Origin of the sequence: Streptomyces sp. NPDC126497, assembly GCF_040302425.1 — a bacterium.
Classification (GTDB): Bacteria; Actinomycetota; Actinomycetes; order Streptomycetales; family Streptomycetaceae; genus Streptomyces.
The window spans coordinates 1-50,300 of record NZ_JBEORT010000044.1; the positions used below are offsets into that span (position 1 = coordinate 1).

Consider the following 50,300-nt stretch of genomic DNA (forward strand, 5'->3'; position numbering starts at 1 on the left):
GGCGGCCGCCCCGTCCCCTTCCCGCCGCAGGCGGCTGCCGGCCTTCGCCCCCCCCCGGCGGGCAGTCGTGTCGCCGGTGCGGTGGGGGCGCCTCCCGCTCGAGCGCGGTCGAGCGTCGGGAGGCACCCCGCAACCGCCGGGATCGGCACGGATCTCCCCGCCGATCCCACCGCACACCGCACGGCGGTGGGGCCGGCGCAACGAATCGCCGCCGATCCCGTCCCGGACGCAACGAACCGCCCGGGGACGCGCAACGGCTCCGTCTTGTCCGCCCGAGCCGGCCGACCGTACCGTCTTCCTGCCCCCCGAAACCCCCGCGTACCGGTGAGGAACACGTATGCGCACCGCCCTGCTCCAGAGCTCCGGACGGCCCGGATCCGTCGCCGAGAACCTCAAGGTCCTCGACGAGGCGGCCGGCCGTGCCGCCGCCGCGGGCGCCGGGCTGCTCGTCACCTCGGAGCTGTTCCTGACGGGGTACGCGATCGGCGACGACATCGGCCGGCTCGCCGAGCCCGCCGACGGCGACGCGGCCGACGCGGTCGCCGAGAGCGCCACCCGGCACGGCCTCGCGATCGCCTACGGCTATCCCGAGCGGGACGGCGGGCACGTCTACAACTCGGTGCAGCTCATCTCCGCCGACGGCACCCGCCTCGCGGGCTACCGCAAGACCCACCTCTTCGGCTGCTTCGAGCGTGACCACTTCACGCCGGGCGGGCAGCCGGTCGTCCAGGCCGAGCTGAACGGCCTCACCGTCGGCCTGATGATCTGCTACGACGTCGAGTTCCCGGAGAACGTGCGCGCCCACGCCCTCGCCGGCACCGACCTCCTGCTCGTGCCGACCGCGCAGATGCACCCGTTCCAGTTCGTCGCCGAGCACCTGGTGCCGGTGCGGGCCTTCGAGAACCAGATGTACGTGGCGTACGTCAACCGGGTCGGCCCCGAGGGCGAGTTCGAGTTCGTCGGGCTGTCCACGCTCGCCGGACCCGACGGAGTGGCCCGCGCCCGTGCCGGCCGCCGGGAGGAACTGGTCCTCGCCGACGCCGACCCGGTGTTCCTCGCAGCCTCCCGCGAGGCGAACCCGTACCTGACCGACCGCCGCCCCGGCCTCTACGGGTCCCTCGTCTGACCCCCACCCCGCTTCACCTGTGCAAGGAGTCCGTACCCCATGACGTCCACCGTGCCCAACGCGATCGAGCACGCCGACGAGCAGCAGCCGCCGATCACCATGTTCGGCCCGGACTTCCCGTACGCGTACGACGACTTCCTCGCCCACCCGGCGGGCCTCGGCCAGATCCCGGCGACCGAGCACGGCACCGAGGTCGCGGTGATCGGCGGCGGCCTGTCCGGCATCGTCGCCGCGTACGAGCTGATGAAGATGGGCCTCAAGCCCGTCGTCTACGAGGCCGACAGGATCGGCGGGCGGCTGCGGACCGTCGGCTTCGAGGGGTGCGACCCCTCGCTGACCGCGGAGATGGGGGCGATGCGCTTCCCGCCGTCCTCCACGGCGCTCCAGCACTACATCGACCTGGTGGGTCTCGAGACCCGCCCGTTCCCCAACCCCCTCGCCGAGACGACGCCGTCCACCGTCGTCGACCTGAAGGGCGAGACGCACTACGCCAAGACCCTCGACGACCTGCCCCAGGTCTACCGGGACGTGGCCGACGCCTGGGCCAGGTGCCTCGAGGAGGGCGCCGACTTCTCCGAGATGAACCGCGCCCTGCGCGAGCGCGACGTCCCGCGCATCCGCGAGATCTGGGCCAAGCTGGTCGAGAAGCTGGACAACCAGACCTTCTACGGCTTCCTCTGCGACTCCGAGGCCTTCAAGTCCTTCCGGCACCGCGAGATCTTCGGGCAGGTCGGCTTCGGCACCGGCGGCTGGGACACCGACTTCCCCAACTCCATCCTGGAGATCCTGCGGGTCGTCTACACCGAGGCCGACGACCACCACCGCGGCATCGTCGGCGGTTCCCAGCAGCTGCCGCTACGGCTGTGGGAGCGCGAGCCGGAGAAGATCGTCCACTGGCCGTACGGCACCTCGCTGAAGTCCCTCCACGCGGACGGCGAGCCCCGCCCGGCGGTCACCCGGCTCCACCGCACCGCCGGCAACCACATCACGGTGACGGACGCGGCCGGCGACATCCGCACCTACCGGGCGGCGGTCTTCACCGCCCAGTCCTGGATGCTGCTGTCCAAGATCGCCTGCGACGACTCGCTCTTCCCGATCGACCACTGGACCGCCATCGAGCGCACCCACTACATGGAGAGCTCCAAGCTCTTCGTGCCGGTCGACCGGCCGTTCTGGCTCGACAAGGACGAGGACACGGGGCGGGACGTCATGTCGATGACGCTCACCGACCGCATGACCCGCGGGACGTACCTGCTGGACGACGGCCCGGACAGGCCCGCCGTCATCTGCCTCTCCTACACCTGGTGCGACGACAGCCTGAAGTGGCTGCCGCTGTCCGCGAACGAGCGGATGGAGGTCATGCTGAAGTCGCTCGGCGAGATCTACCCCAAGGTCGACATCCGGAAGCACATCATCGGCAACCCGGTGACCGTCTCCTGGGAGAACGAGCCCTACTTCATGGGCGCGTTCAAGGCCAACCTGCCCGGCCACTACCGCTACCAGCGCCGCCTGTTCACCCACTTCATGCAGGAGACGCTGCCCGAGGACAAGCGGGGCGTCTTCCTCGCCGGGGACGACATCTCCTGGACGGCGGGCTGGGCGGAGGGCGCCGTCCAGACCGCGCTGAACGCGGTCTGGGGCGTCATGCACCACTTCGGCGGCGAGACCGACCCGACCAACCCGGGCCCCGGTGACGTCTACGACGAGATCGCGCCGGTGGAACTGCCCGAGGAGTGAGCCCTCCCGGACCCCGGCGGCCGGTGCCGTCCCGTGTCCCGCCCGGGGCACGGGGACGCGGCGCGCCGGGACGAGGTCAGCGCAGGACCAGCACGGCTGTCACGGTGACGACGGCGGCCGACCCCAGTGCCAGCAGTACGGGCGGCCCCGCGGGCTCCGCGGCCGCCCGGCGGCGGGCCAGTGCCAGGGACGCGCCCGCGCCCCGCAGCAGTACACCCGCGACCGCGCCGAGCAGCACGACGTGCGTCCACTCCGGTACGGGCACCGCCAGGGTGATCCAGCCGCCCACCAGCGGGCTCAGGCAGACGACGACCAGCCACGGGGTCAGGGGCCGTCGCCCCCGTGCGTCGAGGACCGCCGTCAGCGCGAGTCCCTCGCTGACGGAGTGCACGACCAGCGCGGCCACCACGGGGACCGAGGCCACCAGGGCGACCGTCATCCCCTCCACCAGCCGGTGCAGCACGAGGGCCGCCGCCGTCCAGGCGCTCGGAAGGCGCCCCGGCGCACACCGCCGGCGCAGCAGGCGTCCCGCCGAGGCGAGGGCGAAAGCGGTCCCGACGGCCATCGGCACGACCCAGGGGGAGAGCCCCGCCTCGTGCGCCTCGTGGAGCGCGTGCGGCACGACGTCGGCCCCGGCCACGGCCAGCAGCGCCCCCGAGGCGGCCCCGAGCAGCGTGGTCGAGCGGTGTGACCACCGCCGTCCCGACCAGGCGCCGACCAGCGTCCCGGCCGCGATCGGCAGCAGCGCCAGGTACTGACCCGGGCTGAACGCCCCTCCCCACGACAGGGTGCCCCGTGCCCCCGCTTCGAGAACCGCGCCGACCATCATGTGCCCCTCTCGAAGCGAGTGCGGGAACGGGACCGATCCTCGTGACGCTGTCACACCTCCCACCGGGGCGCATGCCGCCGGGCCGTTCCCGGGGCCATTGGCGTGAAGGACCGGCGGCACCCGGGCCGGGGGCCGTCGCCCGGCGGCGGCCGGGTCAGTCCGGCAGCGGGGTGAGCAGCATGCGGCCGGCGAAGCCCACCGCCGTGTCCAGGCGTTCGGTGAACTCCCCGGCGACGTCCGGCAGTCCGCGCAGCGCCCACAGGGCGCGGGCCGCCGTCCAGGCCGCGTCCCGGGCGCGTTCCAGACTCCACGCGCCCAGCAGATGGGTCAGCGGGTCGGCGATCCGCAGCAGCTCGGGGCCCGGCGTCAGTTCCTCGCGGATCTCCTCCTCCAGGGAGAGGAGGAGATCGCCCACCCGGTCGAACTCGTCCTCCAGGTCGGCAGGTTCGCAGGCGAGCGCACGGCAGGTGTCCACGACGGCGAGCGCGAGGTCGTGGCCGATGTGCGCGTTGATGCCCGCGAGCGCGAACTGCAGCGGACGTACTCCGGGGTGGCGGCGGAACTGGAACAGCGGGCGCCAGCAGGCCGGCGGCCGCCGCTCCCGCGACCCCGCGTCCACCGCCGCCAGATAGCGCTCCGCGAACCGCACGTCCAGCGTGATCGCCGCCCGCGCGTCCGGGAACCGGCCCGCGTCGATCCGCCGGTCCACGGCCTCCGTGACGGCGAGGTAGACACGGTTGAACACCGCGACCCCGTCCCGCGCGGGCAGGTCCGCGTCCAGGGCGCGCATACGGGAGACGACCCCGTCCACGGCGGTGAGGACTTGTTCGCATCGCACCATGAGCGCAGAGTCGCACCTTTGGGGTGGCGCCGGTGGCGGCGGGCCCGACGCGTCCCCGGAACGGGGGAACACGCCCGTCGCGGGGGAGGGGGCAGTACCGTGCGCGAGCCCCCGGCCGCCTACGACGTGGCGCGCCGGTCCCCCTCGGTGCCGTCGGTGTCGTCGGTGTCGTAGGAGGAGGTGCCCTCGTCGAGCAGCGGCTCCTGCGTCTTGAGGTGGGCGGGCGCGAAGGCGCGCAGCGCGTGGTAGCCGGTGATGACGACCAGCGTGCCGAGCGCGATGCCGCTGAGCGAGAAGGTGTCGGTGAACTCCATCGAGACGTTGCCGACGCCGATGATGATGCCCGCCGCGGCCGGCACCAGGTTCAGCGGATTGCGCAGGTCCACCTTGGCGTTGGTCCAGATCTGGGCGCCGAGCAGGCCGATCATGCCGTACAGGATGACGGTGATCCCGCCGAGCACACCGCCCGGGACGGCCGCCACGACCGCGCCGAACTTGGGGCACAGGCCGAACAGCAGGGCGAAGCCGGCGGCGGCCCAGTAGGCGGCCGTGGAGTAGACGCGGGTCGCGGCCATCACGCCGATGTTCTCGGAGTAGGTGGTGTTGGGCGGACCGCCGACCGCGGTGGACAGCATGGAGCCGACACCGTCGGCGGAGATGGCCGTGCCGAGTTCGTCGTCGAGGTCGTCGCCGGTCATCTCGCCGACCGCCTTGACGTGCCCGGCGTTCTCGGCGATCAGCGCGATGACCACCGGCAGGGCGACCAGGATCGCCGACCACTCGAAGGACGGGCCGTGCAGGGTCGGCAGGCCGATCCAGTCGGCCTGCCCCACGCCGGACAGGTCCAGGCGCCAGTGGTCGGTGACCTCGCCGCTCGCGTCCGCCGAGTGGATCCTGCCGAAGATCCGGTCGAGCGCCCAGGACAGCACGTACCCGAAGACCAGCCCGAGGAAGATCGCGATGCGGGACCAGAAGCCGCGCAGGCAGACCACGGCGAGCCCGGTGAACAGCATCACGAACAGGGCGGTCCACTGGTCCTGCGGCCAGTAGGTGGAGGCGGTCACCGGTGCCAGGTTGAAGCCGATCAGCATCACCACCGCGCCGGTGACGACCGGCGGCATCGCGGCGTGGATGATCCGCGCGCCGAAGTGCCGCACCGCGAGACCCACCAGGAACAGCGCGGCCCCGACCACGAACACCGCGCCGGTCACGGTGGCGCTGGAGCCGCCCTGGGCCCGGATGACCGCGGCGACGCCGACGAAGGAGAGCGAGCAGCCCAGGTAGCTGGGCACCCGGCCGCGGGTGGCCAGCAGGAAGACGATCGTCGCGACGCCCGACATCATGATCGCGAGGTTGGGGTCGAGGCCCATGAGCACCGGCGCGACGAAGGAGGCGCCGAACATCGCCACGACGTGCTGGGCGCCCAGGCCCGCGGTGCGGGGCCAGGAGAGCCGTTCGTCGGGGCGGACCACCGCGCCGGGGGCCGGAGTGCGTCCGTCGCCGTGCAGTGTCCAGCGGACGCCGAGATTCATGGGCTGTCGCTTTCGTCGTACGTGCAGCGTGTCCGGACCATTGTGGGGGCTGAGCAGGAGTGCTTCGTACAGGCGGACGGGCGTGGCCGACCCGGCTGAGCGTCTGCTTAGGATGAGGGCGCGCCGCTGTTCGATGTAAGCGGCACTCATCCCGTACGTCCCAGGAGTCCCGCCCGTGACCGCCGAAGCCCCGCCCGCCCCCGCCCTGTCGTACGGCCGGCTGATCCCCGTGACCGTCCACTTCGACGACCTCGACGCGCTGGGACTGCTGCACAACGCCCGCTATCCGCTGCTGGTCGAGCGGGCCTGGACCGAGCTGTGGCAGGAGAAGGGCGTCCGCTTCGAGGGCGACTGGGAGGCGGCCGGCGACGCCTGCAACGCGGTCCGGGAGCTGCGCATCGGCTACGAGGCCCCGGTGACCCGGGCCGGCGCCTACGCGGTCCACCTGTGGCTGGAGCGGCTCGGCAGGACCGGACTGACGTACGGCTTCCGCTTCTGCTCGGCGGACGGCGCGGTGACCTACGCGCGGGGCAGCCGGGTGCTGGTGCGGCTGGACGCCACGACCCTGCGCCCGGCGCCCTGGAGCGAGACGTTCAGGGACGGGGCTCGGGAACTGCTGCCTCCGGACGCGTGACCTTCGTGCGGTCCCCCGCGCGCAGTACGCCCGCGAAGCCGGCGATGCCGCACGACAGCACCGTCACCAGGACGAACGACACCATCAGACTGGTCGCCTGGGCCAGCAGGCCGATCGCGCTCGGGGCGACCAGGCCGGAGGTGTAGGTGATGGTCGCGACGCCCGCGATGGCCAGGGCCGGGTTGGAACCGCTGCGGCCGGCGGCGGCGAAGCACAGCGGCACGACCACCGCGATGCCGAGCCCCATCAGCGCGAACCCGCCCATCGCCGTCGCGGGGTGCTGGGCGAACACGATCAGCAGTCCGCCCAGCAGGGCGATCACCCCGCTCGCGCGGACCGTGCGCACGGCGCCGTAGCGGTCCACCACGCGGTCCCCGGCGATCCGGGCGATCGCCATGGTGAGCGTGAAACCGGTGGTGCAGGCCGCCGCGAGACCGGCCGAGGTCTCCAGCCGGTCGCGCAGGTAGACCGCCGACCAGTCCAGGCTCGCGCCCTCCGCGAACACCGCGCAGAAACCGATCGCGCCGATCAGCAGCGCGGAGCGGGGCGGCAGGGCGAACCGCGGCGGCGGCTCCTCGTCCTCGGCGGGCTGCAGGTCGAGCACCCAGGCGCAGGCGGTCACGCCCGCCACCGTCAAGGCGGCGGCCGCGATCCCGTGGTGCAGCCGTGCGTCCGCGCCGAGGTGGGCGGCGAGCGTGCCGGCCGCCGAGCCGACCAGGGCGCCGGCGCTCCACATGCCGTGCAGCCCCGACATGATCGACTTGTCGAGCCGGTTCTCCACCTCCACGCCCAGCGCGTTCATCGCCACGTCGGACATGCCGGCCGTGGCGCCGTAGACGAACAGGGCCAGGCAGAGGGTGAGCAGGTTCGGGGCGATCGACGGCAGGGTCAGCGCGAGCGTCCACAGCGCGATCAGGCCGCGCAGCGCCGTGCGGGCGCCGAAGCGGTGGCTGATCCTTCCCGCCAGCGGCATCGCGAGGGACGCGCCGAGGGCGGGGAAGGCGAGCGCGAGGCCCAGCTGTCCGGCGCTCACCCCGGCGTGGTCCTGGATCCAGGGGACGCGGGTGGCGAACGAGCCGGTGACGGCGCCGTGCACGGCGAACACGGCGGCCACGGCGTACCGCGCCCGCCTCACCTCGCGCTGTCGATGGACCACTGTGCTCATCGTCCCGCCCCTCCCGGCCGTCGGTTCCCGTATGCGCTGCCGTAAACTATCAGGAACCCTGCCTGAAAGATATGGGGTATCCGGGGCGGCGCCTGCGCCGGCCGGCCCCGCCGATCTGGAAGGATCCCGGCATGGCCGCATCCCCGAGCACCGCCAGAGCCCTCAACGACCGGCTCGCCCTGCGCCTGCTCCAGCAGGAAGGCCCGCTCACCGCAGGGCAGTTGAAGCAGCTGACCGGGCTGTCCCGGCCGACCGTCGCCGACCTGGTCGAGCGGCTCACCGCCGCCGGGCTCATCGCGGTGGCCGGCGAGGCGGGGGAGCAGCGGCGCGGCCCCAACGCCAAGCTGTACGGCATCGTCGCGGACCGGGCGCACCTGGCCGCGCTGGACGTCCGCACCGAGGGCGTCACCGTGGTCGTGTCGGACCTCGTCGGCGACGTGCTGGCCGAGGCCGCCCTGCCCATCACCGGGGATGCGGGGACCGGGCCGGCGGTCGAACAGGCGGTCGGGCTGGTCGAGCGGACGGTGAAGGAGGCGGGCGCGGACCGGCCGCACACCGTCGGGATCGGCGCGCCCGGGCTGATCGACCCCGCGAGCGGCGAACTGCGCGACTCCACGGGTCTGCCCGAGTGGCACCGGCGCCTGGTCGCCGTGCTCCAGGAACGGTTCCCCGAGGCCCGGGTCAGCGTGGAGAACGAGACCAACCTCGCGGCGCTGGCCGAGCAGCGCGACGGAGCGGCCCGCGACCGGGACACCTTCGTCCTGCTGTGGCTGGGGCACGGCACCGGCGCCGCCGTGATCCTCGACGGCGCCTTGCGCCGGGGCGCCTCCGGCGGCACGGGCGAGATCGGCTTCCTCCCGGTACCGGGCACGAGCGGCCTGCCGTCGGCCACCGACTGTGCGGGCGGCTTCCACTCCCTGGTGGGCGCGACGGCGGTCGCCCGGCTGGCGGAGGAGTACGGCGTCGCGGCGGAGCCGGGGACCGAGCCGGCGGCGGGCGCGGTGCGGGCGGCCGTGGCGTCGTCCGAGCCCGCGTCCCCGGAGGCGCGCTTCCTCGACACCCTGGCCGACCGGATCGCCGTGGGCGTCGCCTCGGTGGTCGCGCTGCTCGACCCCGGCCACGTGGTCCTGGGCGGCGAGATCGGTCAGGCCGGCGGCGAGGCGCTCGCCGCGCGGGTGCGGGACCGCCTGGCCGCCATGTCGCCCCTGCCCGCCGATGTACGGCCCAGCGCCCTGGGCGGCGGCGCGGTGCTCCGCGGAGCCCTCCTGACCGCCCGCGACCGGGCCCAGGAAGAACTGTTCGGCGTGCCAGGGCACTGAGAGGCCCGGCGCGGGATCCGCCACGGCCCGGCAGCGCCCCGAAGGGGCGCGGGGAACTGCGCGACCAGCCACGACGGCGCCGCGGACGATCGACGGCACCGCACCGCCCCGCACGTCCGGCGGAGCGCCCGCCCCCTGCTCACGGACCGGCCGCGGACGGCCCGCCCGCGTGGCCCGCCGCAGGGGCGGACACGCGGCGAACGCCCGCTCACCGGTGGGCGACGCGGGCTCCGCATCGTTTCGTCAGATACTCGTCGAACGTGCCCTGGCCGACCGCCCGCTCCGGGGCGAGGTGGCCGCCGGCGCGGAAGGCGTCGTAGGCCGCGCCGCGCAGCGGGACCCCCACCACCGCACGGCGGCGGCCCGTGGCCCTCAGATACGCGCGGGCCAGGGAGTCGAACGTCCGGACCTCCGGACCGCCCATGTCGTCGACGCGGCCCGCCGGCGCGCCCTGGGCCAGCTCTGCCAGGCGGTCCGCGACCTCCGTGACGTCGACCGGCTGGTCCTTCACCCGGGCCGGCAGCAGCAGGACCGGCAACCTGGCCATGCCCTGGAGGACCGTGAACACCAGGTCGTGGAACTGGGTGGCGCGCAGCACCGTCCAGCCCAGCCCCGACTCCTCGACCAGCCGCTCCACGGCCAGCTTGGACGTGTAGTAGCCGAACGGCACCCGGTCGACCCCGACGATCGAGATGTACACGAGGTGTCCGACCCCGGCCCGCCGGGCCGCCGCGATCAGGTTCCGCGCGGCCTTCTCGTCGCCGCCGCGCGGTGACGTCGCGCAGTGCACGACCGTGTCCACGCCCGTGACGGCCCCGTCCAGCGCCGGCCCGCCTTCGCGCAGGTCGACGGCGTACGGCCGAGCGTGCCGGCTGAGCCCCCGCACCTCGTGTCCGTCCGCCCGCAGCCGCGCGACGACGTGCCGGCCGAGCGTTCCGGTACCGCCGGTCACCAGGATCGTGCTCATGTCGTTCCGTCCCTCCGGACACCCGGCGCCCCCCGACGGAGCGCCCCGCGTCTGCCGGGACGGACCGACCGACGCCGGATGTGACATCGGCCCGGGGACCCGCCCCCGTACGGGGTCCAGCTTCTCCGGGTCCGGCACCGGGCGCATCCGCGCGTGGTGAGGCCCGGCGGCGGGCAAGGGCCGTCGTCACCGCCGCCGGGCCGGTCCGTGGGGGTCAGCAGGCTCCCTGGTCCCGCCACACCCCCCATTCGCCGGTGGTGCCGGGCTCCTCGCCCTTCGTCCACCACTGCGCCTTCCAGACGTGGCCCCCGTGGGACACCACGCTGCCCCCGCCGTACGCGGCCGAGGCGTCCCAGGCCGGGGCCGCGCAGTCGCCGGGCGGCGTCGTGGGCGGGTCGGTCGGCGTCGTGCCGCCGCCCGGCTCGACGACGGTCGTCCCGCGCGCCAGGTCCCCGGCGAGGGCGTACGCCTTGCCGCCGATCGTCACCGTCCAGTTCGACGGGGTCGACACGGGCAGGTAGTAGTTGAACGACAGGTCGACGGTCGCGCCCGGCGCCAGCGACTGCCACGCCGGCAGCTTCAGCGACACCCGGTGGAAGTCGCCCTTCAGGCCGCCCACGTTGCCGCCCGTGTGGTCGCTGCTGATGACCTTGGTGCCGAAGCCGGACTGGTCGGAGGCGTTCCCCGGGGCCGAGGTCGCGTAGTCGAACCGGAACTCCGTACCGCCCGGCAGCGCGGTCCTCGTGTTGTTCGTGATCCGCAGCTTGGGCGTGATGGGGTAGTTGGAGTCACCCAGCTTGAAGTCCGTGAACTCCACGTCCACGTTCACGGCCTCCGCCGGCAGGGCCGCGTTCGACTTCCTCGCGCCGTACGGCGCGGCCGCCCTGAACGTGTCGTACATCAGCGAGGTGAGCGTGTCGCCCGTCTCGTACTGGCCCTTGGCCGCGTTCCAGTCGTAGTCGCCGGCCAGCTCCCAGATCATGGCGCCGCCGATGCCGCGGTCCACGACGTAGTCGGCCTTGGCCCCGACCGACTGCTCGTCCTCGGTGGAGAGGAAGACCTTCTTCTCGGCGTTCCACAGCCAGGGGGCGACCAGCGTCGGGTCGTACCTGCGGGCGTACGTGCCCGTCAGCTTCGTGTCCGCCGGGAAGCCGTAGTCGGTGACGTAGTCGCCGACGATCCCCTTCTCGAGGTTCTTGGCGTGCCACATCGGGTTGGAGCCCGCCGGGGACTCCTTGCCGGCGGTGTCGAGGTCGTGCCAGAGGTTGTCGATGCCGACGGCGCCGTCACCGCACTTGGTCAGGCCGGAGCCCGCCGGGCAGGAGGAGGCGGACGCCTTGCCCCACAGGCCGTCGGTCCCGCCCTGGACGTTCTTGTGGCCGCGGGTGTAGTAGGGCAGGCCGATGTTGATGCGGCCGGCCGGCATGGAGCCGCGGAAGTAGTGGTAGGCCCAGTCGGAGTTGAGGTAGCCGACGCCGCCGTACTGGGCGCTGCCGTAGACGTTCGCGGCGGCCAGCTCGGCGTCCTTGCCGTCGTCGAAGAGCGAGGCGTTCGGGCCGACGTGCTCGTTCCAGGCGCCGTGCAGGTCGTAGGACATGATGTTGACGTAGTCCAGGTACTTCTGGACCTGGAAGGTCTCCATGCCGCGCAGCAGGTAGCCGGAGGAGGGGGCGGCCACGGTGAGCATGTAGTGCCTGCCGTCCGCCGCGCCCGCGCGGTCCAGCTTCTCGCGCAGCGTCTTCATCAGCGCCGCGTAGCCCTTGACCAGCCCGGCCCGGCGGGCGTTGGCGAAGGACCAGTCGAGCGGGTTGCCCGCGTCCTTCATCGTCGTCGGGTACTCGTAGTCGATGTCGACGCCGTTGAAGCCGTACGTCCGGATGAAGTCGACCGCCGAGTCGGCGAAGGTGTCGATGCCGGCCTGGTTGACCGAGCCGTCGGCGTTGGTGGCCATCGAGTAGAAGCCGCCGGAGTCCACGCGGTTCCCGCCGTCGTCGGTGTAGCCGCCGGTCTCGGCCCAACCGCCCACCGAGATCAGCGTCTTGACGTCCGGGTGCTGCTTCTTGAACTTGTCGAGCAGGTTGAAGTGGCCCTTGTAGGGCAGGCGCGGGTCCATCTCCGCGCCGGCCACACCGGGCCACGTCATGCCCGTCGCCGGGTTGGCGGCGGTGTCCGGACCGACCGAGATCTCGTTGCCCTTGTCGATGTGCGCGAACGCGTAGTTGATGTGGGTGATCTTGTCCCACGGGATGTCGGACGCGAGGTAGGCGGGCTTCCCGTCCTTGCCGGTGCGCCAGCCGGTGAAGTAGCCGATCACCCGGCGCTGGTGGTCGGCGCCCATCCTCTCCCGGCCGGCCGAGTCGTAGACCGAGCAGTAGGGGACGTCGACGCCGGGCGTCGAGTACAGCCCGTCGGGACGACAGGACTCCTGGTCGGCGGCGTGCGAGACGGTGGCCGGGAGGGCGGCGAGCAGCAGGCCGGCGACGGCGGCGGTGGAGGCGAGCAGCGCGGGTCTCGCTCCGGGGCGTGAGGGGGACGGCACAGTGGGTTCCTCTCCGGGGAAGGTGGCTCGGACCCTAAGAGGACTAGACCAAAGCGTCAATAGGTATGGACCAATTCGGCGGGCCGTCAAGGGAACTCCCCGGCGGGGGAGTTGCGTCCCCGCGCGACCCCCGGTGGTCTCCGCGTCACTTCCTGTGAGCCACCCCACACCACTCGCCCGCATGGAGGGCGGCCGGTCGTGGCACACTGGCCCTGTACCAGTAGCAGCGCACTCCGGGGTCGGTGAAAGTCCGAACCGGCGGTTACAGTCCGCGACCCGGTCGCCTCCAGCGATCGGTTGACCAGGTGAAATTCCTGGACCGACGGTTAAAGTCCGGATGGGAGGCAGTGCGCGGCGGGCGGGCATCCATGCGCGCCGCCGTACCGGTTCGCCCTCTGGGCGGGCCCTGTCCGGCGTCGCTCCCGGTGTCCTCGTCCGCGGTCCCTGTCGTCAACGACAGCCCCGGAGTCCGTGCCCGAAGAGGCAGGAGGACCCGGGAAGTGTTCACCGGAATCGTCGAAGAGCTGGGCGAGGTCACCGCCGTCGAGACCCTCGGCGACGCCTGTCGCTTCCGGCTGCGCGGCCCCGTCGTCACCGAAGGCGCGAAGCACGGCGACTCCATCGCGGTCAACGGCGTCTGCCTCACGGTCGTCGAGCACGAGGGCGACGAATTCACCGCCGACGTCATGGCGGAGACCCTGAAGCGCTCCAGCCTCGGCGTCCTCGCCGCCGGCTCCCGCGTCAACCTCGAACGCCCCACGGCCGTCGGCTCCCGCCTCGGCGGCCACATCGTCCAGGGCCACGTCGACGGCACCGGCGAGATCCTCGGCCGCGAGCCGTCGGAACACTGGGAGATCGTGAGGATCTCCCTCCCCGCCGGCCTCTCCCGCTACGTCGTGGAGAAGGGCTCCATCACCGTCGACGGCATCAGCCTGACCGTCGTCGACGCCGGGCCCGACTCCTTCACCGTCAGCCTCATCCCCACCACCCTCGCCCTGACCACGCTCGGCATCAAACAGCCCGGCGACCCGGTCAACCTCGAGGTGGACGTCATCGCCAAGTACGTCGAGCGGATGCTCGGCGACCGCGCCGCCGGTGAGGGGGCCGCCCGGTGAACTGGCTCAACTCCGAGGCCTTCGTCCTCTTCGACCAGCACATCAAGTGGTCGGACATGATCGGCAACGTGATCGGTCTGATCGCCCTCGCCCTCGGCTGGCGGCGCTCCCTGTGGACCTGGCCCGCCCAGTTCGTCTCCGGGCTCATCCTCTTCGCCGCCTTCGCCACCGCCCACCTCTCCGGCAGCGCCGGCAAGCAGATCGTCGTCATGCTCGTCGCCGCCTGGGGCTTTCGGCAGTGGAACCGCGGCCGGCGGCAGGCGCAGGACGGCTCCGTCGCCGTGCGGTTCGCCACCTGGCGCGAGCGCGGTGCACTGCTCGGCGGGGCCGCCCTCGGCACCCTCGTCGTCGGCGGGCTGTTCACCCTCTACCCGTCCCTGTCCTGGGACCCCTGGCCGGACGCCTACATCTTCGTCGGCACGGTCGTCGCCATGTACGCGCAGGCCCGCGGCATGGTCGAGTTCTGGTTCGCCTGGCTGCTCGTCGACCTCGTCGGCGTCCCCCTGAACTTCGCCAACGGCTTCGCCTTCTCCGGCTTCGTCTACGTCGTCTACGGCGCACTGGTCCTCTGGGGCCTGCGCGACTGGTGGCTGCGCTCCCGCGACGCGCGGCCCGCCCTGGAAGGAGCGCCGGCATGAGCGCCCACCCGTCACCCGCCACCACCCCGCACGGGGCTCCCCCGGAGCAGAGGGCCTGGGGGGACCCCCCTCGCGCCACCCCCTCGATCCCACCCGTCCGGTACGGCACCGACGACTTCGAGGACCTCGCTCTCGACCCCGTCGAGCGGGCCGTCGCCGACATCGCGGCCGGCCGCCCGGTCGTGGTCGTCGACGACGAGGACCGCGAGAACGAGGGCGACCTCGTGGTCGCCGCCGAGAAGGCCACCCCCGAGATCGTCGCCTTCATGATGAGCGAGTGCCGCGGCCTGATCTGCGCCCCCATGGAGGGCGACGAACTGGACCGGCTGCGGCTCCCGCAGATGGTGGACGACAACACCGAGTCGATGAACACCGCGTTCACCGTCTCCGTCGACGCCTCCGCCGCCCACGGGGTGAGCACCGGCATCTCCGCCGCCGACCGCGCCACCACGCTCAGGCTGCTGGCGAGCGGCGCCGCCGAACCGGCCGACCTCGTCCGCCCCGGCCACGTCTTCCCGCTGCGGGCCCGCCCCGGCGGCGTCCTCGTGCGTGACGGCCACACCGAGGCCGCCGTCGACCTCGCCCGCCTCGCCGGCCTGCGCCCGGCCGGCGCCATCGTCGAGATCGCCGGCGAGGACGGCACCATGCTCCGGCTGCCCGAGCTGGTCCCGTTCGCCCGCAAGCACGGTCTGACGATCATCTCCATCAAGGACCTGATCGCCTACCGCCGCTCCGCCGAGCCCACCGTCCGCCGCGAGGCCGAGGTCCGGCTCCCCACCTCCCACGGCACCTTCACCGCCCACGGCTACCGCTCCACCGTCGACGGCGTCGAGCACGTCGCCCTCGTCCACGGAGAGATCGGCGACGGAGAGGACGTCCTCGTCCGCGTCCACTCCGAATGCCTCACCGGCGACGTCTTCGGCTCCCGGCGCTGCGACTGCGGCCCCCAGCTCGACGCCTCCCTGGAGCGCATCCAGGCCGAGGGCCGCGGCGTGGTCGTCTACCTGCGCGGCCACGAGGGACGCGGCATCGGCCTGATGTCCAAGCTGCGCGCCTACGAGCTCCAGGAACGCGGCCGGGACACCCTCGACGCCAACCTCGAACTCGGCCTGCCCGCCGACGCCCGCGACTACGGCGCCGGCGCGCAGATCCTCGCCGACCTCGGCGTGCGCAGCGTCCGGCTGATGACCAACAACCCCGACAAGACCGACGCGCTCGTCCGCCACGGCATCGAGGTCACCGGCCGCGAGCCGATGCCCGTCACCGCGAGCGAGCACAACCTCCGCTACCTGCGCACCAAGCGGGACCGGATGGGCCACGACCTGCCCTGGCTGGACACGCCGACCGTGCCCGCCTGCGGCAACCAGTGACGAGAACCAACGAGGAGAGACGTGAGCGGCAAGGGTGCACCGGAGCTGTCCGTACGCGACGTGGGGGACCTGCGGGTCGCCGTCATCGCCGCGCAGTGGCACGAGAAGGTGATGGACGGACTGGTGGACGGCGCCCTGCGCGCCCTGCACGACCTCGGCATCGACGAACCGACCCTGCTCCGGGTGCCCGGCAGCTGGGAACTCCCGGTCGTCGCCAAGGTCCTGGCCGGCCGCGGCTACGACGCGGTCGTCGCCCTCGGCGTCGTCATCCGGGGCGGCACGCCCCACTTCGACTACGTGTGCCAGGGCGTCACCCAGGGCCTCACCCAGGTCTCGGTCGACACCGGCGTCCCCGTCGGCTTCGGCCTGCTCACCTGTGACGACGAGGAGCAGGCCCTGGACCGCGCCGGACTGCCCGGTTCCAGCGAGGACAAGGGCCACGAGGCGGTCACCGCGGCCGTGGCCACCGCCGCCTGCTTGCGTTCGGTATCCGAACCCTGGCGGTGAGCAGTCCCCGTCACCGCGTAGGGTAAGGACCACCATGTCCAAGAAGACGTTCGAGGAGCTCTTCACCGAGCTCCAGCACAAGGCCGCCCACGGCGATCCCGCCACCTCCCGCACCGCCGAGCTGGTCGACAAGGGCGTCCATGCCATCGGCAAGAAGGTCGTCGAGGAGGCGGCCGAGGTCTGGATGGCCGCCGAGTACGAGGGCAAGGAGGCGGCCGCCGAGGAGATCTCGCAGCTGCTCTACCACGTCCAGGTGATGATGGTCGCCCGCGGCATCTCCCTCGACGACGTCTACGCCCACCTGTAAACCCCACGTCCGCGTCACACCCCTCCACACGAAGGAAGCCGACCTCATGCTGCGCATCGCCGTCCCCAACAAGGGTTCCCTGTCCGGCCCTGCGGCGGAGATGCTGCATGAGGCCGGCTACCGGCAGCGCCGCGAGTCCAAGGAACTGCGGACCGTCGACCCGACGAACGAGGTCGAGTTCTTCTACCTCCGTCCGCGCGACATCGCCATCTACGTCGCCTCCGGACAGCTCGACATCGGCATCACCGGCCGCGACCTGCTGGTCGACTCCGGGGCCGACGCCGAGGAGATCCTCCCCCTCGGATTCGCCCGCTCCACCTTCCACTACGCCGCCAGGCCGGGCACCATCGGCGGCCTGGCGGACCTGGCGGGCAAGACGATCGCCACCTCGTACGAGGGCATCGTCGCGGGGCACCTCGCCGACCACGGCATCGACGCCTCCGTCGTCCACCTCGACGGCGCCGTCGAGACCGCCGTCCAGCTCGGTGTCGCCCAGGTCATCGCCGACGTCGTCGAGACGGGCACCTCGCTGCGCAACGCCGGTCTGGAGATCGCCGGCGAACCGATCATGAAGTCCGAGGCCGTCGTCATCCTCCCCCGGGCTCGAACACACTCGCCCGGGGGGACCCCCACCACCGGCGCGGACGGCGAGGAGCCCAAGGTGCGGCAGTTCCTGCGCCGCCTGCAGGGCGTCCTGGTCGCCCGGACGTACGTGATGATGGACTACGACTGCCGCGTCGAACAGCTCGAGAAGGCCGTGGCCCTCACCCCGGGCCTGGAGTCCCCCACCGTGTCCCCGCTGCACAACGAGGGCTGGGTCGCCGTCCGCGCGATGGTCCCGTCCAAGGAGGCACAGCGGATCATGGACGATCTGTACGACATCGGCGCCCGCGCCATCCTCACCACGGCCATCCACGCCTGCCGCCTCTGACCGGGTCCGGAGCACCGCCATGTCCGACGCGACCGCGGGCCGGCCGCCCGCCCTGCCCGTCACCTTCCGTCCGGGCCGCACCCGCGCGGTGCTGCTCGCCTCCGGCACCGCGCTCTTCGTGGTCGTCGCCCTGATCGGGCTGCTGCTGGACCGGCTCGGCCCCGGGGAGCGGCTCAGCTTCGTGTTCACCGCCGCGCTGCTGGCCGGCGTGCTGTTCCTGCTGGCCCGGCCGAAGGTCGTCGCCGACGAGACGGGCGTCACCGTCGTCAACATCGTGAGCCGGCGCCGCCTGGAGTGGGCGGAGATCCTTCGGGTGAACCTCCGTCCCGGTGATCCCTGGGTCTTCCTCGACCTCAGCGACGGCACCAGCATGCCCGTGCTCGGCATCCAGCCGGGCATCGCCAGACAACGGGCCGTCGCCGACGCACGCGCCCTGCGGGCGCTCGCCGAGGCCCGCTCCACGGCCGGGCCCGGGGCGCCCCGGAGCTGACCCGGGGCCGCCCCTCCGGGACGGCTCGGGGTACGCCTCCGGAAAGCGTCGGGGACGTCCACCTGCCGCAGTCGCCCGTGTCTTGATTAATCTGGTGGGCGGAGGCGCGACGACGGCGCCTCCGCCCCTGCCGCCCCGCCCGGTGCCCAGGGGCCCCAGCTACCCGAGGAGTGACCCTCTCCGGCGATGGACGGATCGTCCTGCAGTACCTGCGCCGCCCCCTGCCGACATAGCGCGGACCCGCATCCCGAGGTCCGCGCGCATGCGGAGGCGGCGGCATCATGACCACCCCCCTGCTGCTCCTCGCAGCCGCTTTCCTGCTGATCCTGGCCAACGGATTCTTCGTGGCCGCCGAGTTCGGCCTGGTCACCGTCGAGCGACCGGACGCCGAACGGGCCGCCGCGGGCGGCGACCGGCGTGCCCGCCGGGTCGTCGAGTCGCTCAGGGAGCTCTCCTTCCAGCTCTCCGGCACCCAGCTCGGCATCACCATCACCTCCCTCGTCGTCGGCATGCTGGCGCAGCCGGCGCTCGCCGGACTGCTGCACGGCCCCTTCACCGGCCTCGGCGTCCCCGAGGGCGCGGTCCCCGGCGTCTGCGTCGTCGTCGGCATGCTGCTGGCCTCCGCGGTGCAGATGGTGATCGGCGAACTCGTGCCGAAGAACTGGGCGGTCTCCCGCCCCCTGCAGGTCGCCCGCTTCGTGGCCGGCCCGCAGCACGCGTTCGCCCGGCTCTTCCGCCCGGTCATCGCCGGGCTGAACGCCGTGGCCAACCGTCTGGTGCGGGCCCTGGGCATCGAGCCCGCCGAGGAGCTGGCCTCCGCCCGCACCCCCGGCGAGCTCGTCTCCCTGGCCCGGCACTCCGCCCGGGCCGGCGCCCTGGAACAGGACACGGCGGACCTCTTCGTCCGCACCCTGTCCCTCGGCGAACTGACCGCGCAGCACGTCATGACCCCGCGCGTGAAGGTCAGCGCCCTGCAGTCCTCGGCGACCGCCGAGGACGTGGTCAACCTGACCCGGGCCACCGGCCTGTCCCGCTTCCCCGTCTACCGGGAGCGGATCGACGAGATCGTCGGCATGGTGCACCTCAAGGACGCCCTCGCGGTGCCGGGGCGCGACCGGCTGCGCACCCCCGTGGGCCGCATCGCCCGCCCGGCGCTGCTCGTCCCCGAGACCCTGCCCGTACGGCCGTTGCTCACCCGGCTGCGCAGCGAGCAGCCCATCGCGGTCGTCGTCGACGAGTACGGCGGCACGGCCGGCGTCGTCACGCTGGAGGACATCGTCGAGGAGATCGTCGGCGAGGTGCGCGACGAGCACGACGGACAGGACGTCCCCGAACTCGCCCCCGCCCCGCCCGAGGACGGCAACCCCGCCTGGGACGTCGACGGCGGAGCCCGGGTCGACATCCTGCTGCGGATGGGCCTGGAGGTGCCCGAGGGGCCGTACGAGACGGTGGCCGGCCTGGTCGCCGATCTGCTCGGCCGGATCCCGGTCGTCGGCGACCACGCGGAACTGCCCGGCTGGCGGCTGTCGGTGCGCCGGGTCGGCCACTACCGCGCCGAACGCGTCCGCCTGGTCAGGACGGCCCCGCTGCCCCTGGTGGAGGTGGCCGGATGAGCGTGCTGCACCTCCTCTTCGCCGCGCTGCTCGTGCTCGCCAACGGCTTCTTCGTCGGCGCCGAGTTCGCCCTGGTCTCGGTCCGCCGCAGCCAGATCGAACCGCTCGGCACGGCCCGCGCCCGCCGGGTGCTGTACGGCCTGGAGCACCTGCCGCAGATGATGGCGGCCGCCCAGTTCGGCATCACCGTCTGCTCCCTGACGCTGGGCGCGGTCGCCGAACCGACCGTCGCCCACCTGCTGGAGCCGGTCTTCGAGTGGATCCACCTGCCGCACGGCATGATCCACCCGCTCGGCTACGTCATCGCGCTCGCCGCGGTGGTCTTCTCCCACCTCGTCATCGGCGAGATGGTCCCGAAGAACCTGGCGATGGCGGCCCCCGAGAAGGCCGCGCTGTGGCTGAGCCCCGGACTGGTCTGGTTCGCCCGTCTGTGCAAGCCGGTCACCTTCGCGCTCGGCGCCTGCGCCCAGGCCGTCCTGCGGCTCTTCCGCGTCGAACCGAAGGACGAGGTCGAGGCGGTCTTCACCAGCGAACAGCTCAACCGGCTGGTGGAGGACTCCGGCCAGGCGGGCCTCCTCGACCCCGAGGAGGCCGAGCGCCTGGAGGACGCGCTGGAGCTGGGCTCCCGCCCGGTGACGGACGTCCTGCTGGACCGCGAGTCGCTGGTGACCGTCACTCCCGCGGTGACCCCGGGCCAGGTCGTGGAGCTCACCGCCCGCACCGGCTACTCCCGCTTCCCGGTGGCCGCGGACAACGGCGCCTTCATGGGGTACCTGCATGTCAAGGACGTACTGGACCTGGAGGACTCCGACCGTGCCGTCCCACAGCACCTGTGGCGTCCGATGACGACCCTCCGCCCCGAACTCCCCCTGGACGACGCCCTCACGGTGATGCGCCGCGCCGCGACCCACCTGGCCCAGGTCTCCGGCCCCACCGGCGGGGTCCTGGGTCTGGTGGCCCTGGAGGACGTCCTGGAACTCCTGGTCGGGGAGGTACGGGACCCGGCTCACCGAGAGGTGACGGTCACCCCCCAGCGGGCGAGCGGAACCCCGGAGGAGGCACTGGCGACGTAGCCGCCGCAGCCGCGGGACGTCGTGCCTCCCCCGCTCGAGAGGAGCCGGGAGTGGGGGAGGTGCCTCCGCGGTGGGCGGGCGAACACCCCCGTCGGCCCGCCCACCGGGGCCTCACAGCCCCGGTGGGTCCGCCGGCCCCCTCCCCGACAGCACCTCCCCGTACGCCTGCATCAGATCCGGCAACCGCAACGTGGCCAGATCGTCCCGGGTCAACGCCCCCGGATACACGGACAACCGCAGATCCCGGTACGCGCAGCTCTTCTCGTACAGCGTCCGCAGGAACCGTCCGTTCCCCAGCTCGTCGATCCAGCCCTGATCGACCACGTGCCCGGCGATCGACCGTAGTTCGTCCAGGGCCTCCTCGTCCCACACGTCCCCGTTCTCCGCGGCCAGCACCTCACCGATCGCGGTCAGCTCCAGCGGCCGGTACGAGGGGAAGTCCACGCGCGTGGTGAACCGCGACGACAGCCCGGGGTTCGCGGCCAGCAGCCGGTCCATCCCCTCCGGATACCCGGCGAGGATCACCACCAGATGATCCCGGTTGTCCTCCGCCCGCTTCAGCAGCACCTGCAGCGCCTCGTCCCCGTAGGCGTCCCCCTTGCCGTACCCGGAGTTGGAGAGCGCGTACGCCTCGTCCACGAACAGCACCCCGCCGAGCGCGGAGTCGATCAGCTCGTTGGCCTTCACCGCGGTCTGCCCCAGATACTCACCGACCAGGTCCGCCCGCTGGGCCTCCACCAGGTGGTCGCCGCCGAGCAGTCCGAGGGCGTAGAACACGCGGCCCAGGATGCGGGCCACCGTCGTCTTCCCCGTCCCGGAGGGACCGGAGAAGACGAAGTGACGCTTCGGCGGCTGCACCGGCAGCCCCTGCCCGGCCCGCAGCCGTGCCATGTTCAGCTGCGCGGACAAGGCCTTGACCTGCCGTTTCACCGGCTCCAGGCCCACCATGCGCTCCAGTTCGGCGAGCGCCTCCTCCAGCAGCGCGGGGTCCGTGGGCCCGGAGGGCAGCGGCGGTGACCCCCCGGCGCCCGCCCGCTCGCGCACGCCCGGAGCGGCGGCCGGGGGCGGGGGACCCGGCGCGGGCTCGGACAGCCGCAGGTCGCGCCCCTCGGGGCCGAAGAACGGATCGAGCGTGTCGGGGCCGTCCATCACGTCCTGCCCGGCGCCGGTGAGCGTGATCGCGGCGAGATCGGCGGAGTCGTCGTACCCGTCGCCCTCGGCGATCGCGGCGAGCCGGGCGGAGGTGTCCATGAAGGCCGGATCGACCCGGTGCACGGCCCGGTACAGGGGGAGCGCCGCGGCGGTGCGGCCGGTCCCCTCGTGGGCGCGGGCCAGCCAGTAGCGCAGCTCCTTGCGCTGCGGCTGTTCGCTGCGGCACCGCATCAGGGCCGCCGACAGCAGCGGTTCCGCCTGTCCGTACATCTCCAGGCGCACCCGTGCCATGCCGCCGAACAGGCCGGCCTCGATGCCGAGCACCGGGTCCTCGACGAGGGAGTCCGTGTACCGCACCAGCTGCTCCCAGTCCTTGACGAGATAGGCGCGGCAGGCGTGCAGGAAGCGGACCTGCGGATCGGTGTCCACCGGGGGCAGTCCGGCGAGCGCCCGGTCCAGCTCGGGGACGTGCCGGCCGTCCAGCCAGTGGGAGGCGTGCGCCAGCAGCAGATCGCGGGGGCTCTCCAGCACCGGCTGCACCCACCAGCCCAGCCAGTACCAGGAGTTGAGGGTGCGGCGGTGCCGGGCGCGCTGTTCGCCGAAGCGCTGCCGGTGCCGGAACATCCTGAGCAGCGCGGCCGTCGTGTCGACGCGCAGCGCGTGCAGCCCCAGCCAGCCGTCGGCCATCCCCGGGTCGAGGCGCACCGCGGTCCGGAACTCCTCCTCCGCCTGCGGATAGGCGCCCATCGTGTAGGCGTCCACGCCTCGCAGCCAGGCGAGGTCGGCCGGGGCCTGCGCGCCCTGCGTGCCGAAGTCCATCACGTCCCCCACAGGCCGTGCCCCCGTCGGTGTGCCGGCGGGCTCTCGCCCGTCGGCTTCCGTTGGTCCAACCGCTGTGTAGCGGACCGGAGTTGCAAGGTGCGTGAAGCAGCGTCCGTAGGTCGTCGCACCGGAGGCATCGTACCCGCGGCGGCGCCGGGTCCGCAGGGTGCCGTGCGCGACGAAGGGCGAGGTGGGAAGGGGGAGGCGGACCGCAAATGATGACTCAGGGTGATCGTCATATGCCACTGGGCGCCCGGAAGGCGCGAAAAGGGCAGAACGAAGCCCCCGGTCACGGGGGAACAACCGGGGGCTTCGTGTCTGCGGGCGGCTCCGAAGGTCCGCACATTGAGAACGTAAGACCTGTACGGGCCCCCGGTCAAGCCGAGTTGAGGCGCTCGGGCAACTTGTCCGGGACCGCTCTTCACACGTTCACCACATCACGGGCGGCCCGTCACCGTGCGTGAGCGGAGGGGGTGGTTCGCCCGTTCCGGCGGGCCCGGGGAGCAGCTCGTACCCCGTGGGGCACTGACGTACCAGAAGGTCCGCGAAGGGCCGTGAGGGGTCGTCGGCGAAGTGCTCGCGCTCCGCGCGGACCCAGCCGTCCCAGAACTCCCGTTGTTCCGCCCCGTCGCGGGCCCGTCCCCGCGTCCAGGACTCCTCCCGGGGGAGGTCCATCCACAGCAGCAGCGCCAGATGCGGGCGCAGTGCCCGCCGTCCCGCGCCGACGCCCTCCACCACGACCACGGGGGCGGGCGGCAGCGGGCGGGGCGGTCCGAAGCGGCGGGCCCGCCAGTCGTAAGGGGAGTAGCGGGCGGTCTCGCCACGGCCGAGCGGTTCGATCACCTGGCTCAGCAGCCGTCCGGTCCAGTCGAACGGTTCGGCGTGGCTGGCGATGTCGTCGAGCCGCAGCACCGGAGCGCCGTCCAGCAGCCCCGCCAGCCGCACGGCGAACGTCGACTTCCCGGAACCGGCGTGCCCGTCGACGCCGACGAGCCGGACCGGGCCGCACGAGGGGCCGAGCCGGCGGACACGGGACGCGAGGTCGTGGATGGCTGTTCCCGGGGGAGGAGGAGTACGTCGACGGAGCACTCTAGGCCCCCGGCCGGACAGCACCGCCGAGGGCCCCGTCCCGGGGCGGGACCGCGCCGGCGGGACGCGGCACGGCCGGGGTGCTGGCAGGACCGGCCGGCTGCGGCCATAGTGGGCGCACACCCGCTCCATCCGGCGGACGGACACCGCCCGGCCGGCCGTGCACTGGTCCTGTCCCGACTCCGACACCCGGGGGTCCTCCACCCATGAGCAGAGCCGTACCGCCCTCCCGAAGGTCCCTCCTGGCCGCGGCGGTCGCCGCCGCCGTCGCCGGGAGCGCCGGCCCGGCGTCCGCCGGCACCCTGACCGCGGGCGCCACCGCGACCGCCGGCCGGACCGCCGCCCGCCCGGTGGACAACCGGGCCTGGACCTCGTACGCCGACTGGTGCGCCGGCACCGCCGACGGGACCCGCGCCGTCGCCGGTGTCCGCCCCGGGCTGGTGATCGCGAGGCCCGCCGGCACCACGGACCACACCGACCCGCACACCGGCCGTACGGCCGCCTGGGAGTACGCGACCTGGACCTCGCCCGTGCACCGCCTCGGGGTTCCGGCGACGGAGGTCATCGCCTCCTGGAACGCGCACACCCCCGAAGGCACCTGGCTCCAGATCGAGCTGAAGGGCACCTACTCCGACGGCACGGCCACCCCCTGGTACGTCATGGGCCGCTGGGCCGCCGGCGACCAGGACATCCGGCGCGCCTCGGTGGACGGCCAGGGCGACGGCAGGAGCAGTGTCTGGACGGACACCCTCGCCGTCGACGACGCGGCCTCGGGCCTGCGCCTGTCCTCGTACCGGCTGCGCCTGACCCTCCACCGCCGCCCCGGCACCCGCCTCACCCCGACCGTGTGGCGGACCGGCGCGATGGGCTCCGACGTCCCCGACCGGTTCACCGTCCCGGCCTCGGAGCCCGGCTTCGCCGGGGAACTGGCCGTCCCGCGCTACTCGCAGGAGGTCCACAAGGGGCAGTACCCGGAGTACGACAACGGCGGCGAGGCCTGGTGCAGCCCCACCTCCTCGCAGATGGTCATCGAGTACTGGGGCGGCCGGCTCACCGAGGAGCAGCTGTCCTGGGTCGACCCGTCCTACGCCGACCCGCAGATCTGCCACGCGGCCCGGTACACGTACGACCACCAGTACGAAGGGTGCGGCAACTGGCCCTTCAACGCCGCCTACGCGGCCACCTTCGAGGGCCTCCAGGGCGTGGTCACCCGGCTGGGCTCCCTCACCGATCTGGAGACGCTGATCGCCGCGGGTATCCCGGTCATCACGTCCCAGTCGTTCCTGAAGGAGGAGCTGACCGGCGCGGGGTACGGCACCTCCGGGCACCTGATGACGGTGATCGGCTTCACCGCCGACGGCGACGTGATCGCCAACGACCCCGCCTCGGACGACAACGAGGCCGCGCGCCGCGTCTACGAGCGGCGCGAGTGGGAGAACATCTGGCTGCGGACCAAGCGGTACAACGCCTCCGGCAAGGTGGTGTCCGGCACCGGCGGGGTCTGCTACCTGTACTTCCCGGCGCGTCCGGGCCCGCGCCGGCGCACGGCGCTTGCGGCGGTGGGCGTGCGCTAGCCGTTCCGCCCGGCGGGTCCCGGCCGACCGGGCCCGCCGGACGCCTGTGACCAACGTCTCGGCCGCGAAAGCCGCTTCCGGTGGCAAGGTGGACGTCAGTCGCAGGGGGAGTCCACCGCACCACAGAGACCAGCGAGAAGCCATGACCGCGAACGCAGCCACCGTCACCCGCGCCCGCACCGGAGGCCCCCGGGAGGACGGCCCGAAGATCCTCGAACACGCCCTGGGATGGACCCTCGTCGTGGTCCTCGCGATGTTCGTGACCCAGCTGGGACTGCTGTAGCCCGAGGACACGGGGCTGCCGGTCCGCGCCCGCCGGACGACCTGGCATACTGCGGCGGATGTCCCACCGCCCGCAGGAAGACCTGGGTCGAAATTGAACATCAGCCGGCAGCCCGCCGTACGCCCCGCGACGCGCGGTACCGAGCGTTCCTCCGCGCGCCGCGCCGAACTCATCGCCATCGGGCGGAGGTTGTTCGCGGACAGGTCGTACGACGCGCTCTCGATGGACGACATCGCACGTCAGGCGCAGGTCGCCAAAGGGCTGATCTACTACTACTTCCACTCCAAGCGCGGCTACTACCTGGCGATCATCGAGGACTCGGTGGCCGGCCTGGTCGCCTTCGCCGAGAGCGGGGCCGGACTGCCGGCGGTGGAGCGGGTGCACCGCACCATCGACAGCTACCTGCGGTACGCCGAGCACAACCAGGCCGCCTACCGGGCGATCGTGAGCGGCGGCGTCGGCTTCGACACCGAGGTGCACGCGATCCGGGACGGGGTGCGCGAGGCCATCGTCGCGACCGTCGCCGAGGGCGCCTACGGCCGTACGGACATCGCGCCGGTGGCGCGGATGGGACTGCTGGCCTGGGTGTGCAGCGTGGAGGGGGCCGTGCTCGCCTGGATCGACCGCGGTGAACTGTCCCGCGAGACCATGAGCGAGCTGCTGGTGAAGACGCTCGGCGGGGCCATGCGCGCCATCGAGGAGCTGGACCCCGCCCACCCCGCCCCGGCGCCCGCCCGCCGCGACGTCTGAGGCGGCCCCGGTGGCGGGCGGGCCCCCAGGTGGACCCCTCGCGCCCCGCACGCCCGTGGGGCCGCCGGATCACCTCGACCGGCTCCCCGTCCGCGGTGCCACCGCCCGGTTCCCGGAAGGGCGTGCCGTCCGGGCCCCGGGCTCCGCGGTGGCCGGGCCGCCGTCGACGGACCCGGCGCGCAGCGCCGGCGCGGGACGAAAAGCCGGAAGGACTGGACCGGTTGGTCAAGGGCGCGGGCCGGGGAGCGGGCGGGAGGATTTCTTGAAGTAAGCGCTCGTTAACGAGTGACTTGCTGCGGCCGATCGGGCATACTCGCAGCGCACAGCCGCTGGTCAGCAGCTTCCGAGACCCGGGAGTGCGAGCATCGGCCAGGCACCGATACGACCCGGCGGAGCCGCCCCCACCCAAGGCGCACGCCGATGTGCCCGAACAGGGAGGAGAGCGTCGCCATGCCCGACCGCGCCCCGCAGCCGGTGGACCGGCAACTGCCCACGGACGAGGCCCGGGACCTGATCTCGCTCGTCCGCGACATCGCCCAGCGCGAGGTCGCCCCCAGGGCGGCCGAGGAGGAGGACGCGGGACGCTTCCCCCGCGAGCTGTTCACCCTGCTCTCCGGGTCCGGCCTGCTCGGCCTGCCCTACGACTCCGCGTACGGCGGCGGCGACCAGCCGTACGAGGTCTACCTCCAGGTGCTCGAGGAGCTCGCCGCGGCCCGCCTCACCGTCGGCCTCGGCGTCAGCGTGCACACCCTGGCCTGCTACGCGCTCGCCGCCCACGGCGCCAAGGAGCAGCGGACCGAACACCTGCCGGCGATGCTCGGCGGCGGCCTGCTCGGCGCCTACTGCCTCTCCGAGCCGGCCTCGGGCTCCGACGCGGCCTCCCTGCGCACCAGGGCGGTGCGTGACGGCGACGACTGGGTGATCACCGGCACCAAGGCGTGGATCACGCACGGCGGCATCGCCGACTTCTACACCGTCATGGCCCGCACCGGGGAGGAGGGCCCGCGCGGCATCACCGCGTTCCTGGTGCCCGGTGACGCCGAGGGCCTGAGCGCCGCCGCACCGGAGAAGAAGATGGGCATGAAGGGCTCGCCGACCGCCCAGGTCCACTTCGACGGTGTCCGGGTCCCCGACGCGCGGCGGGTGGGGGAGGAGGGGCAGGGCTTCGCGATCGCCCTGTCGGCGCTGGACGGCGGCAGGCTCGGCATCGCCGCCTGCGCGATCGGCCTGGCCCAGGCCGCGCTCGACGAGGCGCTCGGCTACGCCGCCGAGCGGCGGCAGTTCGGCAGGCCGATCGCGGACTTCCAGGGGCTGCGCTTCATGCTCGCCGACATGGCCACGCAGATCGAGGCGGGGCGCGCGCTCTACCTGGCGGCGGCCCGGCTGCGCGACGCGGGGCGGCCGTTCGCCAAGCAGGCGGCCATGGCCAAGCTGCACTGCACCGACACGGCGATGCGGGTCACCACCGACGCCGTCCAGCTCCTCGGCGGCTACGGCTACACCGCGGACTTCCCCGCCGAGCGCCACATGCGCGAGGCCAAGGTCCTGCAGATCGTCGAGGGCACCAACCAGATCCAGCGCATGGTCATCGCCCGCCACCTCGCGGGGCCGGAGACCCGCTGAACCGGTCGAGCCCCCGCCAGGGGGCGGTGAGCCGGGTCCACTCCGGGTCCTGCCGGCCGGGCAGCGTGCGACCCCGGTCGGCCCAGGTCCGCATCAGGTCACGGTAGATCGGCGGATCCGGGAGCCGGGGCGGCGCGGGTACGACCGCCTCCGCGGGCGGCGGCACGGCGGGGCGTGGACGCCCGGTCGTCGAGTACGTGGAGGTCGTCACACCCGGGCAACGCGGGAGCGGCCGGACGGGTCACCGACCCCCGGAACAGGACGTGCGTTCGCGGCCGTCCCGCGCGTACGGGGGACGGCGGGCCGCGCCGTCCCCCGTACCGGAGGGCGCTCAGGCGGCGTGCCGCCGCATGACCGGGACCCGGATCGGACGCGAGCCCGGGCCGCCGACGTGCGAGAAGGGCTGGGTGCGCCAGTCGAGTCCCTGCGGAAGCGTCAACAGCAGGGCGGTGTCCTGCTCCTGGGGCGCGAAGGAGGCGTCCGCCGGCCGTGCCTCGGAGGCGCGGCGGCCGGTGCCGGCGCAGACCGTGAGCCCGAAGGGGTTCCACGGCGAGGCGCACAGCGCGTGCTCCGGCAGGACGTCCTCGTCCGCGAGCAGGGCGATGGGCTGCGCGCAGTCCGGGCAGACGACCCGGTACATCTCGAAGGTGTCGTAGGCGTCGGATTCCTCGTCCGGGACGTCGGGTTCGACGTACTCCGGATCGGGCTCGACGACCGGCTGCTGCCGCTTGGACGTGGTACGACCAAGGCGCTTAAGACTCTGCATTGGGTTCTCCCCCTCGGGCTGGGCCGTGAAGGCACTGCGGCCTCGACCACAACAAGCACTTCCCGTCCCCCCCACGGGGTAATCACGGGAACATCACGGAGACCGCCCGAAGGGTGTGGCGTCCGTCACATGCCATGTGCGGATGTCCCGTGCGCGGACTTTGTCCCCCCGGACCGCGCGCGGCGGCCCCGGTACGTCACGAACCGGGCGTGAGCGGAACGGCTCGGGTACCCGTGGAGATCAAGCGCCCTGTAGGTTCTTGCGCCATGGAGGAGCTGGACCGACAGATCGTGCAGCTGCTCGTCAAGGACGGGCGGATGAGCTACACCGACCTGGGCAAGGCCACGGGCCTGTCCACGTCGGCCGTGCACCAGCGGGTGCGCCGGCTGGAACAGCGCGGCGTCATCCGCGGTTATGCCGCGGTCGTCGATCCGGAGGCCGTCGGGCTGCCCATGACCGCCTTCATCTCGGTCAAACCCTTCGACCCCAGCGCCCCCGACGACATCGCGGACCGCCTCGCCGACGTCCCCGAGATCGAGGCCTGCCACAGCGTCGCGGGCGACGAGAACTACATCCTCAAGGTGCGCGTGTCCACGCCGCACGAACTGGAGGAACTCCTCGCCCGCGTACGCTCGTTGGCGGGCGTCTCCACCCGCACGACGGTGGTCCTCTCCACGCCGTACGAAGCCCGCCCGCCGCGTATCTGAAGGCCGCGGCCGTTCCCGCCGGGCCGGCCCTCCGGCGTCCGGGGAGCGGGGGTCCGGGGGCGGAACCCCGGTGGGAGGGGGACGTGCGGGACGGCCCCCGTGTGCGGAGCGGCCCGCGCGACGCGGGAGACTGTGGGGCATGAGCGAACGCACCGTCCCGCCCCGCACCGTCCTGCTTCGCCGCGGAGAGGTCCACAGCCCCGCCGACCCCTTCGCGACCGCGATGGTCGTCGAGCACGGTCAGATCGCCTGGGTCGGCTCCGAAGGCGCCGCCGACGCCTTCGCGGACGGGGTCGACGAGGTGGTCGACCTCGACGGGGCCCTGGTCACCCCGGCGTTCACGGACGCGCACGTGCACACCACGGCCACCGGCCTCGCCCTCACCGGCCTCGACCTGTCCACCGCCCCCTCGCTCGAGGCCGCGCTGGCCCGCGTGCGGGAGTTCGCCGCCACCCGGCCGGACGACCGGGTCCTCCTCGGGCACGGCTGGGACGCCGCCCGCTGGCCCGGCGGCCGTCCGCCGACCCGCGCCGAACTCGACGAGGTCACCGGTGGCCGTCCCCTCTACCTCAGCCGGATCGACGTCCACTCCGCCGTCGTCACCACCGCGCTCCTCGACCTGGTCCCGGAGGTGGTCACCCGCGCGGACGGCCCGCTCACCGGGGACGCCCACCACGCGGTGCGCGCCGCCGCCCTGGCCGCCGTCGCGCCGGCCCAGCGCGCCGAGGCCCAGCGGGCCGCCCTCGCCCACGCCGCCTCCCTCGGCATCGGCACGGTCCACGAGTGCGGCGGTCCGGAGATCTCCTCCGAGGACGACTTCACCGGACTGCTGCGGCTCGCCGCCGAGGGGAGCGGCCCGCGCGTCGTCGGCTACTGGGCCGAGCAGGACGTCGCCAAGGCGAGGGAACTGGGCGCGATCGGCGCCGCGGGGGACCTGTTCGCCGACGGCGCCCTCGGTTCGCACACCGCGTGCCTGCACGAGCCGTACGCCGACGCCGGCCACACCGGCACCGCCCACCTGGACGCGGCGGCCGTCGCCGCCCATGTCGTCGCCTGCACCGAGGCGGGCCTCCAGGCGGGCTTCCACGCCATCGGCGACGCCGCCGTGAGCACCGTCGTCGACGGCGTGCGCGCGGCCGCCGAGAAGGTCGGCCTCGCCCGCGTCCGCGCCGCCCGGCACCGCGTCGAGCACGCCGAGATGCTCACCCCCGGGACGATCGCCGCCTTCGCCGAACTCGGCCTGACCGCCTCCGTCCAGCCCGCCTTCGACGCCCTGTGGGGCGGCGAGGACGGCATGTACGCCCGGCGTCTGGGAGCGGAGCGGGCCCGCTCCCTGAACCCCTTCGCGGCGCTGCTGCGGGCCGGTGTCCCGCTCGCCTTCGGCTCCGACAGCCCGGTCACCCCCCTCGACCCCTGGGGCACGGTCCGGGCCGCCGCCTTCCACCACACGCCCGAGCACCGCGTCTCGGTGCGCGCCGCGTTCACCGCGCACACGCGCGGCGGCTGGCGGGCGGTCGGACGCGACGACGCGGGCGTCCTGGTGCCCGGCGCACCCGCCGACTACGCCCTCTGGCGCACCGGTGAACTCGTCGTCCAGGCGCCCGACGACCGGGTGGCGCGCTGGTCCACCGACCCCCGCTCCGGCACCCCCGGCCTGCCCGACCTCGCCCCCGGCCGTGACCTGCCCGTCTGTCTGCGGACCGTGGTCGGCGGGCGCACGGTGTTCGTGCGACCGGGCGAGTGATCCGGGCGGCCGCACGGTGACGATCATGTGTCGCCCCGGCCTCCCGCGACCTGCGCGTCCTCGTCGCCGACCGGGTGGCCGAACCGCACCGCGCAGGTCGGACGACGGTTGACGGGCGGCTGAGGGAGTCCGGTGGGTGCGGCCGGGTCCACCACCGGACACCCGGCCGGAGAGCGTCCGGCCGCTCGTGTCGGCGCCGCCGGGTCAGGGGCGACGTGCCGCACCGGGGCACCGCCGCCGGGAGCGGGCCCAGCGGCGGCGCGGCACCGAGGGGCCGTGCCGGCCGGCCGGGGAAGTGCGACCCCGGGCCGGGGCCCGGGCCCCCGTGGACAACGGCTTCAGGCCGATCCGCAGCCGGTGGGTCCCGAGCCGGCCCGAAGGGGCCCGGGCACCGTCCGCCGCCCCCTCGCGCGCCCGAAAAGCGCATTCCTACCCGATCCTCGGCGAACGACACCACCACAGGAACGTCCCGTCACGTCGGCACAGGCCGTGACCACTATGGTGGGACCCTGCGCACAGGACATGAAGGGGCAGCAGTGAACGACGGCGACGGGACCCTCACGGCAGGATCCCAGGGGAGGAACTTCGGCCCGCTCGGCACGGCTCTGGTGATCATCCCGACCTACAACGAGGCGGAGAACGTCAAGGCGATCGTCGCCCGGGTGCGGAAGGCCGTTCCCGAGGCGCACGTCCTGGTGGCCGACGACAACAGCCCCGACGGCACGGGCAAGCTCGCCGACGAACTGGCCGCCGGGGACGACCACGTCCAGGTGCTGCACCGCAGGGGCAAGGAGGGCCTGGGCGCGGCCTATCTCGCCGGCTTCCGCTGGGGCATGGAGCACGGCTACGGCGTACTGGTCGAGATGGACGCCGACGGTTCCCACCAGCCCGAGGAACTCCCCCGTCTGCTGACCGCGCTCAAGGGCGCCGACCTGGTGCTCGGTTCGCGCTGGGTGCCGGGCGGCCGGGTGGTGAACTGGCCGAAGTCCCGCGAGTTCATCTCGCGAGGGGGCAGCCTCTACTCGCGCGTGGCGCTCGATCTGCCGCTGCGCGACATCACCGGTGGCTTCCGCGCCTTCCGCCGCGAGACCCTCGAGGGCCTCGGTCTCGAGGAGGTGGCCTCCCAGGGGTACTGCTTCCAGGTCGACCTGGCCCGCCGCGCGGTGAAGGCCGGCTACCACGTCGTGGAAGTGCCGATCACCTTCGTGGAGCGCGAACTCGGCGACTCCAAGATGAGCCGCGACATCCTCGTCGAGGCGCTGTGGCGGGTCACGGCGTGGGGCGTGGGGGAGAGGGTCGGCAAGGTCCTCGGGCGCGGCGACGACAAGCAGCGGTCCGAGCCGGACGCCGAGCGGTCCGAGCGGTAGGTACGGCTGCCCGTCCCTCCCGCTTATCCCGCGCTGAGCCCGGCCCGGGCACACTGGGGGCATGACGACTGGCGCTCAGACCCCGTACCCCGCCCGGACCCGGCGCTCCCGGCTGCGCACCTTCCTGCCGCTGGGCGCCGCCGCGTGGCTGGTGCTGGAGATCTGGCTGCTCACCATGGTCGCCGGGGCGGCGAGCGGGCTGGTGGTCTTCCTCGTCCTGGCGGCCGGCCTCCTCCTCGGCTCGGCCGTCATCAAGCGGGCCGGCCGCCGGGCCTTCGAGAACCTGACCGGGACGCTGCGGCAGCAGCAGGGCGGGGTGTCGTCCGAAGCCCGGCCGAACAGCGAGGGCAACGGCCTGACGATGCTGGGGGGCCTGCTGCTGATCATCCCCGGTGTGCTCTCCGACGCCGTGGGGCTGCTCCTGCTGATGCCGCCGGTGCAGAGGGCCGTGAGCCGTCGCGCCGAGCGCGCCTTCGACCGCAGGCTCCGCGAGGCGGCCGCGCGGGGCTCCTTCGGGGACGCCTTCCAGCAGGTCCGCATCCACCGGCCCGACGGCAAGGTCGTCCAGGGCGAGGTCATCCGGGACGAGCCCGGAAGCGCTCCGCGGGACACCCCGCAGGGGCCGCGCCCGCCGCTCACCCGCTGAGGCCGGCGGGTTCCCCCACGCGCACAGGACCGCGGGCGCCGTACGTCACGTACGGCGCCCGCGGTCCTGTGTCGCTGTGCTGGTGCGGCTTCGCCCAGGTCCCGACGGGATCAAGCCGACTTTCGGCTGTCCCTGGGGTGAACCGCGATGTTCATCGCACCGGAGCGCAGCACGGCGAGACGCTCCTCGAGGACCTCTTCGAGCTCCTCCCGGGTGCGCCGCTCCATCAGCATGTCCCAATGCGTACGCGCGGGCTTGGCCTTCTTCTCCTCGGGTCCGTCGCCGTCCACCAGGAGTGCCTGGGCACCGCAGACCTTGCACTCCCACTCCGGCGGGATCTCCGCCTCGACCGAGAAGGGCATCTCGAAGCGGTGCCCCTTCTCGCATGCGTACTCCACGGCCTGGCGCGGAGCCAGGTCGATGCCGCGGTCCGTCTCGTAGCTGGTCACCACGAGGCGCGTGCCGCGAAGAGCTCGCTCACTCATGAATCGTGCCTCCCGGGCTTTGTCGCCCACAGGACAGGTGTGTCGCTGTCGTCGTCATCCGGTCAACGTCCGGGCGGCGGTAAAGATTCCCGTCCGGAGCCCCGATCCGGGTCATGCGTCGCCGTCACAGCCGCGGCCTTGTCAACCAGTGCAGTACCCCCCGGCGCCCGGTTTGTCACACCTGTAAGGAGATATGACTCAGCGTTCGGCATCTTTGACGCGCAGTAACGGTACGCCTGGCAGGCCAAACGCGTACACTACAGCCCTTTCGCCCCGAGCGCTAAATCCTCTCGGGGACCGGGTTGCCCGCGGCGGTGATCGCCCGCCGTACCGGCACCCGCGCGAGCAGCACGAACCCCAGGACGAAGAAGCCCACCAGGGAGATGATCGCGTCCCGGTAACTGCCCGTCAGCTGGTAGGTGAGACCGAACAGCAGCGGCCCGAGCCAGCTCGTCCCGCGGTCGCTCACCTCGTACGCCGAGAAGTACTCGGCCTCCTTGCCGGGCGGGACGAGGTGGGAGAAGAGCGAACGGGACAACGCCTGGCTGCCGCCGAGGACCAGGCCGATGCCGGCCGCCAGCGCGAAGAACCACGCGGGGGCGCCGGCGGGCAGGAAGTACCCGGCGGCCAGGGTCAGGGTCCAGGCGGCCAGGCAACCGAGGATCGCGCGCTTCGCGCCGTACCGCCGGGCCAGCCGGCCCAGGGCCAGCGCGCCCGCCACCGCCAGCACCTGGACCAGCAGCACGGCCGCGATGAGCGTCGACTGTCCGAGCCCCAGCTCCTTCGAGCCGTACACCGAGGCCTGGGTGATCACCGTCTGGATGCCGTCGTTGTAGACGAGGTACGCCAGCAGGAACGCCAGCGTCAGCGGGTGCCGGCGCATGTCGCGGACGGTCGCCGCCAGCTGCCGGAAGCCCGGCAGGGCGGCCTCCCCGGCGGGAGCACGGCGGTCGCGCAGCCGGCGCAGCGGCACCAGCGCGAAGGCGCCCCACCACAGGCCCGCCGACGCCAGGCAGATGCGCACCGCCATGCCCTCGGAGACGCCGAAGCCGTCGTGCCCGGTGTAGAGGACGAGGTTCGCGACGAGGACCAGGGACCCGGCCGCGTATCCGAAGGCCCACCCGCGCGAGGAGACCGCGTCGCGCTCCCCGGGAAGCGCGATCTGCGGCAGGTAGGAGTTGTAGAGCATCATCGCCACGGACTGCGCCGCGTTCGCGACGACCAGCAGCAGACCGCCGAGCAGGTAGCGCTCGCCGTCGAGGAAGAACATGCCCGCCGTCGCCGCGGCACCGGTGTAGGCGGCGGCCGCGAGCAGCGGCTTCTTGCGGCCGGTGCGGTCGGCGGCGGCGCCCACCAGGGGCATCACCAGCACGGCCAGGACCACCGACAGGGAGACCGCGTACGCGAAGAAGGACCCCGCGCGCACCGGTACGCCCAGGGGGTGGACGAACCCGTCGGCGTCCGCGGCCGACTCGGCGACCGTGGTCAGATAGGGGCCGAGGAACACGGTGAGCACGCTCGTGGAGTACACGGAGCACGCCCAGTCGTAGAAGTACCAGCCGCGCTGCTCGCGCCGCCGGCCGGCGGCCTCGTCCGACGCCGGTGACCGCGCGGTGTCGGTGTCCACCCGTGCCCTCGCCTCCCCGTGGACGCGCCCGGGCGAGGAGGCGCGGGGGCTCAGCCCCAGATGCCGCGGTCCTCCATGACCGTGCGCAGTGTGTCGATGTGATCGGTCATGATGCCATCCACCCCGAGGTCCAGGAGCCGGTGCATCCGCTCCGCCTCGTTGACCGTCCACACGTGCACCCGCAGTCCGTGCGCGTGGGCGGCCCGCAGGAACCGGCGGTCGACCACCGGGACGCCCGCCTGCCGCTCGGGGACCTGGGCGGCGACGGCCGACCGGCGCACCGCGGCCGGCAGTCCCCAGGACCGCAGCCGCAGGTTCAGCACGCCCCGGGTGCCGTAGGAGGTGGCCAGCCGCGGGCCGGCCAGCCGCTGGGCGCGCACCACCCGGGCCTCCGAGAAGGAGCCGAGGCAGACCCGGCCCCAGGAACCGGTGCGTCCGATCAGGTCCAGAAAGGGCAGGAGGGCCGGTTCGGCCTTCACGTCGACGTTCCAGCGCACCCCGGGGAAGGTCTCCAGGAGTTCCTCGAACAGGGGGACCGGTTCCCCGCCCGCCACGCGCGCGTGCGCCACGTCCCGCCACGGCAGGTCGGCGATCCGGCCCGTGCCGTCCGTCACCCGGTCGAGGGTCGCGTCGTGGAAGGCGACGAGCCGGCCGTCACACGTGGCGTGGACGTCGGTCTCGATGTACCGGTAGCCCGTCTCGACGGCGCGCCGGAACTGCCGCACGGTGTTCTCCAGGCCGTCCGCCGCCCCGCCCCGGTGGGCGAAGGCGATCGGGGCGGGGTGGTCGAGGTAGGGGTGGCGTATCCGCGGGGTCACGGACGCAGTATCGCGCGCCGTGGCCGGCCGGTGGCGACGACCGTGCTGCCGCCGGACGGCGAGGGGACGGCGAAGGCGCGCAGGAACAGCTGGGCGAGCGGACCGATGGCCACCGCGTACAGCAGGGTGCCGACGCCCACCGTGCCGCCGAGGAGGAAGCCCGTGACGACCACGGTGATCTCGATGGCCGTGCGGACGAGGCGGACCGACACCCCCGTGCGCCGGTTCAGCCCCGTCATCAGTCCGTCGCGCGGGCCCGGACCGAAGCGCGCCGCGATGTACAGCCCGGTCGCCGCGCCGTTGAGCACGATGCCCGCCGCCATCAGCGGCACGCGCACGGCCAGGGCGTGCGCCTCGGGCACCACGGCCAGGGCCGCGTCCATCGCCGCGCCGATCACCAGCACGTTGGAGACGGTGCCCGGTCCCGGCCGCTGGCGCAGCGGGATCCACAGCAGCAGCACCGCCGCGCCCACGAGGGTCAGCACCACGCCCATCGACAGCCCCGTCCGCTCGGACAGGCCCTGGTGCAGCACGTTCCACGGTTCGAGGCCGAGCCCCGACCGCACGAGCAACGCCGAGCTCGCGCCGTACAGGGCGAGGCCCGCGTACAGCTGGAACAGCCGTCGCGCGAGATGTCCGTGCCGGGACGAGTACCTGGCCAAAACGTGCCCCCTGTGGTGTAAGTGGACCGGCGCATGACACTCTGTGGCATGGTCGGTGGCGTCATCCACGGCCAATCCGGGGAAGGTGGACTGATTCTCATGACGCAGTGGACCTCGGCGGTGGGGGCGGCGCAGCTCGCCCGGCTGCTCGGCTCCCAGCAGGACCGCCCGGCCGGCGGCGGAACCCGCCGTCCGCCCGCCTACCGGGCGCTCGCCGACGGCATCCGCGTGCTGGTGCTCGAAGGACGCGTGCCGGTCGCCGCGCGGCTGCCCGCCGAGCGGGAGCTGGCCCTCGCCCTGTCCGTCAGCCGCACCACCGTCGCCGCCGCCTACGAGGCGCTGCGCACCGAGGGCTTCCTGGAGTCACGGCGCGGCGCGGGCAGCTGGACCGCGGTCCCGGCCGGCAACCCGGTGCCCGCGCGGGGCCTCGAGCCGCTGCCGCCCGAGGCCCTCGGCTCGATGATCGACCTCGGCTGCGCCGCGCTGCCCGCCCCCGAGCCCTGGCTCACCCGGGCCGTCCGGGGCGCGCTGGAGGAGCTCCCGCCGTACGCGCACACCCACGGCGACTATCCCGCCGGACTGCCCGCGCTGCGCTCGATGATCGCGGACCGCTACACCGCGCGGGGCATCGCGACCATGCCCGAGCAGATCATGGTGACCACCGGCGCGATGGGGGCCATCGACGCCATCTGCCATCTCTTCGGTGGACGCGGCGAGCGCATCGCCGTCGAGTCGCCGTCCTACGCCAACATCCTCCAGCTGATGCGGGAGGCCGGGGCCAGGCTCGTTCCCGTCGCCATGGCCGAGGGCCTGACCGGCTGGGACCTGGACCGCTGGCGCCAGGTGCTGCGCGAGGCGGCCCCCCGGATCGCGTACGTCGTCGCCGACTTCCACAACCCGACCGGCGCGCTCGCCGACGAGGACCAGCGGCGCCGGCTGGTGGACGCGGCGCGCTCGGCGGGGACGGTGCTGGTCGCCGACGAGACGATGAGCGAGCTGTGGCTGGACCCCGACGTGGAGATGCCGCGCCCGGTGTGCGCCTTCGACCCGGCCGGGTCCACGGTGATCACGGTCGGCTCGGCGAGCAAGGCCTTCTGGGCCGGCCTGCGCATCGGCTGGGTGCGCGCGGCCCCCGACGTCATCCGCAGCCTCGTCGCCGCGCGCGCGTACGCCGATCTGGGCACGCCCGTGCTGGAACAGCTGGCCGTGAACTGGCTGCTCGGCACGGGCGGCTGGGAACAGGCGGTGGAGGCACGGCGTGCCCAGGCCAGGCGGAACCGGGACGAGCTGGTGACCGCGGTACGGCGGGAGCTGCCCGACTGGGAGTTCGAGGTGCCGCGGGGCGGGCTCACCCTGTGGGTGCGCACCGGCGGCCTCTCCGGTTCACGGCTCGCCGAGGCGGGCGAACGAGCGGGCGTACGGGTGCCGTCCGGCCCCCGCTTCGGCGTCGACGGAGCGTTCGAGGGCTACGTACGGCTGCCCTTCACGGTGGGCGGCGCCGTCGCCGCGGAAGCGGCGGCACGCCTCTCGGAGGCGGCCCGCATCGTCGGAGCGGGCGGCGTCCCGGGCACGGGGACACCCCGCACGTTCGTGGCGTAGCCGGGGCGCCGGCGCGGCGGACGGCCGGGGCACTAGGAGGAGGACTCCGCGACCGCCGCCTCCTCGGCCGCCGGCGTCGCGTCCACCGCGTCGGCGGCCGCCTTCTCCGCCGTCACCTTGTCCAGCCGTACGGACTCCACCACGGCGGCCCCCGCATCCAGCCGCTCCGGCTCCTCGTCCGCGGGCGTCGTCCGGGGCGGCAGCAGGTCGAGCACGGCCTGCCGCTCCGCGTCGCTGGTCGCGTCGTCGTACGGATCCGGCGTCGCCGGGACCTGGAGGCGGTGGACCGGCCCCGAGCCCAGCCTGGCGTAGCCGCGCCCCGGCGGCACCTGGTCGACGGGCGTGGTGTGCGGCGGCGCTCCCAGGACGGCCTCCAGCTGCTCCGCCGTAGCGGGCCCGAGGACGACACGCGCGCGTGTGTGCTGCCGTACCGGATCGCCGAGGCTCTCCAGGCTGTCGAGCTGCTCGGCGACGACCACGGTGACGTTCGCCGGGCGGCCGTGCCGCAGCGGGACCTGGAGGAGCGACTGGGGATCCTTGCGGCCGTCCGCGGCGGCCAGGTGCGTGAACGCGCTCGGCCGGTCCAGCAGCAGCCACAGGGGACGCCTGGTGTCCTCGGGCGGCGGGTCGCCCGCCTGGTGCGCGCGGTTGGCCGCGGTCAGCCGGCGCTCCGTCTCGTGCGCGGCCCACTCCAGGCTCGTCAGCACCCCCGTCAGCCCGCACTCGACGGCGAGGACACCGTCCCGGCCGGTCAGACAGGCGTACTCGCCGGTGCCGCCGCCGTCGACGATCACCACGTCGCCGTGGTGGAGCGCCTGCAGGGCGATCGAGCGGAGCAGGGTCGAGGTCCCGCTGCCCGGCTGGCCGGCCGCGAGCAGATGGGGCTCGGTGGAGCGGACGCCGGTGCGCCAGACGACGGGCGGGACGTCGCGCCGCTCCTCGCCGTGGGCGCCGTGGACGAGCGGCAGCGTCCGCTGCACCCCGGTGGGGTCGGTGAAACCGAGGACCGTCTCGCCGGGGGCCGTGACGAAGGGCTGGGCGGTGATGTCGGTGGGCAGGGGGGCGAGGACGCGGACCGTGAGCTGGTTGGCCTCCTCGTCCCAGGCGAAGTGGTACTCGCGGCCGCGCCCCGACTTCGCGCCGAGCAGGTGCTCGATCCGCGCCCGGGCCTCCGGCTCGCCGTCGGTGAAGTAGGCGGGGTAGTCGATCACCAGATGGGCGACACGACCGGTGGAGTCGAACGCGTACTCGGAGAAGACCTTCCCCCAGTCGCCGCCGTGGGCGTAGAGCGGTTCGGGGTCCTCGGCGGCCGAGAAGTACGGCACCAGGGCCTCGTAGAGCGACTTCAGGCGCTGGACCTGCGAGGCGTCGGGCCCGGCGGGCGCCGACGGGGCACGGTCCCGGCCCTGCCAGGCCGCCGCCGCCATCAGGGTGACGACGGCGAGCAGCGGACCGTACGGTGCCAGCGCCACGGCCAGCAGGACCGACGTCACCAGGAAGAGCAGCGCGCCGCGCCGGTCCTTCGGCGTGCCGGCCCATCTGCGCCGCCCGGCCGAGGCCAGCCGGCGCAGACCGCGCGCGATGGTGATCAGCGGATGGAGGACGTCCGTGGCGCTGTCGGCCGCCGTCCTGGCCAGCTCCCGGCTCCGGGCGAGCTGTGCGCCGCCGTTGCTCAGGATGCGGGGGAGGGGGCGCCGGGCCACTGCTGTCTCCAGAGGGTGCGTACGGGAGGGAGGGACGGGGACGGGCGGGTCAGAACTTGAACCCGCCCAGGAGGCCGGCCAGGCTCTCGCCGCCCGCCTTGATGCTCGGCGCGATGGCGGTGCTGGCCAGATAGAAGCCGAACAGCATCGCCACCAGGGCGTGTGACGCCTTCAGTCCGTCCTTGCGGAAGAAGATGAAGACGACGACGCCGAGCAGCACCACGCACGAAATCGAGATGATCATGTGAGTTCTCCTGGTTCACGGGGACAGTCACCATGAGTACTTACAGGATCACAGCATGTATCTATACGATAAAAGGTGCAACTGGGTGGATTTTCGGAGATTACCCCCGGACGGGCCTGCCGTGATCCTTACCTCCGGCGCACCGGGTCATGTGCCGCGCGAGCCAGTACGCTGGCGATTCACCCGTACGGCTCTGCACCGCTCGCAGACGTACGTCCTGTCCCCGATGCGTGAAGCACGTGCAGTGAGAGGCGGTCCGGCCATGACTGATGCCCCCGACCCCGAGGTCGTGGAGCTGGCGACCAAGATCTTCGACCTGGCCCGGCGCGGCCGGACCGAGGAGCTCGTGGCCTACGTCGACGCGGGCGTGCCGGCCGACCTCACCAACGACCGGGGCGACTCGCTCGTGATGCTCGCCGCGTACCACGGTCACGCCGAGGCGGTGCGCGCGCTGCTGGAGCGCGGCGCCGACGCCGACCGCGTCAACGACCGGGGCCAGACGCCACTCGCGGGAGCGGCCTTCAAGGGCGAGACCGAGGTGGTCCAGGTCCTTCTGAAGGGCGGCGCGGACCCGTCCGCGGGCACCCCCTCGGCCGTCGACACGGCCCGGATGTTCGGCCGTACGGAACTGCTCGAGCTGTTCGGCGAGCGCTGAGCGACCCGCTCCGACCAGCGACAACAGGGAAAACGGGGGAGGCGGTACAGGGCCGCCGAAATTTCGGTCGCGGTAGATGTGACCGCCGGGTCATCATGACGACGTGATTCACGGACGCGATGGCTGGGCAGGTGTTGCCGCACCGCGCGGGCCGTGATGCGGTCCGCATGGGCCACCGACGAGAGGCAGAGAGAGATGGTCTACAGCAAGCAGGAAACGGCGGGCGCCCCGACGTGTTGTCACGCGGCCAGGTAATGCACGTCCCCGGTTGCGTCGACGCTTGATGTGAGGCTGTTTCCCATGTTCGATCCGGTCATAGCGCCCAGCGGTACGCTGCTCGGCCTGCTCCAGCGGGGCCGTGGCGACGGCACACTGCACGCGCTCACCGCCCCGCGCCCCGAGGCGCTCGCGGCGCTGAACCACTGTGTGCTGCACGACCCGCGCCACGACTGGCAGGTGGAGAACCGCTCCCTCTACTACGCCCGCCTCTACCTCGATCTGCACGGTGAACTGGACGCGATCGAGGCCCACCTCTTCGACCCCGAGGACGTCCTCGACACCGACGAGTCCCGCACCGGACTCGCCCTCGCCGTCCTCGGACACCTCGCCTCCTACGGCAGGCGGGACGCCCTCGACCTGTTGCGCAGGTACGCCGCCCACGGCACCAACTGGGCCTGGGCCCTGGACGAGCTGGCGCTCCGGGACGACGACGCGGGGCTGCGCGCCCTCGCCGTCCCGGTCCTCGCGCGGTTCGCCACCGACGCCGAGGGCGAGGCGGAGCTCGCCGCCACCGTCCGCGACGCCTTCGAGCCGCGGCCCTGGCGACTGTGGGCCGACGATCCCCGCGGGTCCGTCGCCGCGCGCGTGCGCGCCGCCCTGGAGGCCGGCTCCTTCGACCGCTGGCAGCGGCAGATGCGCCCCACCGGGCCCCGCCCCGGCTGGAGCGTGCGGGCGGTGTTCGAATGGGCCCAGCAGGGCGTCGAGCGCGGCGTCGCGCTCCATGTCCCGGCCGCCCGCTGCCTCGCCGCCGTGGCGGGCCCCGAGGACCGGCCCGAGATCGTCCGGGCCGCCCGGGACGGCGTCGAGGGAGCCCGGTGCACCGCCCTGAGGTACCTCGCGGACCACAACGATCCCGACGCCCTCACCCTGATCGAGGGCGCCGTGGCCACCGGCTCGACGGCCGTCGTGGAGGCCGCCGTCGACGCCTTCGAGCGCATGCGCGGTCTCGCCGCCGTCGACCGGGCACGCGGCTGGGCCCGCCGGCCCGACCCGCTCGGCGCCGCCGCCGGCCGCGTCCTCGCCTGCCGGGGCGGCGTCCAGGACCGGGACCTGGTCCTCGCGGCGCTCCGCGAGGCGGTACGGGGCGAGGGCCCCGACGCGCCCACCCTGTGGACCCTCGTCGACGGTGCCGGACGCCTCGGCATCGCCTGCGCCGCCCCCGTGCTCCGCCACATCTACCGCGAGACCGCCTCGTCCCACCTGCGGGGCCGCGCCGCCCGCGCCCTCGCCGCGACCGACCCCTCCTACGGCACCGGGTTCGCCGTCGAGTGCCTGTGGGACTGCGAGGAGTCCACCCGCGAGATCGCCGCCCGGCACGCCGAGACCGGCGACACCCGGGTCGTCGAGCGTCTGCGTCGGCTCGCCGCGGACCCGGCCGAGGAGGCCGAGGTGCAGACCGCCGTGCGCAGCCGGATCGGTCCCGAGGAGCGCGCCGTGTGACCCCCTTCTTCCGCACGGGCGGTGCGAACGGCGGACGCCCCGCCGGCCGGGAGCGTCAGCGGCGTCGTACGGCGACGAAGCGGACCGGGGTGCCGGGGGGCGCCTGGGCGGCGGCCGGAAGGTCGGCGGGGCGCACCACCGCGACCACCGGGTAGCCCCCGGTGGTCGGATGGTCGGCCAGGAAGACCACCGGCGTGCCGTCGGGCGGCACCTGGACCGCGCCCAGCACCACGCCCTCGCTGGGGAGCTCGTCCCGCCGCGCCCGTTGCAAGGCCGGTCCGGTCGTGCGCAGCCCGATGCGGTTGCTCGCCGGCGACACGCGGTACGCGCGGGAGGTGAGCAGCCGTACCGCGGCCGGGGTGAACCAGTCGTCGCGCGGGCCAGGCGTCACCCGCAGCACGAGCTCGGCCGGGGGCGCCGGCTGCGGGGCGACGTCCACACGCGCGTGGTCCTCCCGCGGAGCGCCGAGGGGCAGTACGGCACCGTCCGTGAGGGGGGCCGGGCCGAGACCGGAGAGCAGGTCCGTGGAACGGCTGCCGAGGACCGGTTCGACGGCGATCCCCCCGGAGACGGCCACATAGGCGCGCAGACCGCGGACCGCCGCCCCGACGTCCAGCACGGACCCGGCCCGCACGCGCACCGGCGCGCCCCAGGCGGCCGGACGGCCGTCCACGGTGACCGGGCAGGGCGCCCCCGCGACCGCCACGGTGACCGCCGAACGGGGCCGCAGGGCACAGCCGTCGAGGGTCGTCTCCAGGACGGCCGCGTCCGGCGGGTTGCCGGCCAGCCGGTTGGCGAGCGCAGCCGCGGGCCCGTCCAGCGCCCCCGAGCGGGGCACCCCGAGGTGGGCGTGCCCCGGCCGGCCCCGGTCCTGCACGGTGGTGAGGGCTCCCGCGCGTACGACGGCGAGCGCACGGTCCGTCATGCCGCGGGCCCCGCGTCGGTCACCGGGACGAAGCGCACGCGCGTGCCGGGGGAGAGCAGCGCCGCGGGCACGCGCCCGGGGTCCCACAGCACGAGGTCGGTCGCGCCGATCAGCTGCCAGCCGCCCGGCGAGGACCGCGGGTACACGCCGGTGTAGGGGCCCGCCAGCGCCACCGAGCCGGCCGGGACGGCGGTGCGCGGCGTGGTCCGGCGGGGCACGTCGTAGCGCGCGGGCAGACCGGTGAGGTAGCCGAAGCCGGGCGCGAACCCGCAGAAGGCGACGCGGAACTCGGTGCCCGCGTGGACCCGGGCCGCCTCCCGCACGGAGACGCCCCAGTGCGCGGCGACGTCCGCGAGGTCCGGACCGTCGTAGCGCACCGGGACCTCGACCGCCCCCCGCGTGGGCGTGGGTGCGGGCGGCACCTCGAGGGAGGCCAGCTCGGCGGCCAGCCGGGACGGGTCGGACAGGCCGTCGAGCAGCACCGTGCGCGCGGCCGGGACGATCTCGCCGACCGGCAGCGAGCCCTCCGCGCGGCGCCGCAGCAGCTCCGCGTGGAGCGCCCGGACCTCCTCGCCGGAGGAGACCTCGACGAGCAGGGCGTCCTCGCCGACGGGCAGCACCCTCATGCGAAGGCCTCCACCCGGACCCCGGACGCCTCCAGCGCGTCGCGCACCCGTCGTGCCAGGTCCACCGCGCCGGGCGTGTCACCGTGCAGGCACAGGGAACGCGCCCGCACCTCGACGCGCCGTCCCGAGTGCGCGTGGACCTCCCCGTGGCGGGCCAGGCCCACCGAGCGGGCCACCACCGACTCCGGATCGGTGATCACGGCGCCCTCCTGACGCCGTGGCACCAGCGTGCCCCCGTCGGTGTACGCCCGGTCGGCGAACGCCTCCGCGACCACCGGCAGCCCCGCCTTCCCGGCCAGTTCCAGCAGCCGGGAGCCGGGCAGACCGAGCACCGGCAGCGCGGCGTCCGCCAGGAGCACCCCGTCGACGACCGCGCCGGCCTGCTCCTCGTCGTGCACCACCCGGTTGTACAGCGCCCCGTGCGGTTTGACGTACGCCACGCGGGAGCCCGCCGCGCGGGCGAACACCTCCAGGGCGCCGATCTGGTAGGCGACCTCGGCCGCCAGTTCGGCGGGCGGCACGTCCATCGCGCGCCGCCCGAACCCGGCCAGGTCCCGGTAGGAGACCTGGGCGCCGATCCGCACCCCGCGTTCGGCGGCGAGCTCGCACACCCGGCGCATGGTGGACGCGTCACCGGCGTGGAAACCGCACGCCACGTTGGCACTGGTCACCACGGACAGCAGCCGCTCGTCGTCGGTGAGCCGCCAGCGGCCGAACCCCTCACCGAGGTCGGCGTTCAGGTCGATCGACGTCATGGGTTCCGTCTCTCCCGCCTCGTGTCGTACAGGTCGCCCGGCCACGCGGAACCGCTCGGGGCACGCGGGGGAGGGGCGGGCCCATGGGCGCCTCGCGGAGGGGGACGGAGGGCACGGGAGGGGATGAGCCGTGCCGTGCGCAGTACGGTAGAGGATCGTTGAACGATCCTTCAACACCCGTGTTGTCCCGTCCTTCCGTGTGCGATTGGATCCCGGCATGGCAGAGCAGCTGAGCGGACTGGCCGACGACCGTGCCCTGCTGGGCCGCACCAGCACCGCCGAGCGGGTCGCGGACATCCTCAGGAGCCGGATCGCCGAGGGCTGCTTCCCACCCGGGACACGGCTGCCGGAGGACGGCATCGGCGGCGCGCTCGGTGTCTCCCGCAACACGCTGCGCGAGGCGTTCCGGCTGCTCACGCACGAACGGCTGCTCGTCCACGAACTGAACCGGGGCGTGTTCGTGCGGGTGCTGACCGTCGAGGACGTCGAGGACATCTACCGCACCCGCCGCCTCGTCGAGTGCGCCGTCGTGCGCGGACTCGGCGAGGCGCCCCACGCGCTCGGCGCACTCGCCGAAGCGGTGGAGCAGGCGCGTGCGGCGGCGCGCGAAGGCGACTGGAAGGGCGTGGGCACGGCCAACATCCACTTCCACCGGGAACTGGTGGCCCTGGCCGGCAGCGAGCGCACGGACGAGCTGATGCGCGGCGTCTTCGCCGAACTGCGTCTCGCCTTCCACGTCGTGGACGAGCCGCGGCGGCTGCACGAGCCGTACATCGACCGTAACGCCGGGATCCTCCGGGCGTTGCGGGACGGGGACCGCGACGAGGCCGAGGCGCTGCTGGCGGCCTACCTCGAGGTCTCGCTGGAACGGGTCGTCGAGGTGTACCGGCGGCGGGTCGGCGAGGACGGCCAGGACGGCCGGCCGGTGGTGTGACGACCGTCGCGCCGGGGCGCAACCCGGTCGTTTGGGTTGTTGTCAGACCGAGGACCTAGTCTGTGCACCGTGACTTCGCCTGCATCGACGGACAGCGCTCCGCCCCAGCTCAGCGCGGGGCCGCGGCCCGCGCCGGGCCCGGCCGCCGACGAAGGGCTGGCGCGGCGGCTGCGCGCGCTCGCGTGCACCGCGCCGCTGCACGACCTCGACGCGCGCAAGGCCAACCTCGCCGGTGAGTACTCGGTGTACGGCATGGCGGAGATCGCCCTCGCGGCCATCGACCTCGTCACCCTGAGCATGGACTTCGACACGGGCGCCGAGCACGACCAGATAGTCGCCCGGCTCGTCCCGCGCATCGCCGCCCAGGCCCCGCACCGCGCCGCCGCCGAGCACGAGCGGGTGGCCCGCTGGGTCCTGGAGAACCTGATCAACGTCGGCAGCGTCGACCGCGGCTTCCGCGCGGTGTACGGCGTGTTCGGCGCGGACGGCACCTATGTGCGCCGCGACTACGACTTCAAGCTGATCGAGGAGGTCCCCGGCCCCGGCGGCACGGTGTACCTGCGGACCACCGACGAGGCGGTCAACGTCCTGGTCGGCGCCCTGGACACCGATGTCACCAGCGCGCAGATCGCCGCCGAGGTCAAGCTGGAGGTGCTGATCAGCCGGGGCAGGCTCGCCGACGCCCAGCTCGCCGCCGAGCAGGCCCGCTACCGGACCGTGCAGTACTCCGAGACCCTGCGCCGGGCCCTGGACGCCACCCGCCGCAACGTCCGCGCGGTGGACTGGCTGAACGCCGTACCCGACATGATCGCCGAGGCCCTCGACCACGTGGCGGACCGCTACCGCCACGAGAACGCGATCCTCACCAACATCCGCAGGGCCCGCGACGAGACCGAGGCACCCGAGCACAAACGCCGGGCGGCCGAGCTGGTCGACATCGTCAAGGACTGCATCCGGCGCCACACCCAGCTGCAGTCCCGGCTGCTGGAGGCCGGCCCGTTGTTCCGCGCCGAACAGGACCGGCAGGCCTTCGCCACCCCCACCCCGGTCTCGGGCACCGACCTCTACGGCCACCTCCTGGCCCCCCTGCTGCCGCTGCCGGTGGAGCGGGCGGCCCGGGTCACCGACGTCTTCTTCGCCCACGGCACCGGGTTGCGCACCCCGGTCTCCGTCCGGGTCGCCGACCTCGTCGAGATCCTGCTGACCCCGCCCGTGGAGCGCGAGCACCTCGGCGCCGAGATGCCCGAGCCCGACCTGATCGCCACGCCCGACGACAGCCGTTTCAGCGAGGAGCAGCTGGCGGCCGCCACGGAGCTGCTGGACCTGCCGGCCGACGCGCCGCGCAGACTGTCCGGACTGCTCGCCGACGCCCGCCGCCAGGATCCCGAACTGCCCTACCTGGTCGCCCTGCTGGCCATCCACGCCGCGAGCCCCCCGGTCGGCACCGCCTACCGCCAGGGGGAGCGGAAGCTGCTGTTCGCCGTGGACGACGGCACCGACCTCGACGACCCCGAGTTCGGCGGCGCCGACCTCATCGTCGGCACGGCCCTGCTGGACGCGGCGGGGATGGCCGCGGACCGGACGGAGGCGGCATGACGGAAGAAGCAGTCCGCACCGAAGTGTCCCAGAGCAAGGAGTCCCGACCGTGACCGAGCACGTCGAGTGGAGCGAGCCGGAGGCCGCGGCCGCACCGGCGGGCGCCGCCGTCACCCCCGCCGACGCCGCCGACGCCGCGCGGCTCGTCGCCTTCGGGCTGCAGCCCAAGCTCCAGCCCGCCCGCGACCAGGAGTACGCCGACCTGCTGCGCCGCTACCGTGAGGACCCGCCCTTCGCACGGCTCGCGGACGCCGTGGCCACCGGCCTCGGACTGATCGTGCTGGAGGTGTCCCCGCGCGCGGGCATGGCCGTCACCGCCGCCGAGGACTCCGTCTTCGCCGTGCGCATGGGCGACTACGCGCGGCGCGCCTCCGCCGACGGCAGCGACCGGTTCCTGCACGGCCTCGCCCACCTCGCCGTCGCCGCCATGGCCTTCCCCCGTCCCGAGGACCTCGCCGACGACGGCTACATCGGGCGCGTCACGGTCAACGGCGTGGACGCCTTCGTCCGCCAGGCCTGCCACCGGCTGGAGGAACGAGCCGCGGAGCAGGGCGAGAACACCGATCCGGCCAGCGACGCCCCCGGTCTCGAGGCCGCCTGGCGGGTCTGGGCCAGGCGCAGCGCCACCGGCGCCACCAAGGACGCGCGCCGGCTCGCGGGCTCCACCACCGGCATCGTCGCCAAGGCCGTCACCTTCCTCACCGACTCCGGCTTCCTCCAGCGCACCGGCGACGACAACGGCGGCACGTACCGCACCACCGCCCGCTACCAGCTCCAGGTCCGCGACATGGCGGGCGGCGCCGCCATGGCCGAGCTGCTGGAGCTGGGCGTCGTCCCGGTCACCGACGGCACGCCCACCCTGCTGCCGCCCGAGGACGGCGACGACCTGGAGCTGGTGGCCGACGCCGGCCTGCCGTTCCACTCCGTCTGACCTCCGCTCCGCCCGACCCCCCACTTCACGAAGCCTCACGAAAGTCCGCCATGTACGAGCTGTCCCGGGTCCGCCTCTACTCCATCGGGCCGGCCGGTGCGCGCTACGCCGACACCGTGCTCGACCTGCGCGGTGTCGGCGGGGCCGTGCCCGACCCCGCGCCGACGCAGGCGGAGTTCTTCGAGGAGGAGCCCGTCGGCCCGCCGCGCCGGCCGGCACCGGCCGGGGTGCTCTTCCTGGAGAACGGCGGCGGCAAGTCGGTCCTGCTGAAGCTGATCTTCTCCGTGATGCTCCCGGGCCACCGCAACACCCTCGGCGGCGCCAGCTCCGGCGTGCTGCGCAAGTTCCTCCTCGCCGACGACTGCGGCCATGTGGCGCTGGAATGGCAGCACGTGCAGACCGGCGAGTGCGTCGTCGTGGGCAAGGTCAGCGAGTGGCGGGGCCGCCAGGTCTCCAACGACCCCAGGAAGTTCGCCGAGGCCTGGTACTCCTTCCGGCCCGGCCCCGGTCTCAGCCTGGACAACCTCCCCGTCGCCGAGTCCACGGCCGTACGCCCGCCCGTCGAGGGACAGTCCGGCGCGCGGGGACGGCGCCGCACCATGAAGGGCTTCCGGGACGCCCTCACCGAAGCCGGAAAGACGTACCCGCACCTCGAGGTGCACTGGGAGGAGATCCACGAGCGCTGGACCGAGCACCTCGGCGAGCTGGGACTCGACCCGGAGCTCTTCCGCTACCAGCGGGAGATGAACGCCGACGAGGGCGAGGCCGCAGGCCTCTTCGCGGTGAAGAAGGACTCCGACTTCACCGACCTGCTGCTGCGCGCCGTCACCGACACCCGCGACACCGACGGACTCGCCGATCTGGTCAGCGGGTTCGGCAACAAGCTGGGCCGGCGCGCCGAGCTGATCGCCGAACGGGACTTCACCGCCGGGTCCGTCGACCTGCTGGGCCGGATCGTCGAGGCCACCGAGACCCGCACCCGCGCGCGGGAGATCCACACCGCCGCCGAGCGCCGCACCCGCACCCTGGCCCGCCGGCTCTCCGCGCGCGGCGCCCGGGAACGCGTCCGCGCGGCCGACCTGGCACAGCGGGTCACCGCCGCCGCGTACGCCGTCACCCACGCCGAGACGGCACGCGAGCACAGCGCGTTGATCTCCGCCGAACTCGCCTACCGGCACGCCTCCCTGGCGCTCGCCGCCGCAGAGAAGGCCGCCACCGCCCAGAAACGGGAACTCGCCGACGCGCGCACCCTGTACGCGGCGTGGCAGGCCGCCGAAGCCGTGCTGCGGCACCGCGCCGCAGCCGACCGCGTCACCCGCGTGTCCGCCGCGATCCAGGAGGCCGAGCGGGACGCGGCCCCCGCACTGGCCGCGCGCGCCAAGGCCGCCGTCGACCTGGTACGCGCCCTGCACGCGGCCGCGCAGAACGCCGAGGACCTCGCCAACGAGGAGGAGGAGCGCTCCGCCGCCCTCCAGGAGGTCAGCGACGGCGCCTACCGCGACTCCACCGCCGCCGCGACCGAGGCGCAGCGGGCCCGCAGCGAGGTCGGACACCTGCGGCAGCGGCTCACCGAGGTCGAACAGGAGACCGCCGAGGCGGTACGGGCCGGCTGGCTCGACGACAGCGCCCCCGACGCGGACCCCGCCCGGGCCGCCCTCGCGGCCAGCGACGCCGAGAAGACGGCGGTCGCCGCCTGGGACACCGCCCGCGAGGCCGCCCGCCGGGCCACCGAGCACGCCCGCGAGGCCGCCGCCGCCGAGAGCCG

General features: G+C 73.7%; 45 protein-coding genes, 1 pseudogene and 1 riboswitch. Of the genes and pseudogenes, 28 read left to right on the top strand and 18 right to left on the bottom strand.

Annotated elements, in window-relative coordinates; all coding sequences use genetic code 11:
- Positions 1-337 precede the first annotated feature (337 nt).
- Complete coding sequence (locus tag ABTY20_RS19510) at positions 338-1,126, top strand: carbon-nitrogen hydrolase family protein (RefSeq protein ID WP_351998258.1); 789 nt, start codon at positions 338-340, stop codon at positions 1,124-1,126.
- Positions 1,127-1,165: 39 nt separating this feature from the next.
- Positions 1,166-2,863, top strand: coding sequence for a flavin monoamine oxidase family protein (locus ABTY20_RS19515; protein WP_351998259.1), 1,698 nt, complete (start codon positions 1,166-1,168; stop codon positions 2,861-2,863).
- Positions 2,864-2,939: 76 nt separating this feature from the next.
- Here the strand turns inward: ABTY20_RS19515 and ABTY20_RS19520 are convergent, their stop codons facing one another.
- From ABTY20_RS19520 to ABTY20_RS19530, 3 genes are all read right to left on the bottom strand, one after another.
- Positions 2,940-3,692 (bottom strand): ZIP family metal transporter, encoded by a 753-nt coding sequence (locus tag ABTY20_RS19520; protein WP_351998260.1) that lies wholly within the window; start codon positions 3,690-3,692, stop codon positions 2,940-2,942.
- A 154-nt stretch (positions 3,693-3,846) separates the two neighbouring features.
- Complete coding sequence (locus ABTY20_RS19525) at positions 3,847-4,533, bottom strand: DUF5995 family protein (RefSeq protein ID WP_351998261.1); 687 nt, start codon at positions 4,531-4,533, stop codon at positions 3,847-3,849.
- Between the two features lie 119 nt (positions 4,534-4,652).
- On the bottom strand, positions 4,653-6,065 hold the full coding sequence (locus tag ABTY20_RS19530) for a uracil-xanthine permease family protein (RefSeq protein WP_351998262.1): 1,413 nt from the start codon (positions 6,063-6,065) through the stop codon (positions 4,653-4,655).
- Between the two features lie 175 nt (positions 6,066-6,240).
- Between ABTY20_RS19530 and ABTY20_RS19535 the strand changes: the two genes are divergently transcribed.
- On the top strand, positions 6,241-6,699 hold the full coding sequence (locus ABTY20_RS19535) for an acyl-CoA thioesterase (RefSeq protein WP_351998263.1): 459 nt from the start codon (positions 6,241-6,243) through the stop codon (positions 6,697-6,699).
- Here ABTY20_RS19535 and ABTY20_RS19540 read toward each other — a convergent pair.
- Positions 6,659-7,864 carry an MFS transporter gene (locus ABTY20_RS19540; protein WP_351998264.1) on the bottom strand — a complete coding sequence of 402 codons (1,206 nt, stop codon included), beginning with the start codon at positions 7,862-7,864 and terminating at the stop codon, positions 6,659-6,661. The genes ABTY20_RS19535 and ABTY20_RS19540 overlap by 41 nt on opposite strands.
- 131 nt (positions 7,865-7,995) lie before the next feature.
- Here ABTY20_RS19540 and ABTY20_RS19545 point away from each other — a divergent pair, with 131 nt between their 5' ends.
- On the top strand, positions 7,996-9,183 hold the full coding sequence (locus ABTY20_RS19545; RefSeq protein WP_351998265.1) for an ROK family transcriptional regulator: 1,188 nt from the start codon (positions 7,996-7,998) through the stop codon (positions 9,181-9,183).
- 208 nt (positions 9,184-9,391) lie between these two features.
- Here ABTY20_RS19545 and ABTY20_RS19550 read toward each other — a convergent pair whose 3' ends face one another.
- Positions 9,392-10,150: an SDR family oxidoreductase gene (locus ABTY20_RS19550; protein ID WP_351998266.1), complete on the bottom strand. Its 759-nt coding sequence runs from the start codon at positions 10,148-10,150 to the stop codon at positions 9,392-9,394.
- Positions 10,151-10,364: 214 nt separating this feature from the next.
- Positions 10,365-12,689, bottom strand: a complete 2,325-nt coding sequence (locus tag ABTY20_RS19555; RefSeq protein WP_351998267.1) for a chitinase C-terminal domain-containing protein — start codon at positions 12,687-12,689, stop codon at positions 10,365-10,367.
- A gap of 224 nt (positions 12,690-12,913) precedes the next feature.
- Positions 12,914-13,044, top strand: a riboswitch (FMN riboswitch).
- A 145-nt stretch (positions 13,045-13,189) separates the two neighbouring features.
- Between ABTY20_RS19555 and ABTY20_RS19560 the strand changes: the two genes are divergently transcribed.
- From ABTY20_RS19560 to ABTY20_RS19600, 9 genes are all read left to right on the top strand, one after another.
- Positions 13,190-13,804 (top strand): riboflavin synthase, encoded by a 615-nt coding sequence (locus tag ABTY20_RS19560; RefSeq protein WP_351998268.1) that lies wholly within the window; start codon positions 13,190-13,192, stop codon positions 13,802-13,804.
- Positions 13,801-14,442: a nicotinamide mononucleotide transporter family protein gene (locus ABTY20_RS19565; RefSeq protein WP_351998269.1), complete on the top strand. Its 642-nt coding sequence runs from the start codon at positions 13,801-13,803 to the stop codon at positions 14,440-14,442. Before ABTY20_RS19560 ends, ABTY20_RS19565 begins: the two co-directional genes overlap by 4 nt.
- Positions 14,439-15,812: a bifunctional 3,4-dihydroxy-2-butanone-4-phosphate synthase/GTP cyclohydrolase II gene (locus ABTY20_RS19570; protein ID WP_351998270.1), complete on the top strand. Its 1,374-nt coding sequence runs from the start codon at positions 14,439-14,441 to the stop codon at positions 15,810-15,812. The genes ABTY20_RS19565 and ABTY20_RS19570 overlap by 4 nt, the downstream gene beginning before the upstream one ends.
- A 21-nt stretch (positions 15,813-15,833) precedes the next feature.
- The gene (gene ribH / locus ABTY20_RS19575; protein WP_030867847.1) at positions 15,834-16,319 is read left to right on the top strand and encodes a 6,7-dimethyl-8-ribityllumazine synthase; all 486 of its coding nucleotides are present in this window, start codon (positions 15,834-15,836) and stop codon (positions 16,317-16,319) included.
- A gap of 34 nt (positions 16,320-16,353) precedes the next feature.
- Positions 16,354-16,626: a phosphoribosyl-ATP diphosphatase gene (locus tag ABTY20_RS19580; protein ID WP_004990764.1), complete on the top strand. Its 273-nt coding sequence runs from the start codon at positions 16,354-16,356 to the stop codon at positions 16,624-16,626.
- 46 nt (positions 16,627-16,672) lie between these two features.
- Positions 16,673-17,557: an ATP phosphoribosyltransferase gene (gene hisG, locus ABTY20_RS19585; RefSeq protein ID WP_351998271.1), complete on the top strand. Its 885-nt coding sequence runs from the start codon at positions 16,673-16,675 to the stop codon at positions 17,555-17,557.
- 19 nt (positions 17,558-17,576) lie between these two features.
- A complete protein-coding gene (locus ABTY20_RS19590; RefSeq protein WP_351998272.1) occupies positions 17,577-18,047 on the top strand; it encodes a PH domain-containing protein in 471 nt (156 codons plus the stop codon).
- A gap of 281 nt (positions 18,048-18,328) precedes the next feature.
- Positions 18,329-19,660 carry a hemolysin family protein gene (locus ABTY20_RS19595; protein ID WP_351998273.1) on the top strand — a complete coding sequence of 444 codons (1,332 nt, stop codon included), beginning with the start codon at positions 18,329-18,331 and terminating at the stop codon, positions 19,658-19,660.
- Positions 19,657-20,733 carry a hemolysin family protein gene (locus ABTY20_RS19600; RefSeq protein ID WP_351998274.1) on the top strand — a complete coding sequence of 359 codons (1,077 nt, stop codon included), beginning with the start codon at positions 19,657-19,659 and terminating at the stop codon, positions 20,731-20,733. The genes ABTY20_RS19595 and ABTY20_RS19600 overlap by 4 nt, the downstream gene beginning before the upstream one ends.
- A gap of 111 nt (positions 20,734-20,844) precedes the next feature.
- Here ABTY20_RS19600 and ABTY20_RS19605 read toward each other — a convergent pair whose 3' ends face one another.
- On the bottom strand, positions 20,845-22,704 hold the full coding sequence (locus ABTY20_RS19605; RefSeq protein WP_351998275.1) for an AAA family ATPase: 1,860 nt from the start codon (positions 22,702-22,704) through the stop codon (positions 20,845-20,847).
- Positions 22,705-23,136: 432 nt separating this feature from the next.
- The gene (locus ABTY20_RS19610; RefSeq protein WP_351998276.1) at positions 23,137-23,796 is read right to left on the bottom strand and encodes a hypothetical protein; all 660 of its coding nucleotides are present in this window, start codon (positions 23,794-23,796) and stop codon (positions 23,137-23,139) included.
- Between the two features lie 206 nt (positions 23,797-24,002).
- Between ABTY20_RS19610 and ABTY20_RS19615 the strand changes: the two genes are divergently transcribed.
- The 4 genes from ABTY20_RS19615 (at position 24,003) to ABTY20_RS19630 (ending at position 28,026) form a co-directional block, all read left to right on the top strand.
- The gene (locus tag ABTY20_RS19615; protein ID WP_351998277.1) at positions 24,003-25,370 is read left to right on the top strand and encodes a C39 family peptidase; all 1,368 of its coding nucleotides are present in this window, start codon (positions 24,003-24,005) and stop codon (positions 25,368-25,370) included.
- Positions 25,371-25,512: 142 nt separating this feature from the next.
- Entirely contained in the window at positions 25,513-25,653 is a 141-nt protein-coding gene (locus ABTY20_RS19620) for an SCO1431 family membrane protein (RefSeq protein ID WP_351998278.1), read from the top strand.
- A gap of 93 nt (positions 25,654-25,746) precedes the next feature.
- A complete protein-coding gene (locus ABTY20_RS19625; RefSeq protein WP_351998279.1) occupies positions 25,747-26,403 on the top strand; it encodes a TetR/AcrR family transcriptional regulator in 657 nt (218 codons plus the stop codon).
- A gap of 450 nt (positions 26,404-26,853) precedes the next feature.
- Complete coding sequence (locus ABTY20_RS19630; protein WP_351998280.1) at positions 26,854-28,026, top strand: acyl-CoA dehydrogenase family protein; 1,173 nt, start codon at positions 26,854-26,856, stop codon at positions 28,024-28,026.
- A gap of 331 nt (positions 28,027-28,357) precedes the next feature.
- Here ABTY20_RS19630 and ABTY20_RS19635 read toward each other — a convergent pair whose 3' ends face one another.
- On the bottom strand, positions 28,358-28,792 hold the full coding sequence (locus ABTY20_RS19635; protein WP_351998281.1) for a hypothetical protein: 435 nt from the start codon (positions 28,790-28,792) through the stop codon (positions 28,358-28,360).
- 266 nt (positions 28,793-29,058) lie between these two features.
- Here ABTY20_RS19635 and ABTY20_RS19640 point away from each other — a divergent pair, with 266 nt between their 5' ends.
- The 4 genes from ABTY20_RS19640 to fxsA all read left to right on the top strand — a co-directional run bounded on the left by ABTY20_RS19640 (position 29,059) and on the right by fxsA (position 33,256).
- Entirely contained in the window at positions 29,059-29,499 is a 441-nt protein-coding gene (locus ABTY20_RS19640; protein ID WP_351998282.1) for an Lrp/AsnC family transcriptional regulator, read from the top strand.
- Between the two features lie 139 nt (positions 29,500-29,638).
- On the top strand, positions 29,639-31,243 hold the full coding sequence (locus ABTY20_RS19645) for an amidohydrolase (protein ID WP_351998283.1): 1,605 nt from the start codon (positions 29,639-29,641) through the stop codon (positions 31,241-31,243).
- A gap of 536 nt (positions 31,244-31,779) precedes the next feature.
- Positions 31,780-32,610, top strand: a complete 831-nt coding sequence (locus ABTY20_RS19650; RefSeq protein ID WP_351998284.1) for a polyprenol monophosphomannose synthase — start codon at positions 31,780-31,782, stop codon at positions 32,608-32,610.
- Between the two features lie 61 nt (positions 32,611-32,671).
- Positions 32,672-33,256 carry an FxsA family membrane protein gene (gene fxsA / locus ABTY20_RS19655; protein WP_351998285.1) on the top strand — a complete coding sequence of 195 codons (585 nt, stop codon included), beginning with the start codon at positions 32,672-32,674 and terminating at the stop codon, positions 33,254-33,256.
- Between the two features lie 110 nt (positions 33,257-33,366).
- On the opposite strand, the gene ABTY20_RS19660 is transcribed toward fxsA, so the two are convergent.
- The 4 genes from ABTY20_RS19660 to yczE all read right to left on the bottom strand — a co-directional run bounded on the left by ABTY20_RS19660 (position 33,367) and on the right by yczE (position 36,848).
- Positions 33,367-33,741: an RNA polymerase-binding protein RbpA gene (locus tag ABTY20_RS19660; protein ID WP_003977404.1), complete on the bottom strand. Its 375-nt coding sequence runs from the start codon at positions 33,739-33,741 to the stop codon at positions 33,367-33,369.
- A gap of 280 nt (positions 33,742-34,021) precedes the next feature.
- On the bottom strand, positions 34,022-35,368 hold the full coding sequence (locus tag ABTY20_RS19665) for an MFS transporter (RefSeq protein WP_351998286.1): 1,347 nt from the start codon (positions 35,366-35,368) through the stop codon (positions 34,022-34,024).
- Between the two features lie 50 nt (positions 35,369-35,418).
- Positions 35,419-36,186: a glycerophosphodiester phosphodiesterase family protein gene (locus ABTY20_RS19670; protein WP_351998287.1), complete on the bottom strand. Its 768-nt coding sequence runs from the start codon at positions 36,184-36,186 to the stop codon at positions 35,419-35,421.
- Positions 36,183-36,848: a membrane protein YczE gene (gene yczE / locus ABTY20_RS19675; protein ID WP_351998288.1), complete on the bottom strand. Its 666-nt coding sequence runs from the start codon at positions 36,846-36,848 to the stop codon at positions 36,183-36,185. Before yczE ends, ABTY20_RS19670 begins: the two co-directional genes overlap by 4 nt.
- A gap of 99 nt (positions 36,849-36,947) precedes the next feature.
- Between yczE and ABTY20_RS19680 the strand changes: the two genes are divergently transcribed.
- Positions 36,948-38,447, top strand: coding sequence for an SCO1417 family PLP biosynthesis transcription factor (locus ABTY20_RS19680; RefSeq protein ID WP_351998289.1), 1,500 nt, complete (start codon positions 36,948-36,950; stop codon positions 38,445-38,447).
- A gap of 32 nt (positions 38,448-38,479) precedes the next feature.
- Here the strand turns inward: ABTY20_RS19680 and ABTY20_RS19685 are convergent, their stop codons facing one another.
- Together ABTY20_RS19685 and ABTY20_RS19690 are read right to left on the bottom strand one after the other, a co-directional pair.
- Positions 38,480-40,150, bottom strand: a complete 1,671-nt coding sequence (locus ABTY20_RS19685) for a P-loop NTPase family protein (protein ID WP_351998290.1) — start codon at positions 40,148-40,150, stop codon at positions 38,480-38,482.
- A 49-nt stretch (positions 40,151-40,199) separates the two neighbouring features.
- The gene (locus tag ABTY20_RS19690; protein ID WP_030832645.1) at positions 40,200-40,394 is read right to left on the bottom strand and encodes a hypothetical protein; all 195 of its coding nucleotides are present in this window, start codon (positions 40,392-40,394) and stop codon (positions 40,200-40,202) included.
- Positions 40,395-40,656: 262 nt separating this feature from the next.
- Between ABTY20_RS19690 and ABTY20_RS19695 the strand changes: the two genes are divergently transcribed.
- Both ABTY20_RS19695 and ABTY20_RS19700 read left to right on the top strand, forming a co-directional pair.
- Positions 40,657-41,049, top strand: a complete 393-nt coding sequence (locus ABTY20_RS19695) for an ankyrin repeat domain-containing protein (RefSeq protein ID WP_351998291.1) — start codon at positions 40,657-40,659, stop codon at positions 41,047-41,049.
- Positions 41,050-41,349: 300 nt separating this feature from the next.
- Positions 41,350-42,768, top strand: a complete 1,419-nt coding sequence (locus tag ABTY20_RS19700) for a HEAT repeat domain-containing protein (protein ID WP_351998292.1) — start codon at positions 41,350-41,352, stop codon at positions 42,766-42,768.
- Between the two features lie 55 nt (positions 42,769-42,823).
- Here ABTY20_RS19700 and ABTY20_RS19705 read toward each other — a convergent pair whose 3' ends face one another.
- Genes ABTY20_RS19705 through ABTY20_RS19715 form a run of 3 tightly spaced genes read right to left on the bottom strand, consistent with a single transcriptional unit; the run spans position 42,824 to position 45,074 of the window.
- Positions 42,824-43,693 carry a 5-oxoprolinase subunit C family protein gene (locus ABTY20_RS19705; RefSeq protein WP_351998293.1) on the bottom strand — a complete coding sequence of 290 codons (870 nt, stop codon included), beginning with the start codon at positions 43,691-43,693 and terminating at the stop codon, positions 42,824-42,826.
- Positions 43,690-44,319: a 5-oxoprolinase subunit B family protein gene (locus ABTY20_RS19710; RefSeq protein WP_351998294.1), complete on the bottom strand. Its 630-nt coding sequence runs from the start codon at positions 44,317-44,319 to the stop codon at positions 43,690-43,692. The genes ABTY20_RS19705 and ABTY20_RS19710 overlap by 4 nt, the downstream gene beginning before the upstream one ends.
- A complete protein-coding gene (locus ABTY20_RS19715) occupies positions 44,316-45,074 on the bottom strand; it encodes a LamB/YcsF family protein (RefSeq protein WP_351998295.1) in 759 nt (252 codons plus the stop codon). Before ABTY20_RS19715 ends, ABTY20_RS19710 begins: the two co-directional genes overlap by 4 nt.
- A 217-nt stretch (positions 45,075-45,291) precedes the next feature.
- Between ABTY20_RS19715 and ABTY20_RS19720 the strand changes: the two genes are divergently transcribed.
- The 4 genes and pseudogenes from ABTY20_RS19720 to ABTY20_RS19735 form a co-directional block, all read left to right on the top strand.
- Complete coding sequence (locus ABTY20_RS19720) at positions 45,292-46,008, top strand: GntR family transcriptional regulator (RefSeq protein ID WP_351998296.1); 717 nt, start codon at positions 45,292-45,294, stop codon at positions 46,006-46,008.
- Between the two features lie 69 nt (positions 46,009-46,077).
- Positions 46,078-47,604 (top strand): hypothetical protein, encoded by a 1,527-nt coding sequence (locus ABTY20_RS19725; protein ID WP_351998297.1) that lies wholly within the window; start codon positions 46,078-46,080, stop codon positions 47,602-47,604.
- Between the two features lie 49 nt (positions 47,605-47,653).
- The gene (locus tag ABTY20_RS19730; protein WP_351998298.1) at positions 47,654-48,535 is read left to right on the top strand and encodes a hypothetical protein; all 882 of its coding nucleotides are present in this window, start codon (positions 47,654-47,656) and stop codon (positions 48,533-48,535) included.
- A gap of 50 nt (positions 48,536-48,585) precedes the next feature.
- Positions 48,586-50,300, top strand: a pseudogene (locus ABTY20_RS19735) (hypothetical protein); the annotation flags it as partial.

Coding starts and splice junctions, on each gene's coding strand:
- ABTY20_RS19715 (WP_351998295.1), bottom strand. CDS start 45,074: ATGACGTCGATCGACCTGAACGCCGACCTCGGTGAGGGGTTCGGCCGC.
- ABTY20_RS19645 (WP_351998283.1), top strand. CDS start 29,639: ATGAGCGAACGCACCGTCCCGCCCCGCACCGTCCTGCTTCGCCGCGGA.
- ABTY20_RS19545 (WP_351998265.1), top strand. CDS start 7,996: ATGGCCGCATCCCCGAGCACCGCCAGAGCCCTCAACGACCGGCTCGCC.
- ABTY20_RS19530 (WP_351998262.1), bottom strand. CDS start 6,065: ATGAATCTCGGCGTCCGCTGGACACTGCACGGCGACGGACGCACTCCG.
- ABTY20_RS19695 (WP_351998291.1), top strand. CDS start 40,657: ATGACTGATGCCCCCGACCCCGAGGTCGTGGAGCTGGCGACCAAGATC.
- ABTY20_RS19510 (WP_351998258.1), top strand. CDS start 338: ATGCGCACCGCCCTGCTCCAGAGCTCCGGACGGCCCGGATCCGTCGCC.
- ABTY20_RS19635 (WP_351998281.1), bottom strand. CDS start 28,792: ATGCAGAGTCTTAAGCGCCTTGGTCGTACCACGTCCAAGCGGCAGCAG.
- ABTY20_RS19520 (WP_351998260.1), bottom strand. CDS start 3,692: ATGATGGTCGGCGCGGTTCTCGAAGCGGGGGCACGGGGCACCCTGTCG.
- ABTY20_RS19540 (WP_351998264.1), bottom strand. CDS start 7,864: ATGAGCACAGTGGTCCATCGACAGCGCGAGGTGAGGCGGGCGCGGTAC.
- ABTY20_RS19705 (WP_351998293.1), bottom strand. CDS start 43,693: ATGACGGACCGTGCGCTCGCCGTCGTACGCGCGGGAGCCCTCACCACC.
- ABTY20_RS19595 (WP_351998273.1), top strand. CDS start 18,329: ATGACCACCCCCCTGCTGCTCCTCGCAGCCGCTTTCCTGCTGATCCTG.
- ABTY20_RS19605 (WP_351998275.1), bottom strand. CDS start 22,704: ATGGACTTCGGCACGCAGGGCGCGCAGGCCCCGGCCGACCTCGCCTGG.
- ABTY20_RS19615 (WP_351998277.1), top strand. CDS start 24,003: ATGAGCAGAGCCGTACCGCCCTCCCGAAGGTCCCTCCTGGCCGCGGCG.
- ABTY20_RS19680 (WP_351998289.1), top strand. CDS start 36,948: ATGACGCAGTGGACCTCGGCGGTGGGGGCGGCGCAGCTCGCCCGGCTG.
- ABTY20_RS19525 (WP_351998261.1), bottom strand. CDS start 4,533: ATGGTGCGATGCGAACAAGTCCTCACCGCCGTGGACGGGGTCGTCTCC.
- ABTY20_RS19550 (WP_351998266.1), bottom strand. CDS start 10,150: ATGAGCACGATCCTGGTGACCGGCGGTACCGGAACGCTCGGCCGGCAC.
- ABTY20_RS19700 (WP_351998292.1), top strand. CDS start 41,350: ATGTTCGATCCGGTCATAGCGCCCAGCGGTACGCTGCTCGGCCTGCTC.
- ABTY20_RS19640 (WP_351998282.1), top strand. CDS start 29,059: ATGGAGGAGCTGGACCGACAGATCGTGCAGCTGCTCGTCAAGGACGGG.
- ABTY20_RS19580 (WP_004990764.1), top strand. CDS start 16,354: ATGTCCAAGAAGACGTTCGAGGAGCTCTTCACCGAGCTCCAGCACAAG.
- ABTY20_RS19570 (WP_351998270.1), top strand. CDS start 14,439: ATGAGCGCCCACCCGTCACCCGCCACCACCCCGCACGGGGCTCCCCCG.
- ABTY20_RS19690 (WP_030832645.1), bottom strand. CDS start 40,394: ATGATCATCTCGATTTCGTGCGTGGTGCTGCTCGGCGTCGTCGTCTTC.
- ABTY20_RS19660 (WP_003977404.1), bottom strand. CDS start 33,741: ATGAGTGAGCGAGCTCTTCGCGGCACGCGCCTCGTGGTGACCAGCTAC.
- ABTY20_RS19710 (WP_351998294.1), bottom strand. CDS start 44,319: ATGAGGGTGCTGCCCGTCGGCGAGGACGCCCTGCTCGTCGAGGTCTCC.
- ABTY20_RS19720 (WP_351998296.1), top strand. CDS start 45,292: ATGGCAGAGCAGCTGAGCGGACTGGCCGACGACCGTGCCCTGCTGGGC.
- ABTY20_RS19620 (WP_351998278.1), top strand. CDS start 25,513: ATGACCGCGAACGCAGCCACCGTCACCCGCGCCCGCACCGGAGGCCCC.
- hisG (WP_351998271.1), top strand. CDS start 16,673: ATGCTGCGCATCGCCGTCCCCAACAAGGGTTCCCTGTCCGGCCCTGCG.
- ABTY20_RS19630 (WP_351998280.1), top strand. CDS start 26,854: ATGCCCGACCGCGCCCCGCAGCCGGTGGACCGGCAACTGCCCACGGAC.
- ABTY20_RS19600 (WP_351998274.1), top strand. CDS start 19,657: ATGAGCGTGCTGCACCTCCTCTTCGCCGCGCTGCTCGTGCTCGCCAAC.
- ABTY20_RS19590 (WP_351998272.1), top strand. CDS start 17,577: ATGTCCGACGCGACCGCGGGCCGGCCGCCCGCCCTGCCCGTCACCTTC.
- fxsA (WP_351998285.1), top strand. CDS start 32,672: ATGACGACTGGCGCTCAGACCCCGTACCCCGCCCGGACCCGGCGCTCC.
- ABTY20_RS19515 (WP_351998259.1), top strand. CDS start 1,166: ATGACGTCCACCGTGCCCAACGCGATCGAGCACGCCGACGAGCAGCAG.